At 55.6% G+C, this 57,671-nt stretch carries 45 protein-coding genes, 1 tRNA gene and 1 pseudogene (2 of these 47 running past the window's edge); 30 read left to right on the top strand and 17 right to left on the bottom strand.

Annotation, left to right across the window (positions count from 1 at the left end; translation table 11 throughout):
* Window positions 1-686: the 5' portion of a TonB-dependent receptor gene (locus tag HCX89_RS18190; protein WP_167716934.1), read on the bottom strand. It extends 1,360 nt beyond the left edge of the window; the window shows 686 of its 2,046 coding nt (coding positions 1-686); its start codon is at window positions 684-686; the stop codon falls past the left edge of the window.
* 106 nt (window positions 687-792) lie between these two features.
* Complete coding sequence (locus HCX89_RS18185; protein ID WP_257579186.1) at window positions 793-1,410, bottom strand: response regulator transcription factor; 618 nt, start codon at window positions 1,408-1,410, stop codon at window positions 793-795.
* Between the two features lie 236 nt (window positions 1,411-1,646).
* On the opposite strand from HCX89_RS18185, the gene HCX89_RS18180 reads away from it, so the two are divergent.
* Window positions 1,647-3,413, top strand: coding sequence for a PhnD/SsuA/transferrin family substrate-binding protein (locus HCX89_RS18180; RefSeq protein ID WP_101058637.1), 1,767 nt, complete (start codon window positions 1,647-1,649; stop codon window positions 3,411-3,413).
* 64 nt (window positions 3,414-3,477) lie between these two features.
* Here HCX89_RS18180 and HCX89_RS18175 read toward each other — a convergent pair whose 3' ends face one another.
* A complete protein-coding gene (locus HCX89_RS18175) occupies window positions 3,478-4,389 on the bottom strand; it encodes a LysR family transcriptional regulator (RefSeq protein WP_025010203.1) in 912 nt (303 codons plus the stop codon).
* A 119-nt stretch (window positions 4,390-4,508) separates the two neighbouring features.
* On the opposite strand from HCX89_RS18175, the gene HCX89_RS18170 reads away from it, so the two are divergent.
* From HCX89_RS18170 to HCX89_RS18160, 3 genes are read left to right on the top strand one after another with little or no spacing between them, the layout of a single operon-like run.
* Complete coding sequence (locus HCX89_RS18170; protein ID WP_167716932.1) at window positions 4,509-5,615, top strand: alkene reductase; 1,107 nt, start codon at window positions 4,509-4,511, stop codon at window positions 5,613-5,615.
* Window positions 5,612-6,193, top strand: a complete 582-nt coding sequence (locus HCX89_RS18165; protein WP_167716930.1) for an ester cyclase — start codon at window positions 5,612-5,614, stop codon at window positions 6,191-6,193. The genes HCX89_RS18170 and HCX89_RS18165 overlap by 4 nt, the downstream gene beginning before the upstream one ends.
* A 12-nt stretch (window positions 6,194-6,205) precedes the next feature.
* Complete coding sequence (locus HCX89_RS18160; RefSeq protein ID WP_025010201.1) at window positions 6,206-7,216, top strand: polysaccharide deacetylase family protein; 1,011 nt, start codon at window positions 6,206-6,208, stop codon at window positions 7,214-7,216.
* A gap of 88 nt (window positions 7,217-7,304) precedes the next feature.
* On the opposite strand, the gene HCX89_RS18155 is transcribed toward HCX89_RS18160, so the two are convergent.
* The 4 genes from HCX89_RS18155 to HCX89_RS18140 form a co-directional block, all read right to left on the bottom strand.
* Window positions 7,305-8,447: a putative sulfate/molybdate transporter gene (locus HCX89_RS18155; protein WP_167716928.1), complete on the bottom strand. Its 1,143-nt coding sequence runs from the start codon at window positions 8,445-8,447 to the stop codon at window positions 7,305-7,307.
* A 291-nt stretch (window positions 8,448-8,738) separates the two neighbouring features.
* On the bottom strand, window positions 8,739-10,139 hold the full coding sequence (locus tag HCX89_RS18150) for a tetrathionate reductase family octaheme c-type cytochrome (protein WP_167716925.1): 1,401 nt from the start codon (window positions 10,137-10,139) through the stop codon (window positions 8,739-8,741).
* A 12-nt stretch (window positions 10,140-10,151) separates the two neighbouring features.
* Complete coding sequence (locus HCX89_RS18145) at window positions 10,152-11,879, bottom strand: DUF3373 domain-containing protein (protein WP_167716923.1); 1,728 nt, start codon at window positions 11,877-11,879, stop codon at window positions 10,152-10,154.
* Between the two features lie 109 nt (window positions 11,880-11,988).
* On the bottom strand, window positions 11,989-12,315 hold the full coding sequence (locus HCX89_RS18140) for a cytochrome c (RefSeq protein ID WP_025010197.1): 327 nt from the start codon (window positions 12,313-12,315) through the stop codon (window positions 11,989-11,991).
* 568 nt (window positions 12,316-12,883) lie between these two features.
* Between HCX89_RS18140 and phsA the strand changes: the two genes are divergently transcribed.
* From phsA to HCX89_RS18120, 4 genes are all read left to right on the top strand, one after another.
* Window positions 12,884-15,163, top strand: coding sequence for a thiosulfate reductase PhsA (gene phsA, locus HCX89_RS18135; RefSeq protein WP_167716921.1), 2,280 nt, complete (start codon window positions 12,884-12,886; stop codon window positions 15,161-15,163).
* A 12-nt stretch (window positions 15,164-15,175) separates the two neighbouring features.
* Window positions 15,176-15,748, top strand: coding sequence for a 4Fe-4S dicluster domain-containing protein (locus HCX89_RS18130; RefSeq protein WP_025010195.1), 573 nt, complete (start codon window positions 15,176-15,178; stop codon window positions 15,746-15,748).
* Window positions 15,745-16,689: an NrfD/PsrC family molybdoenzyme membrane anchor subunit gene (nrfD, locus tag HCX89_RS18125; RefSeq protein WP_044735268.1), complete on the top strand. Its 945-nt coding sequence runs from the start codon at window positions 15,745-15,747 to the stop codon at window positions 16,687-16,689. The genes HCX89_RS18130 and nrfD overlap by 4 nt, the downstream gene beginning before the upstream one ends.
* Before the next feature lie 151 nt (window positions 16,690-16,840).
* Entirely contained in the window at window positions 16,841-18,034 is a 1,194-nt protein-coding gene (locus HCX89_RS18120) for a conjugal transfer protein TraF (RefSeq protein WP_167716919.1), read from the top strand.
* 2 nt (window positions 18,035-18,036) lie between these two features.
* On the opposite strand, the gene HCX89_RS18115 is transcribed toward HCX89_RS18120, so the two are convergent.
* Window positions 18,037-18,780 carry a sulfite exporter TauE/SafE family protein gene (locus HCX89_RS18115; protein ID WP_025010192.1) on the bottom strand — a complete coding sequence of 248 codons (744 nt, stop codon included), beginning with the start codon at window positions 18,778-18,780 and terminating at the stop codon, window positions 18,037-18,039.
* A gap of 76 nt (window positions 18,781-18,856) precedes the next feature.
* Complete coding sequence (metJ, locus tag HCX89_RS18110; RefSeq protein ID WP_025889629.1) at window positions 18,857-19,171, bottom strand: met regulon transcriptional regulator MetJ; 315 nt, start codon at window positions 19,169-19,171, stop codon at window positions 18,857-18,859.
* A 215-nt stretch (window positions 19,172-19,386) separates the two neighbouring features.
* Here metJ and metB point away from each other — a divergent pair, with 215 nt between their 5' ends.
* From metB to metF, 3 genes are all read left to right on the top strand, one after another.
* On the top strand, window positions 19,387-20,547 hold the full coding sequence (gene metB / locus HCX89_RS18105; protein WP_167716917.1) for a cystathionine gamma-synthase: 1,161 nt from the start codon (window positions 19,387-19,389) through the stop codon (window positions 20,545-20,547).
* 16 nt (window positions 20,548-20,563) lie between these two features.
* On the top strand, window positions 20,564-22,957 hold the full coding sequence (locus tag HCX89_RS18100) for a bifunctional aspartate kinase/homoserine dehydrogenase II (protein WP_167716915.1): 2,394 nt from the start codon (window positions 20,564-20,566) through the stop codon (window positions 22,955-22,957).
* Window positions 22,958-24,209: 1,252 nt separating this feature from the next.
* Window positions 24,210-25,100, top strand: coding sequence for a methylenetetrahydrofolate reductase (metF, locus tag HCX89_RS18095; RefSeq protein ID WP_025887953.1), 891 nt, complete (start codon window positions 24,210-24,212; stop codon window positions 25,098-25,100).
* Between the two features lie 63 nt (window positions 25,101-25,163).
* Here the strand turns inward: metF and HCX89_RS18090 are convergent, their stop codons facing one another.
* Window positions 25,164-27,011: a methyl-accepting chemotaxis protein gene (locus HCX89_RS18090; protein ID WP_167716947.1), complete on the bottom strand. Its 1,848-nt coding sequence runs from the start codon at window positions 27,009-27,011 to the stop codon at window positions 25,164-25,166.
* Between the two features lie 353 nt (window positions 27,012-27,364).
* Here HCX89_RS18090 and slyA point away from each other — a divergent pair, with 353 nt between their 5' ends.
* The 5 genes from slyA to HCX89_RS18065 all read left to right on the top strand — a co-directional run bounded on the left by slyA (window position 27,365) and on the right by HCX89_RS18065 (window position 31,843).
* Complete coding sequence (gene slyA / locus HCX89_RS18085; protein ID WP_167716913.1) at window positions 27,365-27,832, top strand: transcriptional regulator SlyA; 468 nt, start codon at window positions 27,365-27,367, stop codon at window positions 27,830-27,832.
* Between the two features lie 10 nt (window positions 27,833-27,842).
* Entirely contained in the window at window positions 27,843-28,901 is a 1,059-nt protein-coding gene (locus HCX89_RS18080) for an HlyD family secretion protein (RefSeq protein WP_167716911.1), read from the top strand.
* Window positions 28,902-28,909: 8 nt separating this feature from the next.
* Window positions 28,910-29,938, top strand: coding sequence for a DUF2955 domain-containing protein (locus HCX89_RS18075; protein ID WP_167716909.1), 1,029 nt, complete (start codon window positions 28,910-28,912; stop codon window positions 29,936-29,938).
* 288 nt (window positions 29,939-30,226) lie between these two features.
* The gene (locus HCX89_RS18070; protein WP_231473586.1) at window positions 30,227-30,781 is read left to right on the top strand and encodes a c-type cytochrome; all 555 of its coding nucleotides are present in this window, start codon (window positions 30,227-30,229) and stop codon (window positions 30,779-30,781) included.
* A 9-nt stretch (window positions 30,782-30,790) separates the two neighbouring features.
* Window positions 30,791-31,843 (top strand): c-type cytochrome, encoded by a 1,053-nt coding sequence (locus tag HCX89_RS18065; protein WP_107110432.1) that lies wholly within the window; start codon window positions 30,791-30,793, stop codon window positions 31,841-31,843.
* Between the two features lie 231 nt (window positions 31,844-32,074).
* Here HCX89_RS18065 and HCX89_RS18060 read toward each other — a convergent pair whose 3' ends face one another.
* Window positions 32,075-32,470, bottom strand: a complete 396-nt coding sequence (locus tag HCX89_RS18060; protein ID WP_025010187.1) for a hypothetical protein — start codon at window positions 32,468-32,470, stop codon at window positions 32,075-32,077.
* Window positions 32,471-33,115: 645 nt separating this feature from the next.
* On the opposite strand from HCX89_RS18060, the gene HCX89_RS18055 reads away from it, so the two are divergent.
* The 3 genes from HCX89_RS18055 (at window position 33,116) to HCX89_RS18045 (ending at window position 35,105) form a co-directional block, all read left to right on the top strand.
* Window positions 33,116-33,496, top strand: coding sequence for a GFA family protein (locus tag HCX89_RS18055; RefSeq protein WP_145839145.1), 381 nt, complete (start codon window positions 33,116-33,118; stop codon window positions 33,494-33,496).
* Entirely contained in the window at window positions 33,493-33,705 is a 213-nt protein-coding gene (locus tag HCX89_RS18050; RefSeq protein ID WP_081737167.1) for a cysteine-rich CWC family protein, read from the top strand. Before HCX89_RS18055 ends, HCX89_RS18050 begins: the two co-directional genes overlap by 4 nt.
* A gap of 62 nt (window positions 33,706-33,767) precedes the next feature.
* Window positions 33,768-35,105, top strand: a complete 1,338-nt coding sequence (locus HCX89_RS18045; protein WP_167716907.1) for a sensor domain-containing diguanylate cyclase — start codon at window positions 33,768-33,770, stop codon at window positions 35,103-35,105.
* 68 nt (window positions 35,106-35,173) lie between these two features.
* Here HCX89_RS18045 and HCX89_RS18040 read toward each other — a convergent pair whose 3' ends face one another.
* From HCX89_RS18040 to uvrA, 4 genes are all read right to left on the bottom strand, one after another.
* Window positions 35,174-36,979: a DEAD/DEAH box helicase gene (locus HCX89_RS18040; protein ID WP_037475015.1), complete on the bottom strand. Its 1,806-nt coding sequence runs from the start codon at window positions 36,977-36,979 to the stop codon at window positions 35,174-35,176.
* Window positions 36,980-37,148: 169 nt separating this feature from the next.
* The gene (locus tag HCX89_RS18035; RefSeq protein WP_254428405.1) at window positions 37,149-38,180 is read right to left on the bottom strand and encodes a M20/M25/M40 family metallo-hydrolase; all 1,032 of its coding nucleotides are present in this window, start codon (window positions 38,178-38,180) and stop codon (window positions 37,149-37,151) included.
* 73 nt (window positions 38,181-38,253) lie between these two features.
* A complete protein-coding gene (locus HCX89_RS18030) occupies window positions 38,254-38,604 on the bottom strand; it encodes a hypothetical protein (protein WP_129586019.1) in 351 nt (116 codons plus the stop codon).
* A 7-nt stretch (window positions 38,605-38,611) separates the two neighbouring features.
* Complete coding sequence (gene uvrA, locus HCX89_RS18025) at window positions 38,612-41,434, bottom strand: excinuclease ABC subunit UvrA (RefSeq protein ID WP_167716905.1); 2,823 nt, start codon at window positions 41,432-41,434, stop codon at window positions 38,612-38,614.
* Window positions 41,435-41,654: 220 nt separating this feature from the next.
* Between uvrA and HCX89_RS18020 the strand changes: the two genes are divergently transcribed.
* Both HCX89_RS18020 and ssb read left to right on the top strand, forming a co-directional pair.
* The gene (locus tag HCX89_RS18020; RefSeq protein WP_025010184.1) at window positions 41,655-43,022 is read left to right on the top strand and encodes an MFS transporter; all 1,368 of its coding nucleotides are present in this window, start codon (window positions 41,655-41,657) and stop codon (window positions 43,020-43,022) included.
* A 34-nt stretch (window positions 43,023-43,056) separates the two neighbouring features.
* Window positions 43,057-43,773: a single-stranded DNA-binding protein gene (gene ssb / locus HCX89_RS18015; RefSeq protein WP_044735256.1), complete on the top strand. Its 717-nt coding sequence runs from the start codon at window positions 43,057-43,059 to the stop codon at window positions 43,771-43,773.
* 74 nt (window positions 43,774-43,847) lie between these two features.
* Here the strand turns inward: ssb and HCX89_RS18010 are convergent, their stop codons facing one another.
* Window positions 43,848-44,957 carry a HisA/HisF-related TIM barrel protein gene (locus HCX89_RS18010; protein ID WP_167716903.1) on the bottom strand — a complete coding sequence of 370 codons (1,110 nt, stop codon included), beginning with the start codon at window positions 44,955-44,957 and terminating at the stop codon, window positions 43,848-43,850.
* Between the two features lie 125 nt (window positions 44,958-45,082).
* Here HCX89_RS18010 and HCX89_RS18005 point away from each other — a divergent pair, with 125 nt between their 5' ends.
* From HCX89_RS18005 to selB, 7 genes and pseudogenes are all read left to right on the top strand, one after another.
* A complete protein-coding gene (locus HCX89_RS18005) occupies window positions 45,083-45,997 on the top strand; it encodes a LysR family transcriptional regulator (RefSeq protein WP_045283427.1) in 915 nt (304 codons plus the stop codon).
* Between the two features lie 674 nt (window positions 45,998-46,671).
* Window positions 46,672-49,686: a formate dehydrogenase-N subunit alpha gene (fdnG, locus tag HCX89_RS18000; RefSeq protein WP_144406797.1), complete on the top strand. Its 3,015-nt coding sequence runs from the start codon at window positions 46,672-46,674 to the stop codon at window positions 49,684-49,686.
* A gap of 2 nt (window positions 49,687-49,688) precedes the next feature.
* Window positions 49,689-50,612: a formate dehydrogenase subunit beta gene (fdxH, locus tag HCX89_RS17995; protein WP_167716902.1), complete on the top strand. Its 924-nt coding sequence runs from the start codon at window positions 49,689-49,691 to the stop codon at window positions 50,610-50,612.
* A complete protein-coding gene (locus tag HCX89_RS17990; protein ID WP_025887980.1) occupies window positions 50,609-51,250 on the top strand; it encodes a formate dehydrogenase subunit gamma in 642 nt (213 codons plus the stop codon). Before fdxH ends, HCX89_RS17990 begins: the two co-directional genes overlap by 4 nt.
* Window positions 51,251-52,165, top strand: a complete 915-nt coding sequence (gene fdhE / locus HCX89_RS17985; protein ID WP_028780622.1) for a formate dehydrogenase accessory protein FdhE — start codon at window positions 51,251-51,253, stop codon at window positions 52,163-52,165.
* A gap of 63 nt (window positions 52,166-52,228) precedes the next feature.
* Window positions 52,229-53,650 carry an L-seryl-tRNA(Sec) selenium transferase gene (gene selA, locus HCX89_RS17980; protein ID WP_101058641.1) on the top strand — a complete coding sequence of 474 codons (1,422 nt, stop codon included), beginning with the start codon at window positions 52,229-52,231 and terminating at the stop codon, window positions 53,648-53,650.
* Window positions 53,647-55,482 (top strand): annotated as a pseudogene (gene selB, locus HCX89_RS23115) (selenocysteine-specific translation elongation factor); the annotation flags it as partial. The gene selA and the pseudogene selB, both read left to right, overlap by 4 nt.
* Window positions 55,483-55,551: 69 nt before the next feature.
* Here selB and HCX89_RS17970 read toward each other — a convergent pair.
* Window positions 55,552-55,646, bottom strand: a tRNA-Sec gene (locus HCX89_RS17970).
* 141 nt (window positions 55,647-55,787) lie between these two features.
* Here HCX89_RS17970 and fdhD point away from each other — a divergent pair.
* Together fdhD and yedE are read left to right on the top strand one after the other, a co-directional pair.
* A complete protein-coding gene (gene fdhD / locus HCX89_RS17965; RefSeq protein WP_167716899.1) occupies window positions 55,788-56,624 on the top strand; it encodes a formate dehydrogenase accessory sulfurtransferase FdhD in 837 nt (278 codons plus the stop codon).
* Between the two features lie 300 nt (window positions 56,625-56,924).
* Window positions 56,925-57,671 carry the 5' portion of a selenium metabolism membrane protein YedE/FdhT gene (gene yedE, locus HCX89_RS17960; RefSeq protein ID WP_167716897.1) on the top strand. It continues 468 nt past the right edge of the window, so 747 of the gene's 1,215 nt are visible here — the first part of the coding sequence; the start codon lies at window positions 56,925-56,927; the stop codon falls past the right edge of the window.

Raw genomic sequence — 57,671 nt, 5'->3', positions numbered from 1 at the left:
TCGTCATCGGCGTTGCTGTCGGCCAGGTTGAACCTGTATTCACCGCCGAACACCTGCTTGTCGTAGACCCCTGGCAGCAGTCGGTGGTTATCGCCGCTCTCGGGCACATCATTGCCCTTGAACAAGTCGCCATACAGCATGAGTGCCTGCCGCTCGCCGCCGAAGTTGCTCTTGACGCCGATGCGGCTCTGCTCGCCATTGTGCTGGTATTGGCCGCTGACCAGGCCGCTGATCTCATCGAAACGAGCCTGGGACTCCACTACCCGGATGCTGCCACCCAAGGTATCGACGCCGCTGGCGACCGGGGCTATGCCGCGATCCAGCTCTAACTGCTCAGTGATCACAGGTACGGCATAGCTCAGGGGGGTATCCATGGCGTTGGGACCGGCACCGGCCATGCTCATGCCGCCGACCTGGGTTTCGACTCTATCGCCAAAGAGGCCACGATACTGGGCTATGCCGGTTAGTGGACCGTTACTGTTGACGTTGGCGCCGGGCAGTGACTTGAGCAGACCACTGATATCGGCCTTGGGCGCGGTGGCTTCTGGCGAGGTCTGCAGCACGCTGCTCTGTACGCTGCCGCGCACCACCAGCACTTCCATGGGAGAATCACTGGCCTTGGCGGCTGAGCCCAGACCGATTATTGGCAGTAAAGCCAGAGCGAGAGGAGAAGGTGAAAAGCGCATATCTTATTGATTTTGGTTGTTTTGAATGACCCATTTTGGGTCTTGTGCGCGGATGGGGCAAAGCTAAACAGCCAAAGTGCGACAAGCTGTCGCACCCGGGATAGGGTCAAACCAAGGGGGTGAACTTAATCAGTTCGGCAATACTGTGAACACCAAGCTTTTTCATGATCTTGGCGCGATGTACTTCTATGGTTCGCAGCGATAGATAGAGAGCTTCGGACATCTGTTTATTGGTCATTCCCTGCACCAGCAGCTGCAGTACCTGCTGCTCCCTCTCGGTCAGGGTGGCGTATTTCTGCTGCAGTTGCTGCTGTTCATGGGTCTTGAGGCTGTAGTCGAAGGCTTTTTCGATGGCGGCGGCCAGCGCCTTGCCGGCAACCGGTTTCTGGAAAAAGTCGCAGGCTCCCTGACGAAAGGCATCAACGGCCATCGGCAGATCGCCATGGCCGGTGAGAAAGATGATCCCCAAGGGGCTGTTGGCCTCCAATAATCTCTGCTGTACCTGCTGGCCGGTGAGTTCCGGCATGCGGCTGTCGAGGATTACGCAGCCAGGCGCCTCCAATTCGGCGGCCTGGAGAAATGCCTGGCCGCTGTCAAAGGCTTGCAGCCGGTAACCGAACTGGCTCAGCATAAAGCCGAGTGAATCCCGAACGGCGGCATCGTCGTCCACCAAATAAAGCTCTGTGTCAGTCACATACTTGCCTCTCTCGAGTGAATAAGCCAATCCTAATCTTTGTCGCGACTGGGCTCAAACCCGGTTGTTGGCTTTTAGAGCCAGATCACTGAGGTGTTGGCCGACATTTGCCCTCCATCAAGTTATTTTTTCGCCGTCTGTATTAGCTTATCTTCATGGATGAAAGGGGAGTTGGAATGGCCAGAATATTAATCTTGATACTGTTGTTGGGGGCCGGGTGTGCTTCGGCTTCGGCGCAACTGTATGAACCGGCGACCGATGCCGAAATGGGTGACGAGCCCATAGAGGCTGTGTTCCGTGTCGGGGTACTGGCCAATCACGGGGTTGCCCAGGCAAAAGAGAGATGGCGCCCCATGATGCGTTATCTCAGCCAACAGCTGCCCGGCAATCGTTTCGAGGTGGAGCCGCTGACCTTTGATCAAATGAGCCAGCAACTGCTGGAGCACAGGATCCACTTTATTGTGACCAACCCGGGGCAGTATCTTAGCCTCAGCAGCAAGCTGCCCCTGTCCTGGCTGGCCACCATGCGCAGCCGTAAGCATCAGGGAACCACCTTTGCCATCAGCTCGGCGATCATAGTGCGGGCCGACAGCCCGGTGCGTAATATTGAGGAGCTGCGCGGCGCCACTGTGGTGGCCAGCGATCCTCAGGCGCTGGGAGGATATCAGGCGACAGTAGGCTTGCTGAATAAGCGTGGCTTTGCCGCCAAGCGTTTTTTCGGTGAGGTGCGTTTTCTGGGGTTTCCGCTGGAGCCTCTGGTTTACCAGGTGCGTGACCGCACAGTGGATGCCGCCATCACCCCCTTCTGTACCCTGGAAGAGATGGTGGAAACCGGCTTGGTGCAGCGCCAGGACTATCGGGTGATCAACGGCGTCAAGCCCGAGGGCTATGACTGTGAAACCAGCAGTGCCCTCTATCCCAACTGGTCATTTGCCGCCTCGGACCTGGTGCCCAGCCATATCACCCAGGCGGTGACCCGGGCGCTGTTCGACTTGCCTTCCGACTCTGAAGCGGCGATCAAGGCCGACACCATGGGCTGGACAGCTCCTATCAGTCAGCTCAAGGTGATCAAACTGTATGAGGAGCTGGATCTCCACGGCGGTCCACCCCCTTTGTATGAAGCTGCCATCGACTGGGTACGCAAGAACAAGGAGTGGGGCGGAGCGCTGCTGTTACTGTTTCTGATCTCCACTCTCTACCACCTGTGGCTGGAGTACAAGTTCCGCCAGAAGAGTGAATTCTTGCTGGCAACAGAGCGACAACTGCGGGATAAAGAGTTGCAACTGGAACGAATGCAGAGTGCCGCTATTCTGGGCGAAATTGGCGCCGGGCTGGCGCATGAGCTCAACCAGCCGATTGCCGCCATTACCCAATACAGCGAAGGCGCCATGATGGTGCTGGAGCAGCGCGCCGCCGAGGGCTGTGGCGAGCGCGCCGATGCCATGCGTGAGGTGCTGACCAAGATCAATAATCAGTCTATCCGCGCTGGGGCCGTGGTGCATCGTATTCGCGGCTTGTTGCGTCGGCGCCGGGCAGAATCTGAGCCTGTGGTGATAGAGTCGCTGCTCAGGGATGCACTGGCGCTGTTTCAGCGGCCGATGGAGCAGCAGGGCGTCGAGCTCAAAATAAGTCGTCGCGGGCCGGAGCGGCCATTGCTGGGGGATGCAGTGGGGCTGAGTCAGATGCTGGTTAACTTGCTGAAAAATGCCATGGATGCCCTGGATGCGGTATCGGGTAAACGGGAGATCCAACTCAAACTCGACTATCAGGCCGCGCCCCCAGCCGCCGGGACCAAGGGAGAGTGGTTGCTGTTGGAACTCTTGGATACAGGCACGGGGTTGAGCGCCTCGGCGGCGGAATTAATGCTGTCTTTCGCCACCACCAAGGAGGATGGATTGGGGCTGGGATTGGCTATCTGCCGCGACGTGGTGACCCAGCATAATGGTCATCTGGAGCTGGAAAACCGCCGCGAGTGCCGCGGCTGCCGAGTGCGGGTGTGGCTGCCTCTGGGGGCAACAGCCCTGAGCGAATAAAAGCCCAGAGCGAATAGAAAGCCCGGCGCTAATCCAGGCAACGCTGCGCAAGAATGGGCTCGGTTCAAATCAACGGAAAGCGCCGCTCAAATGTCTGAAACCTGTCGGCCAGAAAATCTATCACCCGCCGCACCTTGAAGCTGGGGTAGTCGGTATGCAGGTACAGGATTTGCAGCGGCACAGTTTCGCATTGCTGGGGCGAAAAAAGGTTAATCAGCCGCCCGGCATGCACATCTTCGGCGACATCCAACCAGCTCTTGAAGGCGATACCCTGGCCCTCCAGGGCCCAGTCGCGAATGACGGCGCCATCATTGGCTATTCGCCTGCCTTTCACCTCGACGGCCAATGGGTTACCGGCTTCCGTGAAGCCCCAGCGTTGCCAAGGTTCACCGCCACGATTGAGTATCAGCACCTTATGCTGGCTCAGTTCATGGGGCGTCTTGGGCCGACCATATTGGGCCAGATACTCAGGCGAGGCCACCGCCACCCTGTGCACATACAATAGATGCCGCCGCATCAGGCTTGAGTCGCTCAAATGGCCGTACCTCAGCGCCAGGTGAACATTCTGGCCGATGAGATCTGTCAGCTGATCGCCGAAGAAATACTGCAGTGACAACTCGGGCGCCCCGGCCATCAGTTGGTCCAGCCAGGGACGTATCAGGCTGCGGCCCAAGTCCGAAGGCAGTGCCAACCTGACTTCCCCTTTGAGCTCACCGCGGCTTTCCGCCAACGCCATGGCGGCGTTGTCCAAAAGCCCCATCGCCTGACGGGCGGCATCGACAAACACTTGTCCCTCTTCGGTGAGCTGCAGTCGCCGGGTGGAGCGGGCAAACAACTGGCTGCCCAGCTTCTTTTCCAGCCGCTGCAGTGCGGCACTGGCGGCGGCCGGGGTCATGCCCAGCTCGCGTCCGGCGGCAGACAGGCTCTGAAGTTCGGCCACCCGTAAGGCCAGTTGCAGATCATTGAGATGATACATTCAAAAATTATTTGAAAATAAGTTAAGTAATAGCCCAATTATCAATCAAGTTCGAAAGATAGACAATGAGCCTGTGAAGTGTTCCGGCGAGCTCGCCATTCAGTCATCAGGAGTTTCATATGTCACTGTTCGTTCCATATTCCCTCAAGGGATTGTATCTGTCCAATCGGGTGGTCATGGCCCCCATGACGCGTTCGCGCACCAGTCAACCGTGCAATATTCCCAATGCCATGATGGCGGAATACTACCGTCAGCGCGCCTCGGCAGGGCTTATCATCACAGAAGCCACCCAGATTTCCGACGATAGCCAGGGCTATTCCTTTACACCCGGGATCTACACCCAAGAGCAGCTGCAGGGGTGGCGTTTGGTTACCCGCGCCGTGCATGACGCCGGGGGACGAATCTTCAATCAGCTTTGGCATGTTGGCAGGGTGTCTCACCCCGTATTCCAGAAGGGAGAAGCGCCGATAGCCCCTTCGGCCATAGCACCGACGGCGACTCAGGTGTGGGTTTCAAACGGCAGTGATGGCGGCCAGATGGTGGATTGTCCGGAACCCAGAGCCATGACCCAGGCTGATATCGACCGGGTTGTGAATGATTTTGCCAATGCCGCAGTCAATGCCGTTGAAGCGGGTTTTGATGGCATTGAGGTACATGGTGGCAACGGTTATCTGATCGATCAGTTTCTGCGGACCAACTCCAATAAGCGTAACGATGCTTACGGCGGCACTAAGGCCAACAGAGTGCGTTTCCTGCTGCAGGTGGTAGATGCCATCGCCGAACGCATAGGCCCGGAGCGGGTGGGGATTCGCCTGGCGCCCTATGTCACCTTTAAGGATATGGCTTGCCCGGAAATCGTCGACACCATACTCCTGGCGGCAGCCGAGCTTAACAAGCGAGGAGTCGCTTATCTGCACTTGTCTGAAGCCGATTGGGACGATGCTCCTGAGATTCCCGAAAGCTTTCGTCGCAGCCTGCGTCATGCCTTTCCAGGCTGCATCATGGTTGCCGGTCGCTACGATCTTGAGCGCGCCGAAACAGTATTGGAGCAAGGCTATGCCGATCTAGTGGCCTTTGGCCGCCCCTTTATCTCCAACCCGGATCTGCCCAAACGTTTACAGCTCGGTAAGCCGCTGGCGCCGCTCGGCACGGGCCCACTGTTTGGAGGCGGCGCCGAGGGATACACAGATTATCCGGCGTTGCAGCCTCTTGAGGTGGGTCAATGAAGCGGGAAAGCCCGGCGATCAATGCGTCTCGGGCCGTGAGCCGCGCCGCCATTTGGCCGGCCTTGCTCTGTAGCGCTCTGGCCTTAAGTGCTGCATCAGTAGTGGCCAGACCGGCTGCTTTGGCAACAAACCTGCCAGTGCCCAAGGTTCTGTTGACAGATGGCAGTCAGGCTGAGGCCGAGATTGTTCAGGCGGCCCGTCTTTACGCCGCATTTTGGAACAGTGGCGATCCGGCCTTTGCCCGTGCAGCCCTGAGTGAGCACTTTGTCGATCGTACACTGCCAAGCGGGCGGCCCCAGGGACTTGGCGGGGTATTACAGGCATCAGAGGGCTTCAGACAGGCGGTGCCGGATCTCAGCGCTGAGATTGAGCATCTCCTGGTGGCCGATGACTATGTCACTGTGCGTCTGAGGTTTCGTGGTCATTTCAGTGGCCAATTTGGCGAACAGCAGGGTCAGGGGCAGGCGATAAATTTTCAGTCGGTGGATCTCTACCGGGTTAAGCAAGGCCGTATTACAGACAACTGGCATCTGGAAGACTATCAGAGTCTTTTCTCCCAGATGAATCTCAAGCCTTAAGGAGCAAAGAGTATGCATTCACGCAGACAATTTTTAATGGCCGGCGGCGCTCTGGCTGCCGGTTTGGGTCTAAGTCAAACCGCCGTGGCCGCTGGTGGTATGAGCACGCCCATGTTGCTTCCAGGGGCTGCGGCCGCTGATGGCAAAAATAACCCAGCAGGCAAGCGCCATTTCTGGCCCAATGGTGAGCGCCTGGTTATCTCCATCTCAATGCAGTTTGAAGCGGGAGCCCAAGGGGCAAATGCCGAAGGGCCGTTTCCCCCCATGGAGCCGGGTTATGTTGATACCATCACGCCGACTTGGTACGCCTACGGCATGAATGAGGGGATCCCTCGGCTTTTGCGACTGTGGGACAAACACGGTATCAAGGTGACGTCGCACATGGTGGGGCGGGCTGCCGAACTGGCTCCTGAGCTTGCCAGAGCCGTGGCCGAGCATGGTCATGAGATCTCCGGCCATGGTCAGAGTTGGACGCCGCAGTACAGCATGAGTGAAGCCGAAGAGCGCGGCTCCTATGAGCAGAGTATTGCCACTCTGGAGCGGATCACCGGCCAGCGGCCGTTGGGGTTCAACGCCTTTTGGATGCGGCATACCCCCAAGACGCTGGAGATACTGCAGCAGCTCGGTTTTATCTACCACATAGATGATCTGGGCCGCGACGAGCCGTCGCTGATCCCTGTCAAAGGAAAGCCGTTTGCCGTGGTGCCCTATAGCCTGCGCAACAACGATATAGGCCGCTTCGGCGGCAATACAGCCATGACAGCCGCGGCCTTCCTGCAGGAACTCAAGGATGAATTTGACTGCCTTTATCTCGAAGGGGCAGACCGCAGACGCATGATGTCCATCAGTGTTCACGACAGGATAGGCGGTGCCCCCGGAATCGTCAGCGCACTCAATTCCTTCCTCGAGTATGCCAAGTCTCATGCAGATGTAGGTTTTATGCGTAAGGATGAGATTGCCAGGTGGGCCTTGAGCCAAAACGATGTGCCGCTTAATCCGCCGCGACGCTTCCCGGCAGGCTAGGTGGCCCTGCAGATAACGCCTTCCATCGAGTCTAAAGCCACCATCCCGGGCTCAGTTTGAACCGGGATGGTGGCTTTGTGGATTGAGATCAGCGCAGTGCGCTTAGGGTTTGCCACTGACGGCGGCCGAATTCCAGCACCACACCTACAGCCAGACCGGCGGCGGCATTGACGGCCAGGCTCACCACAGCGGTCGCCAGGATAACAAAGATACAGAAAGGCTTGCCGTCCAAGAGGCGTTTGGACCAGGCCAACTGCAAGCCGGCGGTGGACAGCAGACTACCGAGAATAGCCAGCGGAATAAGGCTCAGCAGCCAGGCCACGTTTTCCCCCCAGGAGAGGGCTATTAGCAGGCAACTGCCGCCGAAGATCAGCGGCGCCCATAGGTGGCGGGCACCGAAATGGTATTGCACCGCCAACCCACCGGCACCGTGGCACATGGCCGAAGCACCGAAGGGGCTCAGCAGCAGATTGGCCAGGCCAGAGCTGGTGGCAAAGGCCTTGGGGCTGAAACGCTTGCTGTCTTCGGGGAACTTCTCTTTGGCCATTACTGAGGTGGCGATAACGGCATTGGTCAAAGTCAACGCCAGTTGCGGCAGCACCAACAGGGTCGCCGCGGCGCCCCAGTCATTTAACTCGGGCCAGCTCAAGTGCCAAGGCGTGTTGTTGAACACAAAGCTGCTGTCGCTGCCGCCTTGCTGGTATTGCCACAGCATGCCGAGGGCAATCACCAAGGGCATGGCCAGATAGCGCAGCGGGATAAAGCGGGCAAAGAAAATCAGTGCGAAGGCGCCGAATCCCAGCACAGGCTCGTCGGCCATCATCTTGAAACCCATCCACAACAGCTGCAGCCCTATGGCCAGTTGGATACCGACACTGACAGCCTGGGATATTTGCCGCGACAGCCAACTGATGGCGCCGGAGGCCGCCAGTACCAGCAGTATTACTCCCATCAGCATGGCGCTGGCTTGCATCATGCTGGGTGTCAGCCCCTGGGCGATGACCAGGGCGGCAATCACCTTCATGGGTTGCACGGGAATGGGGCGGCGATAAAACAGGGCTGTGGCCAGGGCAAAGAGACCGAAACCGAGAAAAATGCCTTGGGGAGAAAACTGATTCAGGGCGATCAGCCCAAGCACCAGAGGAAGAAAGGTTCCCAGATCGGCAAAGGCGCCGCTGAGCTCACCCAGGGAGCGGTTTAATGAGGAAAAAGTCTTGCCTTTTGTTGTCATTGCACTTGCCACAGAAAAGGATGCCCAGACAACGCAAGAAAAATGCCATTTTTTGTAGGGAGTTGCATCATCAATGACCCGAATTTACCGTCATAGTCTAATTCAGTGTAGTGCCGCTTGGACACTTTGGCCCGATTCTGGGTCTAAATGTCTTTTTTGGGGATAAGTGGCATCTCGTTTGGAGAGTACCAGATGAGAGAGTGGCAGATGAGAGAGTAACAGATGAGAGTGACCGGCTCCCGGGAGGCAGGGAGATGCGGGAGCCGGTCTTCAGGGCTTGCCTGAATCTGCTCAGCGGGCGTGGCGGACGCCGCCTTTGTGCTTCATGGGGTCGCCCTCATAGCCCAGCGCCTGCCAGTCGAGGCGGTCACCGCCATTGTGGCAGTCGGCGCACTTGAGCGCTTCACTCTTGGGCGAGACCATGTGGTTGATACGCCACCACATTTCGGTTTGAGCAAAGCCGTACTGACCGCTATAGCTGATGCCCTTGGCCTGCATGGGCTCGCTGGCGGCCATCCCTAAGCGAATCGCCTTATCCCAGTCAAACTCAGACCAGAAACCGCCCTTGCCATAGGTCTTGGGATTGAGCAGCATCTTGTTGACCTTGTCGTACACCTGCTTGCCTGTGTGCACCTTGAAGGGGTAGATCTTCGCCTTGGGATCCTGAATGTCACCCAGGGGGAAGGTCAGACGGGTGACCTGCTCGGGATCCATCTTGTCACCGGCCATATAGGCATCGGCGCGGCCGTTGTACCAGGCGTAGCTGGGCTTGACCATCTTGCCCCAAACGAAGCTGCCCTTTTTCTTGGCGTAGCTGTGACGACCATATTGATCCAGGCTCTCTTCCCTGTCTTCACCGGCAGTTGACCAGTCCCAGTGCAGCTTGGTGGGTTCATGGCGGGCAAAGAAGGGAATGTGGCAGGTCTGACAGGCCACAGTGGCTGCGTGCTTGTTTAGCTGTTTGTTGCCGTGTGGCGCACTGTCGTGGCAATTGTCACAGCCGATATGATCTTCACCACCTGGGGACACCCCCATGGCGTTACCGCTGATCATATGTTTCTGGGTGGTGTGGCAGTCCTGACACTGGAAGTCGTTGCCGTCGCTGTCCATATGCACATCCGTGGCCTTGTCCGGGTAGGCCATGGAGGAGTCGAGATCGCCATGCTTGACCGCATCTCCGCCGCCACCATAGAAGTGGCAGCTGCCGCAGTTATCCCGCACCGGCTTGCCGACATTCTGGGCGACCCGCAGCAGATCCACCGTCTTGAATACCTCTCCGGCCGCGACGGGATCTTTAACATAGGTGCCCGTGGTGTCATGGCACACCAGGCAGTCCACCTTGGTCTTGTCCTTGAAGTCGAAGCTGTTGTCTTTCCAGCCGTAACCGGCATGGCAGCCTGTACAGCGTGGTTCGTTACCGGCGATGGAAACACAGAAGTTGTTGATGGAGTTTTTCTTGCCCCGTTTGACTGTGCGTCCGGGCAGTTCCTGCCCCAGCTCCCAGGTCCAGTGGGATGACAGCATAAAGTCATCGGCGTCCTTTTCATGGCACTCAAGACAGGCCTGGGTCACTTCCGAGCCTGTGTTGAAGGGGCCCTTGAGCACCTCTTTGTGGGGGCCGCCGGCCTGGGCTGGGCTCAGGAGGCCGAGCCAGAGTGCCGTGGCTATAAATGGCAGATAAAATGTTTTCATCTGTGTTCCTCCCTAGAAATTCACTGTCAGTGAGGCGTTGATATCCAGCGCCGTATCCACCACAGGCAATAGCGAATAGGCGCTGCCGTCCAGCACATCATCCACCTTCACAGGTGCACCCACGGGCGTGCCGGAACCTGTGTATTCATAGTCGTAGTAGAGCCCCGCCAGCTTGATAAACATCCTGGGGTTGATGTCGAAGATGTAGTAGGCCTCGGCCACATGGCCGCGGGTGGCCAGCTTGCTGCCGACCGGGTCGTCCTGGGCCTGGGTGAAGGGCGTCCAGTACTTGGAGCCATAGTTGTATTCCAGACCGAACTTGCCGTAAGGCGCCGGGATCTGCATGCCGATATAGATGCCGTAACCATCGTGGGAGGCATCGGACTCGGCGCTGGATGGCACCATCAGCAGTTCATCGCCACTGCTGTTGAGCTCTGCCTGGAACACGGCGTCGGTCAACATGCCGCCGAACATGCCGGCGTTGCCGTTGCTCTCGCCGCGGGTCCAGCCGAAGGAGGCAAACAGCTTGAGATCGTCATCGGACTCATAGGCATAGCCCAGGCCGCCCAGGTACATGTCGCCTATGACCCCGCTGGGTTGCACCCGGGTAACAAAGTTGAAGTTGTCGAATTTCTGCAGATCGCTGTAGAGGGTGGGGGCGAAAATCCCGGCCAACTCGTTGGGGAAGGCCATGGTGCCCTTGAAGCCGTCGTTGATGTCCCGCGCGGCAAACAGGGTCAGTTGCAGGAAGTGGTTACCGTCGTTGATCACATCAATGTTGAAACCGCCCAGATGGGTGTCCTTGCTGACGGTATCGCCATAAAGCTCGCCATTGCCCCATTGGGACTCAAAGCCTTGACCGTAACAGAAACGCACCACTTGGCCTTCTATCCCGGTGAGCTCTCCAAGCTTGTAGCCCAGAGTGGCGCCGTCAAAGTTGAAGTTGACCAGGTGCCCGGAAGGGATGCCGCCACGTTTTTCATTTTCCCGGTAGTGGCTCGGCGGGCCATAGGTGGAGGGACGACGGCCGACAGACAGATAAAACTCGCTGCCGCCGATGTTTTTCCAGTCAAAGTAGGCGCGCTCGACCCGCAGCCAGTCGCCACTGGGGTTGCCTGAGTTGGTGCCGTCCATGGTGAAAGAGCGCCAGGAATCAAACACCTGCACACCGGTGGAATCGCCCCAGTCCTTGAACATGGTCAGGCGTCCGGCAAAGCTGACGTTGTCCCATACCTTGGCCTTGATATCGAGCCGCAGCCGGGTGGTGTAGAAGATGTCATTGTCTATGTCGCCACTGCTATAAGGCGCCAGCACATAGGGCATAACGCCCTGCAGTTGTCCCTGGGCAAAGGCGTTGGCCAGCTCAGGGTTGGCGGCCATCATCTTGCCAAGGGGCGAGGTGGGATCCATGGGGTTGCCCAGTTCGCCGGCCATGGCTTTGGCGCCGAAGTTGTTGAAGTCCATCTTGATCGCCGGATGCCAGGTGACATTGCCATAGTGCAGCGAGTGGGCTCGGGTACGAAAGTCGCCGCTGATCTCCAGCCGATCGAGCGCCGTGTGCCGCTCTGTCTTGTCCACCCGGCTGTTGAGTATATCCAGCTCTTCGGTGATCTCCTGCAGTTGCTGTTTAAGCTCGCGGATCTTGGTGCTGTCATCCAGTTCCCCGGCCTGGAGCTGGGGGCTGCCGAGCAGAGCCAAACCCAGAGCCTGGGCCACCGCCAGTGCGATAAGAGTACGCATAGTTGATTCTCCTGACCGGCCTTGCCGGTCGTTTTCAGGCAGCAAGCAGCCCTGGGGTAACCCCATACTTGGCTTACTGACTGTTAATGAGTTAAGTGATTACGCGCTATCAACCGCAGGTCTGGGGTTGATCCGAGTCGGCGGCATGGTCGTACAGGAACTGTTGAATATCCTTGAGTTCCTGCTCAGTTAAAGGCTGAAACGCCTCGGGTTTGGCTTTGTGTTTGTCTCTGGCGAAGAATCTGTCCCATTGGCTCATGGTCTTGCTCATGGGAGTCAGTTCGCCGCCTATGCCTGCTTTGCTGTGACACTCTTTACAGACTTTCTTGTACAGGTGTTTGCCTTTCTTGGGGTTGCCGCCGTCGGCTGCGGTGGCGCCTGTGGCCAATGCACAGGCTAAAAGCAGAAGGCCGAGTTTGCTGCTGGTGTTCATCATCTATTCCTCTGGGGTGACCGCCCGCTCCGTTAATGGGCTGTTGTTTTATGTGTCCTTGCGGTTGTCAATTTAGCAATCCTGAGGTGCGTCAGCTTTGAACTGGATCACCTTCATAAAAATAATCTAATTGATAAAAATATCATTGAAATAAATCTAATGAATTGGGTGGTTTTATACTTGCAATGTATTGATTTATTTGTTTTTAATCTTTATCTGTTGACCTGTTAGAGAAGCCGTGAGTGGGATTTATAGCGGTTTTTTAGGCGTGATCAGCTTAACGTTTGTGAATATTTGTCGCGGCTAAAGTTGCATTTGTTAACTCTTGGAGTGCATCTACAGACTCTTTTCTCATCAATCTGGGGCAGGATTCCCTTCACACTTTCACGCCCTTTCCGGCGTCTTTGCGGGGGCTGGATCACACTCGCTCCCCCTATGTGGTTTACCACAATACCCACAGAAATTTAATGGGTAAACAATGAGCTCAAGCCGCTGTAGTCAAGCGGAATCCAATTCAAACAATAACCTGTGTGAGCGACCTTTTCCCAAGGGGGAGAGGATGGAGGTAACCATGATAGAGCTTGATAGGCGCACCTTTCTGAAAGGGGCTGGAGCCGGAGGGGCAACCTGTGCCCTGGCCGGAGTTCTGCCCGGTTCGCTGGCGGCTTTGGGGCGTAGCCCACTGACCGGCAGTGCCACTGAAATTGCCAGTATGTGTGAGATGTGTTCAACCCGTTGCCCGATTTCGGCGCGGATTGTTGATGGCAAAAACGTCTTTATCAGCGGTAACAAAGAAGCCAAATCATTCGGCGGCAAGGTCTGTGCCCGTGGTGGCGCCGGTCATAGTCTGCTGTACGATCCACAAAGGATCGTCAAACCACTCAAGCGCGTCGGTGAGCGCGGCGAAGGCAAGTGGGCCGAAATCAGCTGGCAGGAAGCCTATCAAACCATCGCCAGCAAGCTGAATCAAATCAAGGCCGAGCATGGCCCTGAAGCCGTGGCGTTTTCCTCCAAGTCAGGCTCGCTGTCCGGACACCTGTTCTATTTGGGGCAGGCTTACGGCAGCCCCAACTCCTTTACCCATAACACCACTTGCCCAGGCGGTTATGTGGTCGCCGCCAAGGCGATGTTCGGTACCAAGGTGAAGCGGGATCTCTCCAACTCCAAGTACATCATCAACTTCGGTCATAACCTCTATGAGGGGATCAATATGTCCGAGACCCGAGGTCTGATGAAGGCCCAGGCCGACAAAGGCGCCAAGTTGGTGGTGTTTGAACCCAGGTTCTCTGTGGTGGCCGATAAGGCCGATGAGTGGTATGCCATTCGTCCCGGCTCGGATGTGGCCGTGGCCCTGGCGCTGTGCCATGTGCTGATTGCCGACAACCTTTATGACAAGGCCTTTATCGAGCGCTATGTTGAAGGTTTTGAGGCCTTTGCCGCCGAGGTTAAAGCCTACACCCCTGATTGGGCTGAGAAAATTTCCGACGTACCCGCCGCAGATATCCGCCGTATTGCTCATGAGTATGCCGCCGCTGCACCCCATGCCGTGGTCGACTTTGGCCACAGATCTACCTTCACTCCGGAAGAGTTCGATATGCGCCGGGCGCTGTACGCCGCCAACGTGCTGATCGGCAACCTGGAGCGTAAGGGTGGCCTCTACATGGGTAAGAAGGCCGGCAGCTACAACAAGTTTGCCGGTGAGGCTGTGGCCCCTGAGCTGGGTAAGCCGGGCGTCAAACTGCCCAAGCCGCAAGCCAAACGCATCGACCAGATGGATGAGCAGTTTGCCATGGCCTGGTCCGGCGGTGGTATCTATCAGTCAATCATAGATGCGACTCTGGAAGCCAAGCCTTACCAACTGCGAGCCTGGGTCATGAGCCGCACCAACCCCATGCAGACCATGACCGACCGCGCCAAGGTGGTTGAGAGCCTGAAGAAGATGGAGTTTGTGGTTTCCTGTGATGTCTATATTAGTGAAACCGCCGCCTGGGCCGACATCATACTGCCCGAGTGTACTTATCTGGAGCGGGATGAAGAGGTGGCCGACAAGTCCGGCAAGAACCCGGCCTACTACCTGCGTCAGCAAGTGGTGGATGTGATTGGCGATGCCAAGCCTTCCTGGCAAATTTTCCGTGAACTGGGCATAGAGATGGGCCTGGAGCAGTACTATCCCTGGGAAAACATGGAAACCCTGCAATTCCTGCAGGTGAATAAAGACGCCAAGCTGCTGCAGCACATCAAGGACAAGGGCTTTGTCAGCTACGGCAAACCGCTGATGCTGCGCGAACCCAAGATGGTGGCCGATTTTGTTGCCGCCTACCCCAACGCCAGAGCCGTGGATGAAGACGGTACTTACGGCAGCGCGCTCAAGTTCAAGACCCCCAGTGGCAAGATTGAACTGACCTCCGCCAAGGTGGAAGACATGGCGCCTGGACGCGGCACTATCGCCTATCGCGAAGTGACCCTGAAACAGCCGGACGAGCTCTACTTTATTCAGGGCAAGGTGGCGGTGCATACCAATGGCGCGACCCACAATGTGCCTATGCTGGCCAACCTGATGTCCGACAACGCCGTCTGGATCCACCCGGACACCGCCGCCAAGCATGGCATTGAGAATGGGGATGCCATTCGCCTCACATCCAGTGTCGGCAGTGAAGAGGGCCATGCGCTGGTGACCAAGGGCATACGTCCCGACACTGTGTTCGCCTACATGGGCTTTGGCTCCAAGAACAAGGAGCTGGCACGGGCGACCGGCAAGGGCGTGCACTGCGGCAACCTGCTGCCCAACGTGACTGCACCTGTGTGCGGTATGAACGTACACACCACAGGTGTGAAGCTGGAAAAGGCATAAGGGGAGGCGAAGATGACTAAAAGATATGTGATGGTGCACGACGAGAATAAGTGCATCGGCTGTCAGGCCTGTAACGTCGCCTGCCGCAGCGAAAACGGTGTACCTGAGAGCGTAACTCGCCTGCAGGTACGGGTAGAAGGTCCATTCGGGGATGCGCCGCATCTGCACTTCAAGTATCACAGGGTGTCCTGTCAGCAGTGTGAAGATGCCCCTTGCGTCAAGGTCTGCCCTACCGGAGCGGCCTATGTGGGTGAGGATGGCATAGTCTCCATCAAGGCGGAAAAGTGTGTCGGTTGTATGTACTGTGTGGCAGCTTGCCCCTACAAAGTGCGCTTTATGAACCCGGAAACCAAGGTGGCCGACAAGTGCAACTTCTGTAAGGACACCCGACTGGCGCGCGGCGAACAACCCGCTTGTGTGACAGTATGTCCCACAGACGCCCTGGTGTTCGGTGATGCCAACGAGGCCGGCAGCGAGGTGGCGACTCTGCTCAACACCCGCGTGACTTATCAGGACAAGACCCATCTGGGAACCAAACCCAGAATCTACCGTATTCCTGTCAAGAGAGGGGGGATCCAATCATGAATAATACTTGGGGCGATATGACGCAATACGACCCTGTCACCTGGCACTGGGTCATAGCCGTTTACCTCTTCTTGGCGGGGTTGTCGGCGGGTAGTCTGTTGATTGGGATCGGGCTGCGTTGGGTGCAAAACAAGACAGAGGGTGACAGCGGCATTCTCAAGGCAGCAGCCTTGATAGCGCCAGTGGCTATCTGTCTGGGGATGTTGTGTCTGGTGTTTGACCTGACCAAGCCATTCCACTTCTGGCTGATTCTGATCAACTATAACCTGACCTCTGTCATGTCCATCGGGGTGTTGGCGCTGTTGGTTTACATTCCGCTGACCTTTGCCTATGCGCTGGTCGTGCTGAAAGATGATCTCGGCAACTGGGGCCTGGGTTTCCTCAAGGGGATTGCAGAATCACTGACTGGCCTGCGCAAGACCATGGAAGTGCTGCTGTTCGTGCTGGCGATTGTCGTGGGTGCCTATACCGGCTTCCTGATCTCTGCCATGAACGCCTACCCCATGCTGAACACTGCCGTCTTACCGGCACTGTTCCTGGTGTCCGGCTTGTCGGCCGGTGCGGCAGCCAACGCGGTAGTAGCACTGTTGCTGTTCAAGACAGACAAGCACTGCTCACAGCTGGGACGGATGCACGGTTTGGAATTGCCGGTAATGGCGGCAGAAATCCTGTTCCTGTTTATGCTGTTCTGCGCGCTCTACTTCAAGGGTGGCGCTGCTGCCGCCGCGCTGGCATCACTGACAAGCGGCGTCTGGGCCAGCGTGTTCTGGATTGGGGTTGTGGGTATAGGTTTTGGTATCCCGCTGCTTTCCATGCTGTTGCTGCCGGCGAGTACCCGTCACAGCAAGGGAGCCATGCTGGCGGTAGCCTGCTGCAGCCTGACCGGCGTGCTGGCACTTAGACACTTTATTCTCTATGCAGGTCAGAGCTATCTTGGTTAACAAGCACTTCTGAACCTGTTTGAGCCTCAGCCCGTATCATTTGGTACGGGCTTTTTTGTGTTTGATGCCATAGTTTCATCGAGATTTGGACTATCTTTAACCCAGGTAACCGCGTGTGTCAGGTTACAGATAAAAGCAAGAGGGTGATGAGATGAAACTGAGTCTTTTGACACTGCTTACCACGGGACTTGCCAGCACATTGGCACTGGCAGGTCAGGATGTTTATGAGGCCCGCTCAGATGCCATGGGCGGGGTTGCCGTGGCAGCCGGTAATCGTGAGGTGGCGGCCTTTTCCAATCCGGCACTGCTGGCTTTGCCTTCGCGCCGCAGCAATGACTTCAGTTTACTCATTCCAACCATCGGCGCCGATGGCGCCGATAAAGATCAGATGATCGATAAGTTTGATGCCCTGCAGGATAACTATGACGCCCTGGTTAATGCCATAGACGCCGCCGACACAGCGGCTATCGATGACTACCGAAAGCGCCTCAGTGGTGACTTGCAATCGCTGCAGGGCAATAGCGCTTACGTCAGTGCCGGTATCAATATGGCTTTGGTCATGCCCTCGGATGGTTTTAATTATGCCTTTGTATTCAAGAGTTATCTCGATGCCTTGGGAATAGCCGAAATCGCCGCCGCGGATATTGATGCCCTGGATAATCTGGACCCCAATAATCCGCCGGAAATCCAAGATTTGACCTCCCAAGGGCGAGTGGTGGCCGGGGCGGTTTCCGAGCTCGGGGTGGCCGTGAGCTATCCGCTATCTATCGTCAATATGCCGGTGACAGTGGGAGTCACCCCCAAGCTGCAACGGCTGGATAGTTTCAACTATGCCGTCAGCGCCAATAACTTCGATGCCGATGACTTCAACGATGATGATTATCGAAGCGATGACACTGGCTTTAACCTGGATATCGGTCTGGCATTCCAGCCATTGGATGGTTTGGTTATCGGTGTCAGTGGTCGCAACCTCATCAAGCGGGACTTGAGCAGCATAGAGGCCGGCGGCGTGCAGCTTACCTATCAGGTGAAACCTATGGTTACCGCAGGGGTGGCCTATGACTGGGCGGCCTTTTCACTCAGCAGCGACTTGGATCTTACCGACAACGACAAGTTTGCCGAGCTTGAGGGCAGCCGCTATTGGCGTTTGGGCGGTGAATACCGGCCTGCTGACTGGGTTGCTTTACGGCTCGGTTATCGCCAGGATCTCAATGATCACACCGCCGATCTTTATTCACTCGGGACAGGGTTCGCCATAGGCAACAGTTTCCGGCTGGATCTCACCGGCATGTTCGGCAGCGATGACGCCATAGGCGGCGTACTGCAAACCAGCTATCACTTCTAAAATTAACCGTTGATGAGCGCCAGGCTTGATTTGATGGTCAGCAACAGGGCGCTCAGCGCGCACAGCGCCAGCGTCAGGACTCGGGTCTTCTCTTTATCCACCCGGCCCACCAAGCGGCCAGCCACCAGAAAACCGAGAAATACCGAAGGCAGCAGCAACAGCGAAAGCCATAGGTGTCTCAAGGTCAAGAGGCCAAAACAGCCGAGAATAATCAAGGCTATCAATGAGCTGAAGATGAAGAAGGCCGACAGCGCTGCGCGGAACTGACTGGCATCCTTACCCGCCAGCAGCAGGGCCATCGGCGGTCCGCCTATGGCGGCCACGGTACCGAAGATCCCGGAAAATATCCCGGCGATAAACAGGCTGAGGCGGTTGATCTTGATGCTGTACTTTCTAAGGCTGAGGAATACGGCTACGGCCACAATCAGGGCTATGGTCAAGCCCAGAATAGGCTGCGGCGCCAGCAACAGCAGGGTGGCGCCAATCAGGCCGCCGGGGAGCCTCCCCAACAAGGCATATTGCAGGCCGTTGAATTCCAGGTGGCCACGCTCGCGTACCAGTGTCAGCAGGGCGATGGAAAACCCCATGGCGATAACAGGGGCAGGAACCAGTTCCGGATCGACGATATACAGCAAAGGTGTGGCTACCACGGCCAAGCCAAAGCCTATCAACGACTGGGTCAGGGCGCCGGTAAATATGATCAGGGACGCCAGTAGCAGGGTGACGGGATCTATCAGTGACAACATTCGCAAGCCCCAAAAAAGACAAGGATCGCACCGCGATCCTTGTTCAACTATAAGGTAATTCTGAGGGACAACACACTTACTCCATGTCTTCCCATTCTATGCCCATGGCATCCATCATGCGCTTGGCCTCTTCCGGGATGCTGTCGGGTTTGTCTTTGGACAAATCCCCATCGTTGGGCAGTGGCTGGCCGGTATAGGCATGCAGGAAGGCTTCGCACAGCAGTTCGCTGTTTGTGGCGTGCCGCAGGTTGTTTACCTGGCGCCGGGTGCGCTCATCGGTCAATACTTTCAGCACCTTCAACGGAATAGAGACAGTGATTTTTTTCACTTGCTCGTTCTTCTTGCCGTGTTCGGCATAAGGGCTGATGTATTCGCCATTCCATTCAGTCATTGATTCACCTGTGATCTCACTAATTCGCAGCAGATTTTAAACCCTTACAGGATACAGTCAAATGATTGCCTGCAAAATCTGTGCAATATGAACAGAAATCCATACATTTGGACGTCCAAACGTCTTGATGCCTATTGACGGCTGGATGGTCATTGGTTAGATTTAGACGTCCAGACATCTTTATGGTGTCGAACCTCAGCATTCAGGAGTCGATTATGACAGAGCGGCGATTAGCAACCACAGCGGTCCGGCAGGGCATCGAATCAGACAGCCAGCACGGGGCCGTGGTGCCACCCATCTATCTGTCGACCAACTATGCCTTTGATGGCCACACTCAGCCAAGAGCCTTTGATTACAGCCGCTCGGGTAATCCTACCCGCTCCATTCTGGGGGATGCCTTGGGGGAGCTGGAACAGGGCTGCAGTGCGGCAATCACAGCGACCGGCATGGCGGCCATTACTCTGGTGGTCAACCTGCTGGGGCCGGATGACCTCTTGTTGGTGCCCCATGACTGTTATGGCGGTAGCTATAGGCTGTTCACCAATCTGGCTGCCAAGGGCCAGTTTCGCTTGCAGGTTTTGGATCAAACCGACCCGCAAGCACTCGCCGCTGCCCTGGCGCAAAAGCCGCGCATGGTGTGGCTCGAGACGCCGTCCAATCCGCTGCTGCGGGTAGTGGATATTGCCGCTATTGCCGAGGCGGCCCACCAGCTGGGCGCATTGGTGGTGGTCGACAACACTTTTTTATCGCCGGCGCTGCAACAGCCTTTACTGTTGGGGGCCGATATAGTGGTGCACTCGACCACTAAATACATCAATGGCCACAGCGATGTGGTGGGCGGCGCCGTGATTGCCAAAGATCCTGAACTGGCAGAGCAGCTGCACTGGTGCTCCAACACGCTCGGGCTGAGCGGTGGCGCCTTCGACAGCTACCTGACCCTGCGTGGCCTGCGTACTCTGGCGCTGAGGATCCGCGAGCATCAGGCCAATGCCGAGCGCATAGTGGCGCTGCTGAGCCAGAGTCCCGTGGTAGACAAAGTTTACTATCCGGGGCTTAAGAGCCACCCAGGTCATGAGATTGCCGCCAGGCAGCAGAGTGGCTTTGGCGCTATGCTGAGTTTTGAGCTCAAGGGTGATGAGGCGCAGGTGGTTGCCTTCCTCGGCGCGCTCAGGCTGTTTTCCGTGGCCGAGAGCCTGGGAGGGGTTGAGAGCCTGGTGGCCGTGCCCGCCACTATGACCCACAGAGCCATGGCGTGTGATGCTCGCGCCGAAGCCGGTATTAAAGACACGCTTATCCGCTTGTCTGTGGGCATAGAAGATGGCCGGGATCTGCTGGATGATATCGCCGCCGGATTGGCTGCAGCCGCAAACTGTTGAATTGAAGGAGCTTGAGATGGCACGTTGTCACCTACATAAGTTTGGCGGTTCCAGTCTCGCCGATGCCGATTGCTACCGACGGGTCGCCCATATTTTGCTGACCCATGGTCATGCAGATGATCTTGTAGTGGTTTCCGCTGCCGGCAAGAGTACCAATTTTCTCTATAAATTGCTGAACCTGAAGGAATCTGGCGCTCTGTGGCAGGAAGAGCTGCAGGTGCTTGTCGGTTATCAGCAGAATCTGATTGAACAGCTGCTGGGCAATGAACAGGCGCGTCAACTGCGGGAGCGTCTGTCTACAGATAAGGCGCAACTGGCCAGTTTGTTGTCCTTGCCTGAACTCAGCGAATACCAATGCAATCAGGTGGTGGGTTTCGGTGAACGCTGGTCGGCCAGACTGATGGCGGCTCTACTGAGGGAGTCCGGTGTCGCCGCTTCCCATGTGGATGCCCGCAGTTTGTTGATTGCCGATGAGGGCGCAGTCCCCAGGATTCGCCTCGATGAGTCCCGTGAAAGGGTGCAGCGACTGCTGGCCGAGCATCCCGATGAGCGCATGGTGATCACCGGCTTTATCTGCGCCAATAGCCAAGGCGAAACTCTGCTGCTCGGTCGCAACGGCTCTGACTTCAGTGCTACCCTGATAGCCAGCCTGGCCGATATCGACAGGGTGACTATCTGGACAGATGTCGAAGGGGTGTTCAATGCCGATCCCAACAAGATTGCCGATGCCAGGCTGCTGAGCAGTATGTCGCTGGCTGAGGCCGACCGCCTGGCGCGGCTCGGCTCCCCGGTACTGCATTGCCGTACCCTGCAGCCGCTGTTTGATACCGAGGTCAGCCTGGCGGTGCGTTCGAGCTACGCCTCTCATACCGACTTTACCCTGATAGCCCCCAAGAGTGATGCTGCAAGCGCCCCTGTGGTGACCAATCTCAATCAGGTGTCACTCTTGAGCCTGGAGTTCAATGGCACCCAGACTCAGACGCTCGATGCGCTCAATGAGGCGGGTTTGACTCCGCTGGCCTACTGGTCTCAGGGGCAACACAAACTTGAGCTGGCCTATACTCCCGAATTATCCCGCCAAGTCTGGCAGTTACTGGAAGCGCAGACATCCGAGCTCAAAATTCAAAGCATTACCGAGGACAGAGAGCTTGGGTTGGTGGCCCTGGTAAGCAGTGGCGCCGGCAGTTATCGCCGCAGCTTTGCCCGCTTGCTGAGCCGTGAAGCGCGGCCTCTGTATCAGGATCAACTCAGCCTGGTCACCCTGGTGCCCAAATCGCAGGTAAACCTGCTGACCCAGAAGGTGCACAGGCGCTGCGCCGGCCCCCGCAAACGCATAGGCGTTATTCTGCTGGGGGTGGGTAACATAGGCGAAGCCTGGGTGGAGTTGTTCGGCCGAGCCCGCGACGGCCTCAAACGTGAGCTGGAGGCCAGTGTTGAACTACTTGGTTTGGCGAGTTCAAGCCGTGCCTGGATCTGCAATGAAGGGATCTTTGGGGATGACTGGCAGGCAAGGTTTGAAGCCGAAGCCACCCCTTGGCAGTATGAACATCTGTTCGAACAGCTTGCGTTGCTGCAAGCCGATGAACTGGTGGCGCTGGATATCAGTGCCAGCGCCGGACTGACACTGCAGTATCCTGAGTTTTTTGCCCGTGGCATTCATATGGTCAGTGCCAACAAGTTGGCCGGCTCCGGGCCATTGCCTTTCTACCGCGAGCTGAAACAGCAACTGGGTAACCGCCGACTGTTCTGGCGTTACAACGCCAGTTGCGGCGCCGGGCTGCCGGTGCAGCACGCGCTCAATGATTTGCACAACAGCGGCGACAGGGTAGAGGCTGTCGGCGGTATCTTCTCCGGCACGCTCTGCTGGCTGTTTGAGCATTTCGATGGCATCAAACCTTTCTCCGAGCTGGTGTTGCAGGCCAAAGAGCTGGGGATCACTGAGCCGGATCCCAGGGACGATCTTTCCGGGCGTGACATGCAGCGTAAGCTGTTGATTTTGGCTCGAGAAATCGGTCTGGAACTGGAGCTTGAAGATATTCGCTTAAGCTCTCTGGTGCCTGAGGCGCTGGCCGATATTCCGCTGGATGAGTTTTTGCAGCGGATCCCCGAATTGGATGCCACTCTCGCGCAGCAGTTTGCCGCCGCGGCCGAGCAAAACAAGGTGCTGCGCTATGTGGCTTCATTGGAGCAGCAAGATGGCCAGGTTAACGCCGAAGTCTCTCTGCAATGGGTCGAGCGTCAGCATCCATACGCCAATCTGACCCCGGGAGATAATGTGTTTGTCATCCGCTCGGCCTTCTACCAGGGCAATCCGCTGATCATTCGCGGCCCAGGTGCCGGTAGGGAAGTGACTGCCGCAGCAGTACAGTCGGATCTGGTGCAGATCTGTCGCGATCTGCTGCAGGAGTAGGGTTGGCATTAGCGTCATATTTGAAGCCGGTTGCCTCTTGGCTAGGAAAAGCCTGTGTGAGAGGCCGTTCTCAGACGTGCTGTCCTTCACGGTATTCGGGCTTCCAGCCTATCCGTACCGCGGGTGACGGGCTTGCGGTTTAGCTGGAAGCTGAGATCAAGTTTATTGGTGAGCTTTGGCTTAAAGCCATGCTAGCCGTTGTGCCAGCGGCGTAAAGTCGTGGTGTAAATGCCTCCATGCATAAGGGCCAGTTCGCCATCCTTGGCTCTCGCTCGAAAGTACGTTGCTACGCAACTCTCGCCAAACCACACCGGGCAAGGGGCTTTGCTTGTCCAAAGCCCCTTGCATCCCCAAGGACACCCCCGACGTAGCCGAAATCCCCGCTGGCTTATGAAACAAATTGGCTACACTCAGGACTCGCATCCTTGCTCGACCTTCGAGCCTCGACATCCCTGTCTCGGCTACGCCAATTTGCAACAACGCCAGCGGCGGCTCCGAAGGGGGAATTGGTGCAATTCTTTCCACACAGAGTTGTTTTAAGCTGCAGACATACACCTAATTATCAGGCATAGGCGGAACTGTGACCGTCGAAAACAAGGATGTTTTCGTCGAGGCTACATGGACGTATTCACGCCGTGTCACAGGCTCGCCTGTGCATAAGCCTGCGGCAGGCAATGGGAGACATCCGTTGCTGGAAGTTCAATCTATGTTATTTGGCTATTTTGAGCTGAAAGCAATGATAGCCGCTGTGCCAGCGGCCTAAAGTCGTGGAGCTTCGCCCCACACCCGACCAAGCGGGGAGCAACAGCAATCCCCTCTTGGATCTCCCTTGCCGCCCCACACGGTGTCGAAAGCCCCTCGGCCTAATGGCGCAAATAACTAGCGCTTCAGACGCTCATCCCTGATTCGACTGTCGCTGCTTCGGCATCCATGCCTCAGCCACGTTATTTGCGCCAACGGCTTTCGGCGACACCGAGGGGGAATAGGTGCAACTCTGTTAGTCCTGAGCAGCTTGAAATATTTGAGCGATTTGCAGACATACGCCTATTTTCCAGGCACAGGATCACTTGTGCGAGAGCTCTCCCCAGGTGTAAAGCCGAGGCTTTGCAGAAACACTCATTAGTGGCTTTTATACCGATTAAGATAAATACACCTTTGAAACCATCTTTGGGCTTGACTTCAATGACAGTTTCTCTAGTATGTGGACATATAGACGTCCAAACGTCCAGATAGACAGTTGAGGGAATTTTCAATGGCTTTTCATCACGCACAACATGCGCACTCGCTGAACCAGAGCTTGTCCGAGCTCAACGGCGACATCAATGTTTCTTTCGAGTTCTTTCCACCCTCAACGCCTGAGATGGAAACCTTGTTGTGGAACTCAATTCAGCGCCTGGAGCCACTGAATCCCAAGTTTGTTTCTGTCACCTATGGTGCCAACTCAGGAGTGCGGGATCGCACTCACAGCGTGATCGAGCGGATCCAGCAGGAAACCGAGCTGGTGGCGGCGCCGCACCTGACGCTGGTGGATGCCAGTGATGAAGAGTTACTGGAGTTGGCGCGTCACTACTGGAACAGCGGTATTCGTAACATAGTGGCGCTGCGGGGCGATCTGCCGGAAGGCAGCCCCAAGCCGACACGTTTTGCCTCAGATCTAGTGCGTTTGCTGCGCTCGGTCGCCGACTTTGATATTTCGGTGGCTGCCTATCCTGAGGTGCACCCGGATGCAGCCAATGCCCAGGCTGACCTTATCAACCTGAAGCGCAAGATTGAGGCCGGTGCCAGCCGTGCCATCACCCAGTTTTTCTTCGATGTGGAGTCTTATCTCAGGTTCCGCGACCGTTGTGTGGCCGCCGGCATTGATGTGGAAATTGTTCCTGGGATATTGCCTGTGGGCAACTTCAACCAGCTCAAGCGTTTCGCCGCCATGACCAATGTGTCTTTGCCGGGATGGCTGCACCGCCAGTTTGAAGGTTTGGATAACGATCCCGGTACCCGGGCGTTGGTGGGCGCCAACGTGGCCATCGACATGGTCAAGGTGCTTTCCCGTGAAGGGGTGAAAGATTTCCACTTCTATACCCTGAACCGCGCCGAGCTCACCTATGCCATCTGCCATACTCTGGGAGTGCGTCCCGGCAAGTGATGGCCTCTCAGTGAACCTTTGATAAAAGGAAGCCCACCAATCGGTGGGCTTGTCTTTAGTGAGTTAAACCTTGAATTGGCTGACCAACTGCTTGAGGCGTACCGACAGCTGCGCCAGCTCTTCACCGGCGACGGCTATCTGGGCGGCGCTTTCACTGCCCTGAGCCACGCCATCATTGATATTGTTGAGATTGCGATTGATCTCGGCCGAGACGGCGCACTGCTCATTGGCGGCGCTGGCTATCTGGATATTCATCTGGGTGATGGCGGAAACCGCGGCGCGGATCTCATTGAGAGCCGCATCGGCGTTTTGCACTTCGGCAACACACTTATCCATGGTTTGATTACTGCTTTGCATCACACCGACGGCTGACTGCGCCCCTTGTTGCAGGGTTTCAATCATCTGCTGAATTTCGGTTGTCGATGCCTGAGTGCGGCTCGCCAGGGTGCGTACTTCATCGGCCACCACGGCAAAGCCCCGTCCCTGCTCGCCGGCCCTGGCTGCTTCAATGGCGGCATTGAGTGCCAGCAAATTGGTCTGATCGGCAATATTGCGGATCACTTCCAACACTGAGTCTATCGCCTGACTGTCCTGCTCTAGCTTGTCGATAGCAGCCGCGGCGCCGCGGATCTCTGACTCCAGCCCGGCCATCAGCTCAACCACACTGTTGACCACCTGTTTACCTGAATCAGTGGCGGCATCGGCTTGCTCTGCCGAGTCGGCGGCAACAGTGGCATTTTGGGCGACCTCCTGAACCGTGGCAGCCATCTCGTTCATGGCGGTAGCCACTTGTTCGGTTTCCCTTTGCTGTTGCTCGGCGCTGTGGCGGCTGTCGCTGGTGATGCCGGACATCTCTTCGGCCGAGGTTGCCAGTGAGTCCGTGGCTTGAGTCACCTGCTGAATAGTTTGCTGGATTTTGGCGACAAACAGATTGAATGCCCGCGCCAGATCGGCAATTTCATCCTTGCTGCTCACTTCGATACGCTTGGTCAGGTCGCCTTCCCCTTGAGCGATATCTTCCATGGCGCTGGTGGTTTGCGCTATAGGGCGGGTGATGCTGCGGGCGATAAAGAAGGCGATAACGGCGCCCGCCAACAGCGCTATGGCACCAATGGCCACCAACTTGAGTTTGATATACCAGAGGCTGGCTTCCGAGTGGCTGCGATCCATGGCGATCGCCAGTACGCCAATGGGATTATCGGAAAAGTCAGTCACCTGATGCAGGTAGAGGACATGACTATTGTTATTCAGACTTATCAGAGACTTGTCAGCTTTTCCCTGTTGTACTTTCAGCAGCAGCGCCGTGTCTTTGAAAGCCGCGGTTTCAAAGGTTCCGCCAAAACGGCGGTAACCGCTGCTGTCAGGTGTAAGCAGGGCAATTTCGGCCTGGTAATTCTGTTTGAAGGCATCGAAGAAAGGCTGGCCAAATGACATGCCAAACTCAACCGAACCTGTGTGTTGTCCCTGATAAGTCATTGGAGCAAGGCCACGGATCCCGAGGCCGGCCACACCCTTCTCGAGCCCCATTATCGGCTGCTTGCTGTTGTTGGTTTGCACTACGGTTTGGCGAAACCCAGAGAGATCGTCACCGAACTTTTCTGGTTTATGTACCCTGAGGAAAGAGGTGGCCGGTGGCAGATGGAACTGAAACTGCTGCACGGCAAAATCCCGCTTCAATGGGGTAAACAGTTGTTGGCTGCGGTTGTTGAGTGAATCCCTGTCACCGAAGGCGAATTCCTGCTGCATTTCCGGGGTGTTGGCCACCACTGTGGCCAGCGCCTCGGCCAATCTGCCTGAAGAGTCAATTTCAGCAATCGCAGTTTGATACAGCTTATGCAGTTCACGCTGCTCGGCATTGTCAATTTGGCCGGAAAATTCCGACAGTACCAAGGGCATGATAAAGCTCATCATGGCGATAAGCACGGCGCAGATCCCCAGCACGATTCGAGTGCCGATTTTCAAATGTGAGAACAAGTTAGCCTCCAGGTATGGGAGTGATTAAAACGAGGGCGCAGGATCTCAATAGCCTTGTAATAGCCACCGACCTTGCGCTGGGCTCATTGTACCTTCACCGGGTCAAACAAGGTTGGAAAATTATAGTGGCCCTTGTGTTAACTGATTGCGACGTATGACAAATTTTTGTCCCGATCCGTTTACTTACTGAACAGATGTGCGAGGCAGATCGGGTTTATTTTCGATCGGCTATTTACTTAGCAGGCTAAATAAATAAAATGCTTAGCCTGCTAATTAATCAGTTAATCAAGATGCACAGATATATAGAACAGCTGACCGAGACTTCTCTGGGAGAGCGCTTGGGGCGTTTACACAGGTTGTGGCGCATGGTCGCCGATAACGAGTTGGCGCCTCTGGGGCTGACCCATCCTCGCTGGACCGCGCTGTGGAAGCTGAGACGCATGGGCGGCCACATCAGTCAGAAGCAGCTGGCCGAGTCTCTGGAGATAGAGCTGCCTTCTTTGATGCGTACTCTGGGGCAGTTGGAGCAGCAGGGGTTGATCACCCGCCACAGCTGCGAGCACGACAAAAGGGCTCGCATCGTTTCCATGACGGCCCAAGGAGAGGAAGTTATTCGCTCCATGGAAGCCAGAATCATCCAGGTGAGGGCCAAGCTGCTGGTGGGTATAGATCCGGATGAGCTGGCCCATTTTGAAACCGTGATCACCAGGATTTGCGATAACGCCCAACATCAGCTGCAGCAAGAACAAGATAAGTGAGAGAGACTTTATGACGCCAGATCAACAATTTGCCAGACTTGTTAAAATTTCCATGGCAGGCTTTGTGCTGGTCTTTGCCTATTTCATGTTGGCGGATCTGGAGATGCCACTGACGCCGCAGGCTATGGCGACCCGCACTGTGGTCAAGATAGCTCCTCAAGTGAGCGGCCCGGTGCAATCTGTGGCCGTGGCCAACAATCAACATGTAGAGGCCGGTCAGTTGCTCTTCGCCATAGATCCGGCCCCCTTTGAGCTCGCGCTTGAGCAAGCCAAATTGGCGCTGGAGCAAGCGATGCAGGATAACGCTGAGCTGGATGCCGCCATAGAGGCTGCCAGAGCCGATGTCAGCGCCAATGAGGCCATGTTGCAACAGAAACAACGTGAGGCCAGGCGCCTGGATGCACTCTATTCCAGCAATGGTGTGTCACGCCAACTCAAGGATCAGGCAGATACCGATGCCAGTTCGGCGCTAGCCAAGTTGGCAGCCTCCAAGGCGCAGTTGGCCAAACTCAAGGTTTCCCGGGGAACAGCCGGGACAGAGAATCTCAAGTTGCGCCAGGCCCGCAGCCGTTTGGCTCAGGCGGAATTGGATCTGAGTTACACCAAGGTGCTGGCAGAAAACGAAGGCATAGTGACCAATCTGCAACTGGCCAGTGGCAGCATGGCCAACAAGGGCCAACCTGTATTAGCCCTGGTGTCGGAACAGCTGGACATCATTGCCGATTTTCGCGAGAAAACCCTCAGGGGAGTCGAACCGGGCACTGAAGCCTGGGTGGCGTTCGATGCCGAGCCAGGCAGACTCTACCCCGCCAGGGTCAGCAGCCGCGATGCTGGTGTCAGCGCCGGACAATTCGACGCCAATGGCATGTTGGCGACACCGACCGAGTCGGATCGTTGGGTGCGGGATGCCCAGCGTCTGCGTTTGCACTTTGAACTCCTGGGTGAAGAACACCCCATGTTGGCCGCCGGCTCCCGTGCTACGGTACAACTACTGCCGGACAATAGTTTCTACCGTTTCATGGCCAAGCTGCAGATCAAGGCAATCAGCCTGCTGCACTACATCTATTGAGGTGGCCGATGATCCTGCGTCACCACCCCTTGACTCAGAATGAGCTGCGCCAGTGCCTGCGCATAGCCACTGGCGCCAGCCTGGGCTTTCTGATCTGTAAGCTGATGAATTGGAATTACGGGGTGTTTTACACTGTCACCCCCATGTTGTTGCTGGGACTGGTACCTGTTATGAACGGCCATGCGGCGCGTCAGTTGCTGGCCGCTGCGGCCATCTGTGGGATTGAGGTTGGCATCATAGGCGGTTTGCTTGGCAGCCATCCGGCACTGATGACCTTGATTGTCTTCGTACTGTTTCTGTATCGCTTTGCCTGTATGTCCCGTGGCGCTCTGTTTCTATTTGGTGCCAATGGGGTGATCAGCCTCAGCATCATGCTGCATTTTGCCAGCTATCCGGATACCGATCTTAACGATCTCATCTTCGGTAACTTTTGGGCCAGTGTACTGTCTGTGTTGATAGCTTATTTGATGACAGTGTTGATCCCGGATGTTGAACCTCGCAGCGCTTATGTGCCCGGGCCCAAGCAGCCCCACAGAATGCGCCATGAAGCGCTGATGGGGGCCAGTGTTGCAACCCTGTCCTTTCTGATATTCCAGGCTTTTGATCTGCGCGACTCCATGTCGGCTCAGGCAACTACCTTACTGTTGCTGTTCCCCATGCATTGGAATGGGGCTCTCGACTACGCCCGCAAACGGGCAATGGGCACTGTACTCGGGGTGGTATACGGGATGGCGGTGCAGCTGTTTCTGTATGATTGGTCCGGTGTGCTTTTGTTGGTCGTACCCATGCTCTGGTTTGGTACCCTGTTGTTTGCCCAAGCCCATGTCAAAGAGGCCAGCGGCTCGGCGGTGGGCTTTGGTGCCATGACCACTTTGGGAATACTGTTCGGCCAATACCTGACTCCGGGGAATGATCTGATCTTCAGTGCCCTGTATCGGGTGAGCAGCATTCTGGTGGCCATAGTCGGTACTTTACTGGCCTGTTACCTGTTACATCATTTTCTCAATAGTTTTGAGGCGACCCGCTTTGGAGATTAATTACCTCTAAACGAGAATCGTTATCCAATACATTGTTAGAAAAGGGTTTTTTATAAAACTCAAATCGTAAGCAAATATTTCAAAGCCTGGGATTTATTTGAGCTGCAAACCTTATGGCATCTGGATTGTGCCCGGTTACCCTGGTTTTTTGATATTTATCGCAAACTTCTCATATATGTGATTTGGATCTATGCTATAGCCCTTACTCATAATGGGGGATAACAGATGAAATCAATCACGCTCGCCGCAGGTGGCCTGCTGCTGTTGGCTCAGTCCATAGGGACAGCCATGGCAGCACAACCGGCTATGCCACCACAGGCCGCGCTTTGTGGCAGTTGCCACGGCCCTCAGGGACAGGGCGTAGAGCCGCTGGGCCCAAGGCTCGCCGGACTTTCCAGCCAATATATTCAACAACAGATCAAGCTGTTCCAGGCGGGAACCCGCCAAAACGCCACTATGATGCCCATGGCCATGACTCTGCAGGGGGATGAGGTTATCGGCCAGGTGGCGGATTACTTCTCTGCCCAGAGCGTCGCCGAGGTCAAACCCAAGCTCAGAGGTGAGCAAGTGGTATTTGCCGATCCGACTGAAAAACTGGTGTACCAGGGCGATTGGACCCGGAACCTACCCGCCTGTGTAACATGCCATGGCCCGTCAGGCCTGGGTGGCGGCACTTTTCCAAGGCTTGCCGGTCAGCAAGCCAGCTACATCAAGACTCAACTGCACGCCTGGCAGGATGGCAGCCGTAAAGGTGATGTCGATGGCATGATGGAGCATGTTGCCAAACAGCTCAGCAGCGCCGAAATCGACGCCATCGCCAGTTATTTTGCCAATCTCAAGTAAGGACGCAGCATGAAAAAATCTACTCTGTTTATCATGGGTGCTGTGGCCGCAATGACAGCTCAGGCCCAGGCCGAGAATCTTCCCGATCGCCAGGCGCAATTGCCTTCTTCTCCCAAGGTGGAGGGACAGGAGTATCTTATCCCCAGACCGCTGGATACCATTCCGGCCGGTGCCTTTGGTGACAAGGTGCGCAAGGGCTATCAGCTGTTCGTCAATACTCAGCAACTGCGCGATAAATACGTCGGCAATGAGCTGAACTGTGTCAACTGCCACATGGATGCCGGCCGTAAGCCCAACGCTTCTCCTATCTGGGGTGCCTATTTTGCTTATCCTGCTTATCGGAAGAAGAATGATAAGGTCAACAGCTTCGAAGAGCGTATTCAGGGCTGTTTTACCTATTCAATGAACGGCAAGGCGCCAAAGAGCGGCAGCCCTGAGTTGGTGGCCTTGTCTGCCTATGCCTATTGGCTTGGGGTCGGTGGCTTGATGGATCAATACGGCGTCAACGGCGAAGTGCCTGAACTGGCCGATGCCGAGCTTATCAAGGGCGGCAAACGGGAAGACTTCCCTATTCCTGAAGCCATTAAGCAGCAATTGACGGTAGAGCAACGCGCCAATCTGCCGGGCCGGGGTTACCCTTCAATCCCCAAACCTGAGCAGGCCTATGACCCTGCCCGTGGTGAGCAGGTTTATCAGGCCCATTGTCAGGCATGTCATGGTGCCGATGGCCAAGGTCAGGCGATAGCCGGTGTATATGCCTTGCCACCTCTTTGGGGGCCTCAGAGCTTTAACTGGGGCGCCGGAATGCACAGGGTTAACACGGCTGCCTTCTTTATTCACGAGAATATGCCACTGGGCAAGAGTATGCAGCTAACCACTCAGCAAGCCTGGGATGTGGCTGCCTATATCAACTCCCATGAGCGTCCTCAGGATCCCCGCTTCAAAGGAAAGCTCGAGGAAACCCAAGGCAAGTATCACAAGCATGCCGGTTACTATGGTAAAGAAGTAAAGGGTATCTTGCTGGGCAAAGAGGCTTATCCAGTCTTCCCCAAGAAGCAGTAAGCTCAGAGCCCCTTAATCTATTCAGCGCGCCCATAGGCGCGCTTTTTTATACCTGACTGCAAGGAGTAGGGATTGCGGCTCTGCTGGCTATAGACCGCCGAGGGGACAGGCATTGAATAGCCGGGAGGGTATAGAAAGAAATAGAAAGGCCGGTCTCAGGGGGATGACCGGCCTTTGATACTGATGGGCTCAAGCGGAGATGAGCCCAGGCATTATACTCTGCTTAGATGATCAGAGATTATTTTCCAGGTACTGGCGGATAGCTGTGTCGTTAAAGACACAGGCGTGGTTGCCGCCGAAACCGACTTCGAGTGCGAAAACGCCATCGCCGATACGCATGTTCTTGGCTTCTTCGGCATTGTCGTTGATGTTCTTGATATGCAGGGTCTTGATCTGCGCAACAATCTCTTCCTTGGCGTCCTGGTCGTTGGCGAGTTCTCTGAACGCGGATTTGACACGATCCAGTGCATAGGTGGGCACGTACATGATCTCTTTGGCGCTGTCGAAGCTATCCCAGTCAAAGGTTACGTCCAGGTCGGCATCCAGAATGCTCTTTATGTCCTGCTTGAACTCAACCACATACTGCTCTTCGATAGAGCGCTTCCATTGCTTTTCTTGTAAACCCATTATTTCCTTCTCTATAAGTTGAGGAGAGCGCGTACTGGCCACTCAAGCAACCGATTTACGCCCCCAAATCATATCCCTTGGTTTGTTTCCAAGGAGGTAAACCGGGGCCAGTCTACCTACTTTGTGGCATGGGATCCATAGGGTTATGAGCGAAAAATGCTTCCTTAAAAATAAATTAAAAGCTCAGCTAATCAATGAGATTGGTTGTTTCGCTCCGATAGTATGCTATTTGTTCGCTATCAGAAACATTCGTTGGCACCCCCTCGGCGTTGATGACAAATCCTCGGTGCCATAGGGGCGATAAGCCGCCTGATAGCGCTATTATCAATAGAGCAACCATTATCAACATTATCGGTTCAGGCATGGATTTGAGAACTTCAGCTTCAGGAACTCGAAGCCGAACGTTCCATTATGGCATCTGGAATAGTGGCAATTTACTGCAACAATATCGGGTGAAATGCTTACCCATTGGTAGGAGGATAAGCATAGAATGAATGTCTGAATGGAGAATTATTTAGCTTGGCAGTTCAGCTTCTGTCTATTGGCAAGGTTTTTTCCCTGGGGCAAGATGAAATAAGCCGTATGCCGTTTTGCTTGAATTTTCAGCATAAGCTTGCCCGATAAAACAGGACTACAGGGATTGTCATGACTCAGACTCACTATATTGCCCGTTGCCATTGTGGCGGGGTTCGGTTGGCGCTCACTTTTCCCGAGGGAGTCAACAATGTTCGCCGTTGTGATTGCTCCATGTGTCGCCGCCGCGGCGCGCCGGTAGCCTCTGTGTCCTTGGCCAATCTCAAGCTGGTGAGCGGCGCAGAGCTGCTCAGCTGTTATCAGTTCAATACCCATGCCGCCAAACACTATTTCTGTAGTCGCTGCGGTATCTATACTCACCATCAAAGGCGCTCAAACCCACAAGAGTACGGCATTAATCTGGGGTGCATCGACGAGTTGGATCCCTTTGCCTTCAAGGATGCTCCCGTGATGGATGGCATCAATCATCCCGCTGACAGGGAGGCCTTATGACAGATAAGTCTGCCGCCCTGTGCCCCGTCTGCAGGCAAGCCAATCAATGCGCCATGGCGGCAGGTACAGATCCTGCGCTTTGCTGGTGCATGCAGGCTGACTTCAGCTACCTGGAGTTGGCGCTGCGGAATATCCCACGCCATAGCTGTATCTGTAGTCGTTGCCTGCAGGAGTTAAAGCAGGAAAAATCCACTGTTCCAAAAAGTTAGGCATGTTAACCTAGGTCAACTACAATGACCTCAGCGTAATGGGCAAGGAACTGCAAATCAGCGTGAATTCAGTGTATTTGGCGTATTTGGCCAACCTCCTCCTCTTCTCGATTCCTCCGCTGTATCTGGCAACTTTGCCGCCCATGGTGCGCAGGGTAGGTCTATATAGCTACTTGTCCATTATTCTGCTCATTGGTGGGGTATTGGGCGGCGTATACGCCTTTCCCCTGGCCGATGGCCTGACACTTTCCGGTGGCAGCATGGCTTACGGTGCCTTTATGATGACGGCCGTCATGCTGTTGATCACTGAACGGCGCGAGTATGTGTTTCACTATCTGCTCAGGTTGCTGATCTCGGTCAATCTATTTGTCTTTTGCGGTTTCGAGTTCCTGTTATGGGTGCTGGAAAGCCCGAGTATGGTCAACTTCAACAATCTGAACCCGGATCTGTTTCGGGTTTCGTTGTGGGTGATGTTGCTGGGCGGTACCATGATAGCCCTGCAATTTCTGCTGATGATGCAGCTGTTTATCTGGCTCAAGAAATGGCTCAAGACCTTGGCCGCCGTGACCGGAGTCTACACCTTGGTGTTTATTCTGGTGCTTTGTCTCGATGGGGTAGTGTTTCCCTTGATCCTTGTTGGGCTGGAGCCTGAGTTAGTCGAAAAAATAATCAGTAATCTGCGCGGAAAGCTGGTGCTGGCCATCTCTTTCAGCTTGCCTTTACTGCTGTTTTATTGGCTGTTTCGCAATAATTTGCGCGCCTTTATCCGCACGCCACTCACTATTCGCAAACTCCTTTACGTAAGCCGGGATCAGCTTATCCGCGAGCTCAATGCCAGCCACTCAGAGGCCAGTCGCCTCAAGGAATACAATGCCCAACTGGCGAAACAGTCGCAGCAGGATCATTTGACAGGCCTGTCCAATCGCCGCCATTTCGATGATAGATTCCAGTATTACTGGCTCCATAGCATGCAGGAAGGGGAGCCTTTCTCACTGGTGATTGGCGATATCGATTTTTTCAAGCGTTACAACGACAGATATGGTCATCAGCAGGGGGATCGTTGCCTGCAGCAGGTTGGGGCGTTGTGGCGGCGCTATCTCTTGTCTCATGGTGCTCTGGTCGCGGCCAGGATAGGCGGTGAGGAGTTGGCGGCGCTGTTTCCGGGTAAGAATGAAGCTCAGGTCAAACACTTGCTACAAGGGTTTATTGAGGCGCTGCTGGCGCTGGGGATAGAACATAAAGACTCTGACGCGGCGGCTGTGGTAAGTATGAGTCTGGGAGTTGCCTGCCACCTGCCAAACCAGAATCATGCCCCATCAGAGCTGTTTGCCCAAGCCGATGAGGCCCTTTATCGCGCCAAAACATTGGGGCGTAACCGGGTTGAAGCCGCATCCGGCTGATGTTTTGTTGTTAACAGTGAAGCCGATACAAAAAACCACCCTTGAGGGTGGTTTTTCATTGGCGGATATCAGCCGCGGTCGTCACGACGACGGGGCTTACGATCCGGACGGCGCTCTCCAGAGTGTTTGCGAGGGCGACGAGCCGGGCGCTGTTCACCTTCGAAGCTCTGGCTGCCGGCTTCACGGATATTGATAGGTTTGCCACATACCCGTACTTTCTTCAGGTGTGCCAGTACGTCTTTAGGCATGCCGGCGGGCAGATCGACTGTGGTCAGGGTATCGAACAACTGGATCTGGCCTATGTAACGGCTGTCTATGCTGGCTTCATTGGCGATGGCACCAACGATATTGCCTACACCTACACCGTGTTCACGACCCACATCCAGCACGTAACGGCACATCTGCAGATCCGGGTTGTCCTTCAGGGAATCGGCCTTGCCGAGATCGCCGGGAACCGGACGAGAGTCACGACGGCGCGAACCACGCTCTTCCCGTGAACCACGATCGTCGCGTGAGCCGCTGCGCTCATCACGGCTGTCACGCTGACGCTCCTGGATCGGAGGCAACTGCAGCGGACGCTCTTGCTGTACCTGGTGCAGCAGTGCTGCCGCCAGAATATCTGTGTCCACTTCCAACTGCTGACACAACTGAGCCACGGCGCCTTTCATAAAGTCCAGCTCTTCGTTGGCTATGATGGCAGCAACCTGTTCGCCCAGGCGTGACAGACGGCGCTCGGCCACAGTCTCAGGGCTTGGGACCTTCATCGGGGAAATACGGCTGTTGGTGGCACGCTCAATGGTGCGCAGCATGCGCATCTCTCTGTGGGTCACAAACAGAATCGCCATCCCGGTACGACCGGCGCGGCCGGTACGACCGATACGGTGTACATAGGCTTCGGTATCGTAAGGGATGTCATAGTTGACTACGTGACCGATACGCTCAACGTCCAAACCACGGGCGGCAACGTCGGTGGCAATCAAAATGTCCAGCTTACCGGACTTGAGTTGATCCACGGCGCGCTCACGGGCCTGTTGGTTCATATCACCGTGCAGTGGTGATGAGGCGTAACCGCGGGCTTCCAGCTTTTCGGCCAGTTCCACACAGGAGTTACGGGTACGCACAAAGATGATGATACCTTCGGTGTTTTCCACTTCGAGCACACGTACCAGGGCTTCCAGTTTGTTGTGCTGAGACACCTGTACAAAACGCTGCTCGATGGAGTCAACCGTGGTGTGGCTGGCGGCAATGCTGATGGTGGCAGGGTTGTTCAGGTGCTTGTTGGCAACCCGCTTGATCTGCTCAGGCATGGTGGCAGAGAACAGTGCCAGCTGACGCTCGGCCGGAGTATGATCCAAGATCCACTCGATATCGTCGATAAAGCCCATTTTCAGCATTTCATCGGCTTCATCCAGCACCAGAGCCTTGAGGCTATCGAGCTTGAGGGTGCCACGGCGCATATGGTCCATGACCCGGCCAGGAGTACCAACTACTACCTGAGGGCCGCGACGCAGCGCCTGCAGCTGTTGGTGCATGCTTTGACCGCCATAGATAGGCAGTACATGGAAACCTTTCATGAATTTGGCATAGCTTGAGAAAGCTTCAGCTACCTGTACCGCCAGTTCGCGGGTTGGTGCCAGCACCAGAATTTGCGGTGCGTTGAGGTTATGGTCTGTTGCATTAAGCAGAGGCAGAGCGAAGGCGCCGGTTTTACCCGTACCTGTCTGTGCCTGGCCGAGAATATCCTGGCCCGCCATCAGGGGGGCGATACTCGCAGCTTGAATTGGGGTCGGGTTCTCGTAGCCGAGCTCATCTAGAGCACGCAGCAACGCCTCGGAGAGGCCGAGTTCTCGGAAAGTTTTTTCACTGGATGACATGGGTTGTAGCCTTGTGGACGCGTCCGGATGACGCAGAAAGTTTCACAGACAGAAAATCAACCCCGTGTCGATTTCCCGCACCGAAAACGCCAGATTATAACAGCGAAATCTGCTTCTTTCCACGGCTAAAGGAATTTTTATGGCAAATTTAAAGCAAATAGTAGGCCAACTATCGGTTTTGTAACTGCTTAGTTGGCAGTCGCAGCAACTGTTCCGCCGCCTCGGCCACGGCGCCGATGAAAGGATAATCCAGTCTGTCTGCCGTGTCGTCACGGGTATGGTACTGGGCATGGGCGGGAACGCCGAAATAGAGCCAGGGGATCCCAGCCTGGTGGAAGGGATAATGATCCGAGGCCCTGAGCCAATCGGTACGCTGCACGCTGCGACCAATAGGGCGCGGATGACTGGGGCGAATGCACAGCCCTGTGCCCGCCATCAGTGCGGCGCTGAAGTTATCATAGTGGCGGAAATAGCGGCTGCCTTCGAGGTAGATGGCATAAGGAAGCCCGGGCCTGCCTATCATGTCCAGATTGACCGCCAGCGAGATGTGCTCGGCAAAACCGCTCTGCTGTAATGCGCTCACCAAGGCCTTGCTGCCATAGAGTCCCGGCTCTTCGGCGTCACTGGCAATAAACAGCAGGTTGTAGCGACTGGGCGCTTGTTTGACTCTTCGGGCTATGGCCAACAAGGCCGCCACGCCAGAGGCGTTGTCGTCGGCTCCCGGATAAAAGCCCGGGCCGCGATCGCCCAGATGATCATAGTGGGCAATCAGCAGGCGCCACTCAGTGGTCGGCTGGGCAGCCGGCAGCCAGCCCAGCAGGTTGATGCCCCGAGCGTCGGCAAAGCCATCGACATAGTTGAATGAGTGTTGAAAGCCGCTCAGAGTCTCGGCCAGGGGCGGAAATACCGAAGTGAGCGGCTGCAGGCCGATCTGTTCAAAGCGCTCCGTGAGGTACTCACGGCTGAGCGCCGCCCCTTGGGTGCCGCTGCGCCGACCTTGCAACCTGGGCGAGGCCAGCACTTCGACATCCTGTTGCAACTGCTTCGTCTCGGCCCAGCTCAGCTGAATCTCAGCGCCGCAGCGTTCGGGCGAGCTGCTGCAGCCGGCAGCAAGCGCCGGCAATATCAATAGGAGTGCCCACAGCGGAGAGCGAATAGAGAGTGCCCACATCTGCGGGCGGATAAAGAGTGTCATCGGCATCCTGCCTCCGGCAACGGCAATCAACTCAAGCTATGTTGCAGTTTATACCATTCCCCAAGACGGCTTTGCCTGCTTATTTGGCGAGTTGTGCCATGCCGCCCTGATAGCCGGGCGGTGGGGTGTTGCCACCGCGGCTGGCGGAAGGTGTCTCAGTTTCCGCTCGGCCCTTGAGCTTGAACACCTCAATACCCGACACCAAATGACGCTTGGCGCCTATGGTGACCAGAGTCGCCGGAGGCAGGGCACTGGGTTCAACCAGCGCCGTGCGGCCATCGGGCAGGGCAACCGTAGTGCCGTCCGGACCGGAATGCACTACTTCACCCAAATAGCGTTTGCAGTTGCCCACCAAGGGATCAAAAGCTGCCAGCAATAAACCCGCCATACAGATAACCAGGGCCAATAACAGCAGTCTGTTGCCTGTCACAGTCACCTCACAGCATAGGTTTAAGGAAGCGGGCGGTATGGGACTCTGGATGCTCGGCTACCTGCTCCGGAGTACCGGCCACCAGAATGGTGCCGCCACCCGAACCGCCTTCCGGCCCCAGATCCACTATCCAGTCAGCGGTTTTGATCACATCCAGATTGTGTTCAATTACCACTATGGTGTTGCCCTGGGACTTGAGTCTGTGCAGTACATCCAGCAGCAGCTGGATATCGGCAAAGTGCAGCCCTGTGGTGGGTTCATCCAGAATATAGAGGGTCTTGCCGGTATCCCGCTTCGATAGCTCTTTAGCCAGTTTGACCCGCTGAGCCTCGCCGCCGGAAAGGGTCGTGGCGCTCTGGCCCAAACGTATATAAGACAGACCGACATCCATCAGGGTTTGCAGTTTACGGGCAATGGCCGGCACCGCATCGAAGAACACACGGGCTTCCTCGACCGTCATCTGCAGCACTTCGTGAATGTTCTTGCCCTTGTACTTCACTTCCAGCGTTTCACGGTTGTAGCGCTTGCCCTTACAGACATCGCAAGGCACGTACACATCCGGCAGGAAGTGCATCTCTACCTTAATAAGGCCGTCACCCTGACAGGCCTCACAGCGGCCGCCCTTGACGTTGAAGGAGAAACGCCCCGGCTGATAGCCGCGGGTACGGGATTCCTGAGTCGCCGAAAATAGCTCGCGGATCGGGGTAAATATGCCGGTATAGGTGGCCGGGTTAGAGCGCGGCGTGCGGCCTATGGGGCTCTGATCTATATCCACCACCTTGTCGCATAGCTCCATGCCCTCGATACGCTCATAGGGCGCCGGCTCTTCGGCGGTGGCGCCGTTGAGCATGCGATGGGCAATCTTGAAGAAGGTGTCGTTGATCAGGGTGGATTTACCCGAGCCGGATACCCCGGTGACACAGGTCAGCAGCCCGACAGGGATCTCCAGATCCACCTGCTTGAGGTTGTTGCCACTGGCACCGAACAGTTTGATCATCTTGCCGGGATCGCAGGGCACCCGACCTCCGGCCACAGTGATCTTTCTCTTGCCGGACATATATTGGCCGGTGACAGACTCTTCACAGGCCATGATGGCGTTGATGTCACCGTCACAGATCACTTCACCGCCATGAACCCCGGCACCGGGGCCGATATCGATAATATGATCCGCCATGCGAATGGCGTCTTCATCGTGTTCGACCACTATCACAGTGTTGCCCAAATCCCGCAGGTGAGTGAGGGTGTTGAGCAGGCGCTCGTTGTCGCGCTGATGCAAACCAATCGAAGGCTCATCGAGTACATACATCACCCCAACCAGACCGGCGCCGATTTGGCTGGCCAGGCGGATCCGCTGCGCCTCGCCACCTGAAAGGGTTTCTGCCGAACGAGACAAACTCAGGTAGTTGAGGCCGACATTGACCAAGAAACCCAGGCGATCGCCCACTTCCTTGAGGATCTTCTCGGCTATCTGTGCCTTTTGCCCCTCAAAGCCCAGGGTGGCGAAGTAGTCGCTGGCCTCGCCAATGGACCAGGTGGTCAACTCCGGCAGGTTGATATTGCCGATAAACACGTTGCGGGCCTCTTCGCGCAGGCGTGAGCCGCCACAGCTGGAACAGGCCTGGTTGCTGATATATTTGGCCAGTTCTTCCCGCACCGAGTTGGACTCTGTCTCCCGGTAGCGTCTGTCCATGTTGTTGAGGATCCCCTCGAATGGATGGTTGCGAACCACTACATCGCCGCGGTCGTTGATATAACGGAAGGCGACATTCTCTTTGCCTGAGCCATAGAGCACTATCTTCTTCACTTTGGCGGGGAGATCGCCAAAGGGTGTTTCCACATCGAAGCCGTAGTGCTCGGCCAGTGAGGTGAGCATCTGGAAATAGTAGAAGTTGCGTCTGTCCCAGCCACGAATGGCGCCGCCGGCCAGCGACAGCTCATCGTTGGTGATCACCCGATCGGGATCGAAAAACTGTTGCACCCCGAGGCCGTCACAGGTCGGGCAGGCACCCGCGGGGTTGTTGAAAGAAAACAGCCTGGGTTCCAACTCGGCCATGGAGTAACCACAGTGAGGGCAGGCGAAGTTGGCGGAGAACAGCAACTCTTCATTGCTGCCTTCCTCCATGCTGGCCACAGTGGCCACACCGCCGGAAAGCTCCAGTGCGGTTTCGAAAGATTCCGCCAGCCGCTGCTGCAGATCCTCGCGCACCTTGAAGCGATCAACCACCACATCGATATTGTGTTTTACGTGCAGATCCAGCGCCGGAGGGTCGGACAGATCGCACACCTCGCCATCGATACGGGCGCGAATATAGCCCTGGGCCGCCAGGTTCTCCAGTAATTTGACATGCTCACCCTTGCGGCCCTGCACTACGGGAGCCAACAGCATCAGGCGCTCGCCTTCGGGGCGTTCCAGCACCTTGTCTACCATCTGGCTGACGGTTTGTGCCGCCAGCGGCTGGCCGTGAACCGGGCAACGAGGCTCGCCCACACGGGCAAACAGTAATCTGAGATAGTCGTAGATTTCGGTAATGGTTCCCACGGTAGAACGAGGGTTGTGGGAAGTGGACTTCTGTTCAATCGAGATCGCCGGGCTCAGGCCTTCGATATGATCCACATCCGGTTTTTCCATCAGGCTCAAAAATTGGCGGGCATAGGCCGACAGGGATTCCACATAGCGCCGCTGACCTTCGGCGTAGAGGGTATCGAAGGCGAGAGAAGATTTACCCGAACCAGATAAGCCTGTAATAACAATGAGTTTATCTCGGGGAATGGTCAGATTGATGTTCTTGAGATTGTGGGTTCTGGCACCGCGAATGTCTATCTTGTCCATCAGTCTCTACTTTGGCTAATCACTGGAGAAAAAGAGCACAAGTATCACATATTTTGCGCTGTGCCGATAGCGGCGGCGCATTTGTCCTACTGACACCTTACTGTCAGTAGCAAGCCTTCAGCCGTGGGCTGAGGGCGACTTGGGTTTTTCTCTTTGAGCTGTTCAAAACCTTCGTGGTAACATGCGCTCCCTTAAAAAATTCTTAATCCAGGGCAAAACTATGGCCAACGGTGGACTTTCCGGCACAGAAAGAAAAGTCGCGTTCTCATTAGCCAGTGTATTTGGGCTGCGCATGATGGGCTTGTTCATGATCATGCCTGTCTTCGCGCTCTATGGACAAGATCTCAAAGGCTTCTCACCTCTGTGGGTGGGTATTGCCATCGGCGCCTATGGTCTGACTCAAGCGATACTGCAGATCCCCATGGGGATACTGTCAGACAGAATTGGCCGCAAGCCGGTGATCCTCGGTGGCCTGTTGGTGTTTGCCCTCGGCAGTGTCCTGGCGGCTATGTCCGACAGCATTTATGGCGTTGTCGCCGGCCGCGCCTTGCAGGGTATGGGGGCCATCGCCGCCGCCGTGCTGGCATTGGCGGCAGATCTCACCCGGGATGAGCAACGCACCAAGGTGATGGCCATCATAGGCATGTGCATAGGTTTCTCCTTTGCCTTGTCGCTGCTGGTGGGGCCTGTGGTGGCACAGCATCTTGGGCTATCTGGCTTGTTTGCCCTGACGGCTGGCTTGGCGCTGCTGGGTATGCTGATAGTGCAGCTGCTGGTACCCAACCCTGTGGCTCATGCGCCCAAGGGCGATACCATGGCGGAACCGGGCAAGCTGAAAAATATGCTTAAAGATCCGCAGTTGTTTCGCCTCGATGCCGGTATTTTTATTCTGCATTTGGTACTGACGGCGGTATTCGTGGCATTGCCGCTGGACTTGGTGGACGCCGGCCTTGCCAAAGAAAAGCACTGGATGCTGTACTTCCCGGCCTTTGTCGGCGCTTTCTTTTTGATGGTGCCGCTGATCATCATCGGCGTGAAGCGCAATAATACCAAGGGCATGTTCCAGTTGGCCCTGCTGATCATGTTGGCTGCCTTGCTGGCGATGGCGCTGTTTTCCCATAGTCTTTGGGTGCTGGCGGTAGCCATAGTGGCCTTCTTTACCGGCTTTAACTACTTGGAAGCCTCGCTGCCCAGCCTGATCGCCAAATTTTGTCCCGTGGGTGCCAAAGGTTCGGCCATGGGGGTGTATTCCACCAGTCAGTTTCTCGGTGCCTTCTGTGGCGGTTTGCTCGGTGGGGGCGCCTATCAAATCATGGGCGCCGCCGGAGTGTTTACCGTGGCGGTCGTGCTGTTAATTATCTGGCTGGCATTGACCCTGGGAATGAAAAATCCAGTGCTGCTCAAGAGTTACACTCTGGAGGCCCAGGTGAATGGCCGCGAGCATGCGCAGAAGATGGCCGCCGAGCTGTCTGCACTGCAAGGGGTTGCCGAAGCCATAGTGGTTTTGGAAGAAAAAGTCGCCTACCTCAAGGTGAACGATCAATTCGATTTAAGACAAGCCAGAGCTGTGTTAGGCTCTGTCAATTAAGCTAAGTATTACGTGAAAATCGCAGGAGATTTCGATGGCCAGTCGTGGTGTTAATAAGGTAATTCTGGTGGGCAATCTGGGACAGGACCCAGAGGTGCGCTACATGCCAAACGGCAACGCCGTAGCGAATATCACAGTGGCCACCAGTGAGTCATGGAAGGACCAACAGGGCCAACAGCAAGAGCGTACCGAGTGGCACAGGGTTGTCATGTTCGGCAAGCTGGCTGAAATTGCCGGTGAATATCTGCGCAAAGGCTCGCAAGTGTATCTGGAAGGCAAGCTGCAGACCCGCAAGTGGAAAGATCAGAGCGGTCAGGACAAGTACACCACTGAAGTGGTTGTTGATATGGGCGGTACCATGCAGATGCTGGGTGGCCGTAACCAAAACCAAGGCGGTATGAGCCAAGGCGGCAATCAAGGTGGTATGAACCAAGGTGGTATGAACCAAAGCCAAGGTAGTTACGGTGGTGGTCAGGCACAGTCTCAATCTCAATACAATGCGCCACAGCAGTCCGGCGGCTATCAGCCCAAGCCTGCTCAGCAACCGCAGCAGCCACAACAGCAGTACAACGCGCCGCAGCAGCAAAGCTATGGTCAGCAGCAGAACTCAGGTTATGCGCCCAAGCCACAGCAGCCAGCGCCGCAACAACAGGCAGCTCCGCAACAGCGGCCGGCACCACAGCCTCAGCCACAACAGCAGAACTACACGCCGGATCTGGATGACGGCTGGGATGATGATATCCCGTTCTGAGGTATGCTAGATATAGGCACTTGTGCTTGATACCTCAAAAAGCCACTGCAACCGTAGTGGCTTTTTTGTTGGAGCTAGTTTTCCCTGGCTTGCTCTGTCAGTACCGGGAGCTTCGTCAAATATTCCAGCGCCTGTTCGGTGAAGCCCAGTTTTAATAGATGCTCACGGCTGAATGGCGCTTGCTTAAGAGGTGCTCCGGAAAGACTGCGCTTGAGCCAATCCGGGTTGCCTATGGCCGCAGAGCCGATGGCAACCAGTTCGGCACCCAGGTTGAATGCCCGTTCGGCGGTGTGGATATCTGTGATAGCTCCGGCAAACATTAAAGGGACATTGCCATGATAGCCTCGGCGAATCTGTATCAGCAACGGGCCTGCCTGTTTGTCTTCATTGGCTTGTTTGAAGCTGTTCCCCATGGAAAAGTGCAAATAGTCGAGCGCCTCTTCGGCCAGCAGGTTGGCGACTTCCAGTTGGTTGGCCAGGCGGATGCCGCTCACATTGGCGTAGCTCTCGGGAGACAGGCGCACACCAATCAAAAATGAGCGCGGCAGACGCTGCCGGATACCGCGAATAATCTCTATGATGATCCTGGCGCGATTGCGGCTGCTGCCGCCCCAAATATCCTCGCGCCGATTCACCTCTGGGTTAAGAAAATTACACAGCAGGAAATGGTGGGCAGCATGCAGCTCCACACCGTGCAGTCCCGCGGCATAAGCCCGCTCGGCAGAGTTGATAAAAGCTTGAATAAGCTGCCGGATTTCCTCATCCTGCAGCTGTGCTACACCACTTGGATATCTTGTTCCCTGTGCTATCGCTGAGGGGCCTTTGGGGCCTTCTGCATTTAACTCGGGGAGTGCCCGCAGGCCACCATGGTGCAACTGTACCAACACCTTGGCTTGGTTGGCTTCGGCAGAGCGGGCCAAGGGGAGCCAGGATTGCTGCTGCGTCTCAGTCATCAGGGCCGGTTGTCCAGACCAGCAACGTCCGCCGGGCAAAACCTGGGTGGCAGCGGTTATCAGCATGCCAAAGCCCCCTTGGATACAGAGCTGTAGCCACCGCAACTCGGCTTGGGATGGGTCGCCATTGGCTGCGCTCATATTGTGGGTCAATGGCGCCAATACCGCACGGTTTTTAAGGCTCACGCCGGCGTTGCCAAAGAGGAACTCGTGTTCCAGTGAAGCTGACATCTCACTTTTCCTTTTGTGTCCAATCTATGCCTCTACTGTACATCTGTCGCTATGGGAAATAATCTGTCATTCAGGAAATGTATTCGTTCCTGGTGGGAATGAATTGGCACTTGAGTGGAACAACAATGGATCATCATAAGCTGGACAACCTTTATCTGATGCGGCTTTTTACCCTGATTGTCCGTCTGGGTTCCTTTGCGGCCGCCGCCCGCCAGCTACAAATCACTGCCGGTAAAGTTTCCAAGGATATTCACTTTCTGGAACAGCGACTGCAAACCCGGTTGTTGCACCGCACAACTCGCAGCCTGACGTTGACCTATGACGGTGAGCTGTATTTTCAACAGGCCGAGCGGATCCTCGAGCTCAATGAGCAGCTGCTCGATAGCCTCAGTCAGCGCAGGCATGAACTGGCCGGCGAACTGAGGATTACGGCCCCGGAACTTTGGGGCGAGCTGGTGTTGACTCCCGTGCTGCTCGGCTTCAAGGCCAAGCATCCGCAGGTAAGCATAGTGGCCGAGTTTTCCAATCGAGCGGTAGACCTGCTGCAAGATGGGTTTCATATCGCTTTTCGCAGCACCCGGCTCTCGTCTGAGCCCTATATTGCCAGGGAACTGGGGCAGGACGAGTCGGTTCTCTGCGCTGCACCGGCTTACTTGGCATCACGCCTTGCTCCGGCTCAACCCGGCGACTTGTTGCAGCATGAGTTGGTCACTTTGGCGCAGGGTAACAGCCGAAATGAGCTTTGGTGTTTTGAACATTCAGCAGGCCAACAGCAGCTTGAGGTTCGGGGCTCTTTGGTGTTCAACAACAAGAAAGCTATCCATGCCGCGGTTTGTCATGGGTTTGGGATAGCCAGATTGCCCAGGTATCTGGCCGAGCCCAGTCTGAAACAGGGAAAGCTGCAAACCGTATTGCCCGAATACAGGCTCAAGAGCGCCACTTTCTACGCGCTCTATACGCAGCGCCGCCGAGAGTCGGCACTGATCCGGGCCTTTATCGATGCGGTAGAACAGGCTCTACCATTGCAAGCGCTCGTTTGATGTGAAGCTGGCGGGAATTTATCGCGGCATCTTTCGCCCGAAAAGTTCCCTCTAGCCCCATAGCCGTGGGATATTTTTCAGCTGAAATTGGCAATCTTTACATTTGTAATCTGTTTGTGCCCTGCCTTGGTGGTGGGCGTTTTTCGGGCAGTGGGTCAATTTGACTTGATGACGGTTATTCTGTTTCCCCGGCTGTCCATTGCAGATAGTGTGAAAGTGTTACTGATGTAATACTTTGTTTTATCTGTTATATTCCTGCGTTCTGTTATTTCCCCTTGCGCTTGTTGCCGGCTTTTTTAGCGCAACCCTTTTCTATTTCCCGTCGATTGAGCCTCAGTTAATGGTGCTTTATCCTGCCTTTTTCGCTGTTGGGACAAAATTTACCTATATATTTGGACAAAATGTCTTTTAGTGTGTTTTTTGTTCATTTTGGTTTTATAAACTGCTTATGGTTTGTTTGTTGGCTTTTTGTTCTGCTTGATTCTATTTTTGTGGTTCAATTTGTCATAGCTATTCCTTTGTGATCTCTGTCTCGTGTCATTATTTGTTATCCTGAGTTTCTTTAAGGATAATCTTACACAGAGTGTGGTCTTTGGTTCGACTGCACTTGGCAGGTCGCAGCCAAGGGTTGCGACCCCAATCAAAACTCATAACGACAAGAGTGTGAGGACGCTATGAACAGACGTCAGTTTTTCAAACTGTGCGCTGCCGGGGCGGCAACTTCAGCCATATCTGCGCTGGGGTTGTTGTCCGAGAAGGCTTATGCCGCAGTTCGGGAATTCAAACTACTCAGAGCTAAAGAGACCCGCAACAACTGCCCGTATTGCTCGGTGGGTTGTGGCTTGCTTATGTATAGTCAAGGCAGCGGTGGCAAAAACTCTGAACATGCCATTTTTCATATTGAAGGTGATGCCGATCATCCGGTAAACCGCGGGGCGCTCTGCCCTAAAGGCGCAGGCCTGGTGGACTATGTCAACAGTCCGCACCGTCTGCAGTACCCTGAGTATCGCGCTCCGGGCACCAATGAATGGAAGCGCATCAGCTGGGGCGAAGCTTACAAGCGTATTGCCCGTTTGATGAAAGACGACCGTGATGCCAACCTGATTGAGAAAAACGCCAATGGCGTTACAGTCAACCGTTGGTTGACCACAGGGATGATGACTTCATCCGGTATGGCGAACGAGAGTGGTCTTGCGACTCAGAAGTTTGCTCGTTCTCTCGGCCTAGTCGCCATCGATACCATTGCACGTAACTGACACTCCCCAACGGTAGCAAGTCTTGCTCCAACATTTGGGCGCGGTGCCATGACTAACCATTGGATCGACATCAAGAACTCTAATGTAGTGATAATTATGGGCGGTAATGCTGCAGAAGCGCACCCTGTCGGTTTCGGCTGGGTTACAGAAGCTATGCAACATAACAATGCCAAATTGATTGTGGTTGACCCTCGCTTCAACCGTAGTGCCGCTTTGGCCGATCACTATGCTCCTATCCGCTCAGGCACAGATATTGCCTTCTTGCTGGGTGTGATCCGCTATCTGATCTCCACTAACCAGATCAACTTCGACTATGTGAAGGCCTATACCAACGCCAGCTATCTGGTGCGGGAAGACTTTGAATTCCACGAAGGTCTGTTCTCCGGTTTCGATGAAGAGAAGGGCGACTACAACAAAGAATCCTGGTTCTATCAACTCGACGAAGACGGCTATGCCAAGGTGGATGAATCCCTTGAGCACCCACGTTGTGTATGGAACCTGCTGAAAGAGCACGTAGAACGTTACGACTTTGCCACTGTCAGCAACATCACAGGGACGCCGGTAGATGACTACCAGGTGGTCTGTGAGGCGATTGGCAGCACTTATACCAAAGACAGGGTTGCGACCTTTATGTATGCCCTGGGTTGGACTCACCATAGTAAGGGTGCGCAGAATATTCGTACCATGGCCATGGTGCAGTTGCTGCTGGGCAATATTGGTCAGTTGGGTGGTGGGGTTAACGCCTTGCGTGGTCACGCCAACGTTCAGGGCTCAACCGATATGGGTCTGCTGGCGCAGAGTCTGCCGGGCTACGTTAAACTGCCCAACGACAATGAACCCACTTTGGCCGCTCACCTGGCAGCGCATACGCCCAAGCCTTTGCGTCCGGGTCAAACCAACTACTGGCAAAACTATCCCAAGTTCTATGTCTCTTTGCTGAAAGCGTTCTGGGGCGATAACGCGACCCCTGAAAACGACTTCGGTTACGACTGGTTGCCGAAATGGGATCAGATGTATGACTTTGGCCGCTACCTCGACATGATGTATCGCGGTCAGATCAACGGTTGTATCGTGCAAGGGGTTAACGCAATTAACTCTATGCCCAACCGTAACAAGAACCTCAAGGCGCTGAGCAAGCTCAAGTACTTGGTCGTGCTGGACAACTTGTCATCTGAAACCGCAACCTTCTGGCAAAACGAACCCGGCTTCAACGAAGTCGATACCGCCAGTATCCAAACGGAAGTGTTCCGTCTGCCCACAACCTGTTTTGCCGAGGAAGAAGGTTCCATCGTCAACTCGGGTCGCTGGATGCAGTGGCACTATAAAGGCGCCAATGCTCCCGGCGAAGCCATGGCCGACTCGGAAATCGTTGCCGGCATCCTGCTGGAGCTGAAAAAGCTGTATCGCGAAGAGGGCGGTAAACTGCCTGAGCCTGTGGCTGCGGTTAACTGGGAATACACAGATGCCCATAACCCGAGCTCTGTTGAGCTGACCAAAGAGTTGAACGGATACGATGTTAACACCGGCCGTCAACTGAGCAGCTTTACTGAACTCAAGGCCGATGGCAGCACCGCCTGTGCCTGTTGGATCTATGCCGGTTCCTGGACCGAGCAAGGCAACCAGATGGCGCGTCGTGACAATCACGATCCATCCGGCAAGGGGATTACCCCGGGATGGGCATTTGCTTGGCCTGCCAACCGTCGGGTGCTCTACAACCGAGCCTCTTGTGATGTCAACGGTAAGCCATGGGATCCAAACCGCACCATAGTCGAGTGGAAAGATGGCAAGTGGGAAGGCATAGACGTGCCTGACTTCAACGCCAAGCTCAATCCACAGGACAGTGCACACCCATTCATCATGCAGCCGGAAGGGGCGGGCCGTTTGTTCGCGCTGAAGCTGCTGAAAGAAGGGCCGTTCCCTGAACACTATGAGCCGGTGGAATCACCAATCGGGACCAACCCATTGCATCCGAAAGTGGTGCACAGTCCAGTGCTGCGTTGGTTTGAGGGTGTGAAAGAAACCATAGGCACCAAAGACGAGTTCCCATACGCCTGTACTACTTACTCGCTCACAGAACACTTTAACTTCTGGACGACTCACTGCCGTTTGGCGGCGATCTCCATGCCAGAGACCTTTGTGGAAATGAACGAGCAGTTGGCGGCGGAAAAAGGCATCAAGAATGGCGACTGGGTGAAAGTGAGCTCCAAGCGTGGCCACATTCTTACCAAAGCCTTGGTGACCAAGCGTTTGCGGCCACTGCAAGTCAATGGTCAAACGGTACACACTCTGGGTATTCCACGTCACGGTAGCCATAACGCCCTCACCAAGAAGGCTTATAGCTGTAACGTGCTGACTACCGAAATGGGTGATGCCAACACGGGTGTTCCTGAGTACAAAGCATTCCTGGTGAACGTTGAGAAGGCGGAGGTCTGATAATGGCAACACAAGATATTATTCGACGCTCCGGCACCTCAGCGGCAACGCCGGCATCGCAAACTCGGATTGGTGACGTCAAGCAGGTCGCAAAACTGTTTGATGCGACCAAGTGTAACGGCTGTAAGGCCTGTCAGGTGGCGTGCTCCGAATGGAACGATCTGCGTGAAGAAGTGGGCAGTTTCGAGGGAAGTTATCAAAACCCGATGAAACTCTCAGGCCAGGTCTGGACCCTGATGGAGTACAACGAGGTGATGGACGAGCGCAATAAGCTGCGCTGGCAGTTCACTCACTCTGCTTGTATGCACTGTGCCGATCCCGCCTGTCTCAAGGCGTGTTCGACCGCAGGCGCCATTGTGCAGCATGTCAATGGGGTGGTGGACTTCGATTCAGACAAGTGTATCGGTTGCGGTTATTGCGCCAGCGCTTGTCCGTTCGATATCCCCAAAATCGACCCCAAGGACAACAAGGCCTACAAGTGCACCATGTGTTCCGACCGTCTGGCGGTCGGGCTGGAGCCTTCCTGTGTCAAGACCTGTACTACAGGCGCACTGCGTTTCGGTACCCGTGAAGACATGTTGTTCTATGCCGACAAGCGGGTGGCCGAACTCAAGGAACGCGGCTTTGCCAAGGCCGGGCTGTACAACCCAGAGGGTGTGGGTGGCACAGGGATGATGATGATATTGCACGATGTCACTCAGCCTGAAAGCTACAACATGCCGGCAGATCCGCAGATCCCACTGTCTGTCACTCTGTGGCAGGACTGGGTCAAGCCTCTGGGTACAGTTGGGATCCTGGCAACCGCCGCTGTGGCTTGTCTGCACAAGATCACCGTTGGCCGCAACATAGTCGAAGAGGATCAACCCGGTTATCAGCCGCCTGAAGACGATCAGCAAGCGGCTCAGAAAGAGGAGGACGGCAAATGAGCGAGCATCACAAGCAAGAGATGATAGTGCGTCATAAGCTGTTCGACCGTATCTGCCACTGGTTTATTGTGGCGGCAGGTTTAGTCACTTTCCTGACCGGTTTTTCGTTCTTTTATCCTTCCTTCCAGTGGTTGGGTGGTATTGCAGGCACGCCTCAATTGGCGCGCTTCATCCACCCCATTGCCGGGTTGTTTATGTGTCTGCCGCTGATGCTGATGTTGGTGCGTTACTACCATCACAACAAGTGGGAGAAGAACGACCTGAAATGGATGCTGGCCATTAAGGATGTGATGTTTGAGAACGAGGACAAGATCCCGCCTATCGGCCATTACAACCCTGGGCAAAAGGTGCTGTTCCGTGCGTTTGTGGTGACATCTATCGTACTGACTGTCACCGGCTTCATCATGTGGCAGCCCTATTTTGCACCTTACTTCTCAGCCACTACCGTGGGCTGGGCCATTCTGCTGCACGCCGTCTGTGCCCTCATCATGTTGATTTTCGTGATGGTGCACTTCTGGATGGCGACCTGGGTAGAAGGTTCGGTCGCGGGCATGCTCTACGGCAAGGTCTCCAAGGCCTGGTGCCGTAAGCACCACCCCAGAATGCTGGAAGAAGATTCGGAAGCGGAGAAACATTAAATGAGTCATACAGCCGAGATACCCCTGGCCCCCGGCAGCGAGTCGCCGCTGGAGCTCAAACCACTGAAAGCCGCCGACCCTGCCAGCGTCTATCTGCGCAGAGCCAAGCGTTTGGAAGTGTTGGCCAAGGACTCGCCGCTGGCTGATTACCTGGAGCTGTGTCGCCGTTTGGTCGCTGTACAGGCCAAACTGGCGGCGAAGGAAGACTTCGGTCTTCCTCCAGCCTGGGACAAGTCCGAGGGCGAGCCCCTCACCGACTTGGGTCCCAGCGCCGACAGCTATTGGCAGAGCTTACTGCAGCAGTTGCTCAGTGAACTCCTGCCGCAGGTGGATGAGTCGGTCGCCCGGGTGCTGCGTCTTTTGATGCAACAGGCACCCGAGCAATTGAGTGCCTGGGGGCAGGCGCTGCGTCAGGGCAACCTGAGTGCAGTGCCCGCCAGGTTCAGTCTGTTTCTGTGGGCAGCTATGGGGCTTTATTGGTCTCATTGGGCGCCGGCAGTTATTCAGCGCATGGATCAGCGCAGGGTCGAACAGCAGAGCCTGTGTCCGGTCTGTGGCAGCCATCCGGTTGCCAGCGTGATAGTCGATGAACCCAGAGCCGGTTTGCGTTATCTGCATTGCAGCCTGTGTGAGAGCGAGTGGCACTACATACGTGCCCACTGCACTTGCTGCGGGCATGACAAGGAGATGAACCTCTGGTCTCTGGACGACTATCAGGCCAATGTTCGCATCGAAAGCTGCGAGGCTTGTCATGGTTATACCAAGATGATGTTCCTCGAAAAGGCGCCGCTGATGGATGTGGCCGCCGATGATTTGGCGACCCTGATGCTCGACAGTCAGCTCAATGAGAAAGGCTATGGTGCTACCACAGTCAATCCCTTGTTGCTGGCCCACGAGACAGAAGACAGCGAGTAACCAAGCCGGTAAGAAAGCCGGGAGGGCTCAGGCCCTCCCTTTATTCAGTCAATGATGAAACAGATGATGACCCAAACTGCCGATACTCTCAAAGACCTCTATCGGGCTTTGCCTTCCATGGATAGCCTGCTGGCCGAGCCGGCGCTGGCCCCACTGCTGAGCCGCTTTGGCAAGGCCGCCGTCAAACAGGCGCTGGATGGACAACTTCGGCTGGCAAGAGCCGGGATAGGCAGCGAGCAACGCCTGCCTGAGTGGTGTCACTCACACCAAACCCTGTATGGCATTTTGGTTGATCAGCTGTCCAGCGATTATCGCCACAGTTTAAGGCCGGTATGGAACCTCACCGGCACCCTGCTGCACACCAACCTGGGACGGGCGCAGCAATCCGAGGCGGCCATCGAGGCCGTCACTTCTGTGATGCGTTACCCAACTCCGCTGGAGTTTGAGTTGCAGGCAGGCAAGCGCGGCCACAGAGATAATGCCGTCAGCTCGCTTATTCACCGCCTCACAGGTGCCGATGCCTGCTGTGTGGTTAACAACAATGCCGCCGCCGTGCTGTTGATGCTGTCGGCGGTGGCTGCCGGTAAAGAGGTGATAGTTTCCCGCGGTGAGCTGGTGGAGATAGGCGGCGCCTTCCGGATCCCCGACATCATGCGTCAGGCTGGGGTTACCCTGGTGGAAGTGGGCAGCACCAACCGTACCCACCTCAGGGATTACGAGCAGGCGATAACCGAAAACACCGCTGCCATCATGAAGGTACACACCAGTAACTACCATATTCAGGGCTTTACCGCCTCGGTGGAAGAGTCGCGGCTGGCGACACTGTGCCGCGAGCACGATATTTCGCTGATCTCGGATCTCGGCAGCGGTTCGCTCACCGACTTGCGCCGCTTCGGGCTCAAGCAGGAGCCCACTCCCCAGGCGATGCTGGCCGATGGGGTCGACTTGGTGAGCTTCTCCGGCGACAAGCTGCTCGGTGGCCCTCAGTCGGGGCTGATTGTTGGCAAACAGTCGCTTATCAACAAGTTGCAAAGCCATCCGCTCAAACGGGCGCTGCGCTGCGACAAGCTGATTCTGGCGGCGCTGGAAGCCACACTGATCCATTATCTCAACCCGGAAACCCTGGATACTGAACTGCCTATGATGGCCAAGTTCGGCCGCAGCCAGCAGCAACTCAAACTGCTAGGCAGCCGTTTGCACCAGGCGTTGCAGCCCCTGTTTGCCCCCGGCTATCAACTGGAGCTGGTGGAGTGCCGCACCCAGGTGGGCAGCGGCTCACAGCCGGATACTTTCCTGCCTTCGGTGGCACTGGCGTTCAGCGCCAATCCGGGCGCTAGCCTGATTGAGCTTGAGCAACACTTCAAGCAGGCGGAGCGGCCGGTGATCGGCCGGATCAGCAATGAGCAACTGCTGCTGGATCTGCGCGGGGTCGACGATGAAGCCGAGTTACTGGCCGAGCTGAGCACTCTGGGAGTGTCGCTGTGATCCTGGTAACTGCCGGCCATGTAGACCATGGCAAGACCAGCCTTATTCGGGCCCTGACAGGGCAGAATACCGACAGATTGCCGGAAGAGAAACGCCGCGGCATGACCATAGATCTGGGTTATGCCTTTATGCCGTTTGCCGACGGCCAGCGACTGGCCTTTATCGATGTGCCTGGCCATGAAAAGTTTATCAACAACATGCTGGTGGGCGTCAGTCATGCCAGACACGCGCTCCTGGTGCTGGCCTGTGACGACGGCGTGATGCCGCAGACCCGTGAACACCTGCAGATTTTAGCCATGTTGCCGCTTAAGAGCCTGACGCTGGTGCTCACCAAGAGTGACCTGGTGGAGCGGGCCCGCATTGATGAAGTGGCTGCAGAGAGTGAGGCGCTGCTTTGTGAGTTTGCCCTCAAGGCCTCTGGTGTGTTTAGCGTTTCGGCCAGCAATGGCCAGGGGATCGATTCACTCAGAGAGCATATTCTGGCGCTGGCATCGAGCGAGCTACAGCTTGAGAAGGCTGGCGTCGCCGCAGACGCGCAGCAGGCCTTTCGCATGACCCTGGATCGCGCCTTCAGCGTCAAAGGCGCCGGTTGGGTGGTCACGGGTACAGTGATCAGTGGCAGTGCCAATGTCGGTGATAACCTCTACAGCTCGGGTCAGAAAGACAAGCTGAGGATCCGCGGCATTCACTGCCAGGGGCAGGAGTCGCAGACGGCGCTTCCGGGCACCCGGGTCGCCCTCAATCTCAGTGGCGTCGATAACCACAGAGCGCCGCAGCGCGGTGATTGGCTCAGCAACTTGCCGCAGCCGGACGCCTGTGGCCGCCCTGTGGTGCAGATCCGTGCCTTTGAGCCAGTGACTCACTGGCAGAGCGTGCATTGCCACCACGGCGCCGATCATACTCTGGGACGCATATCCCAACTGACCGAGGCCGATGAGCGCGGCTACTGCCTGGCTGAACTGGTGCTGGATAAGCCACTGATATTGTGCCAGGACGACCCCATAGTGCTGCGTCATGCCAGTGGCAAGCATACCCTGGGCGCCGGCAGAGTACTGGCACTCACAGTGCCCAATCGCAAGAAACGCACCGAAGAGCGGCTCGCTCTTCTTGGCCGTCTCGCCGACGCCGAAACTCCGGCCGCGGCTCTTACCCTTCTAGGCAGGCAGCAGGCCTTGGCCGTGCCTGACTTGGCCTGGCGCTGGCAGTTGACTGAAGCTGGTTTGAGTCGGGTCATCGAAGAATCCGGACTCAGCCGCCACGGCGGTTTTCTGTTGGCACCTGAACTGCTTGAGGCCGAGCAACAGCACTATCTGTCCTTGCTGGAGCAATACCATCAGCAGCACCCGGATCAATTGGGGCTGGGGCGCAACCGCCTGCTGCGCATGAGTCACAGCAAGTTCCCCTTGCCGCTGGCCAGTCTGATCCTGGAGCGCCTCTGTCGCGATCGCCGCATGGTGCTGCGCGGCGCCTTGTTGCAGTTACCGCAGCACAGAATGACCTTGGACCCCAAAGCCGAAGCCTGTTGGCAGCGTTTATCTCCTTGGCTGGAGCAGCAGGATACCCCTGTGTGGGTCACGGAAATGGCCGAATATCTTGAATTGGAGCCGGGTGAGCTGCGGCCGCTGTGTTTCCAGTTGGTGCAACAGGGATTTATCACCGCAGTGGTGAAAGACAGATATCTGCTCAGCAGTAAGCTGTGCCACTACGCGGATCTTATCCGCGGTCATTTAGCGCAAAAGGGACAACTGGAAACCGCCGAGTTCAAGGCGATGGTAGGTCTTGGCCGCAAAGTGAGTATTCAACTGTTGGAGTTCTTCGATCGCAGCGGTTTTACTCGCAGGAAGTATCGCAGTAACAGTCGGGAGATCCGGGACGCTGAACTTTTCTGGTCCCATGAAGATTGGCGGAAGAACATAGGAGTCGAACCTACCCGGGACTGCTGGCAGCCCCACCCGGATTTGAAGTCCGGACGCCTCACCGGAGACGACGTTCTTCCATCGAAAGACAGAAGGATAATAGAAAATGAATGCAGTTGAAGCAACCCTGTTTTTATTTACTTTATGAGTTTGTGATATAGCTCTTATTTTATTTTAAAGTCTGTAAATTTTTATTATTTAGATAGGTTCAGAGGGTACTTATGGATTATTATTCGCATGACGTTGTCACCGAGAAACAAGTCACCCTTATGGAACAAGGGCAGGCTTCGGAATTAACTGACTACTTAGCGAACGAAGTGAGAATCGCCCTGGTATATAACGGCATTGCCCACACGGTAATGTTGGCCAGTCCGCAGGATCTCGAAGCCTTTGCAATCGGCTTTACCTTGTCGGAGCGCATAGTCAGAAACATAAATGAAATCAAGGGTGTTGAACTTGAGTATACCGAAGAAGGTGTGCTGGTTCAGATTGAGATAACCCAAAGATGTTTCATGGAATTAAAGCAACAAAGACGCAATATGGCCGGTAGAACCGGTTGTGGACTTTGCGGTGTTGCCCAACTTGAAGAAGCGGTCAAACCTGTTATTCGAGTTGATGATGGTGCCAAGTTTAATATCAACAATTTAAAGGTTTCTTTGAATTTTGTTAAGGACAATCAACAGCATTTTAAATTAACTGGCGCCACCCATGCTGCTATGGGTTTAAATAAAGATGGGCATATTATTGATGCCTATGAAGATATTGGAAGACATATAGCACTGGATAAGTTAATCGGTGCCTTTTCACAGAAACATGCCGAGCGGCCAATCGCGGTTTTATTGACCAGCAGAGCCAGTTTCGAGATGGTGCAAAAGGCTGCCAGTGCCAATATTCAGATTCTTTTTGCCATGTCCGCCGTGACCTCACTGGCGTTGGAGTTGGCCGAGAAGAGCAACATCACGCTGGTGGGCTTTTGCCGCAACGGTCGTGCGACGCTCTACACCCATGGTCACAGACTGACGGGATTGAGCCGCGATCGCCTGGCCAAAGCCATTTAGGGAAGCTGCGAATAAGGCCTCGAAGTACTCGGGCTTCTTCCCTGGCACAGCGCTTACTGTCTGCTCATCATCGTTGTTAAACACTGTTTATGACCGGTCGGAACCCAGTTCCAGCCGGTCTTTAGTGCTTTGATGATGGCAGACAGCCGGTCGTTTGCTGCACTCCAGCGATTTTATCGCCGTAAAGGCATACATAAGATGCGACAGGTCAGTTTCTGCGGGCTGCCTGTTCGCACCTGTAATGGTTGACGGACACGCCTGTGTCCGTTTAGACAAGGTCTCGTTCATTAGGGTAATGACATGACATGGCAACAATTTAAACAACAATATCTGGTCCGTTTCTGGGCTCCCATGCCGGCTGTTATCGCTGCCGGTATTCTCTCCACCTACTATTTTGGTCTTACCGGAACCTTCTGGGCCGTGACCGGCGAATTCACCCGCTGGGGTGGGCATTTACTGCAAATGCTTGGTGCCGAACCGGAAAACTGGGGTTACTTCAAGGTGATAGGTCTGGCCGGTACGCCGCTGGATCGCATCGACGGCATGATGATTATCGGTATGTTCGGTGGCTGTATCGCTGCGGCGCTATGGGCCAACAACGTCAAGCTCAGAATGCCACAGAGCCGGGTGCGCATCATGCAGGCCCTGGTTGGTGGCATCATAGCAGGCTTCGGCGCCCGCTTGGCCATGGGGTGTAACCTAGCGGCCTTCTTTACCGGTATTCCGCAGTTCTCGCTGCATGCCTGGTTCTTCGCGCTGGCCACTGCTGCCGGTTCCTACTTTGGCGCCAAGTTCACCTTGCTGCCCATGTTCCGCATTCCGGTGGCGCTGAAGAAGGTCACCAAGGCCAGCTCGGTCAAGCAGGATGAAAACCAGGCCAGAAGGCGTTTTCGTATCGGCATGCTGGTGTTTATCGGCATAGTCGGTTGGGGACTCATGACCCTGTTCAACGCACCCAAGCTGGGTATTGCCATGCTCTGTGGCGTCGGTTTCGGTCTGCTGATTGAAAGGGCACAGATCTGCTTTACCTCGGCATTTCGCGACATG

The organism is Shewanella sp. Iso12, assembly GCF_012030025.1.
In the GTDB taxonomy this organism is placed as follows: Bacteria; Pseudomonadota; Gammaproteobacteria; order Enterobacterales; family Shewanellaceae; genus Shewanella; species Shewanella algae.
The sequence above is the reverse complement of the archived record's forward strand: the minus strand, read 5'-3'. Positions and strand labels throughout refer to the sequence as shown.

Bases quoted from the DNA above. Each gene is read 5' to 3' on its own strand.
- HCX89_RS18180 (WP_101058637.1), top strand. From the start codon at position 1,647: ATGGGTGACGAGCCCATAGAGGCTGTGTTCCGTGTCGGGGTACTGGCC.
- HCX89_RS18115 (WP_025010192.1), bottom strand. From the start codon at position 18,780: ATGTTGTCACTGATAGATCCCGTCACCCTGCTACTGGCGTCCCTGATC.
- HCX89_RS18175 (WP_025010203.1), bottom strand. From the start codon at position 4,389: ATGTATCATCTCAATGATCTGCAACTGGCCTTACGGGTGGCCGAACTT.
- HCX89_RS18165 (WP_167716930.1), top strand. From the start codon at position 5,612: ATGAAGCGGGAAAGCCCGGCGATCAATGCGTCTCGGGCCGTGAGCCGC.
- HCX89_RS18060 (WP_025010187.1), bottom strand. From the start codon at position 32,470: ATGGGTTTACAAGAAAAGCAATGGAAGCGCTCTATCGAAGAGCAGTAT.
- HCX89_RS18020 (WP_025010184.1), top strand. From the start codon at position 41,655: ATGGCCAACGGTGGACTTTCCGGCACAGAAAGAAAAGTCGCGTTCTCA.
- HCX89_RS18160 (WP_025010201.1), top strand. From the start codon at position 6,206: ATGCATTCACGCAGACAATTTTTAATGGCCGGCGGCGCTCTGGCTGCC.
- HCX89_RS18145 (WP_167716923.1), bottom strand. From the start codon at position 11,879: ATGCGTACTCTTATCGCACTGGCGGTGGCCCAGGCTCTGGGTTTGGCT.
- slyA (WP_167716913.1), top strand. From the start codon at position 27,365: ATGCACAGATATATAGAACAGCTGACCGAGACTTCTCTGGGAGAGCGC.
- HCX89_RS18155 (WP_167716928.1), bottom strand. From the start codon at position 8,447: ATGACAACAAAAGGCAAGACTTTTTCCTCATTAAACCGCTCCCTGGGT.
- HCX89_RS18090 (WP_167716947.1), bottom strand. From the start codon at position 27,011: ATGATGAGCTTTATCATGCCCTTGGTACTGTCGGAATTTTCCGGCCAA.
- HCX89_RS17990 (WP_025887980.1), top strand. From the start codon at position 50,609: ATGAGCGAGCATCACAAGCAAGAGATGATAGTGCGTCATAAGCTGTTC.
- HCX89_RS18075 (WP_167716909.1), top strand. From the start codon at position 28,910: ATGATCCTGCGTCACCACCCCTTGACTCAGAATGAGCTGCGCCAGTGC.
- HCX89_RS18010 (WP_167716903.1), bottom strand. From the start codon at position 44,957: ATGTCAGCTTCACTGGAACACGAGTTCCTCTTTGGCAACGCCGGCGTG.
- metJ (WP_025889629.1), bottom strand. From the start codon at position 19,171: ATGACTGAATGGAATGGCGAATACATCAGCCCTTATGCCGAACACGGC.
- HCX89_RS18035 (WP_254428405.1), bottom strand. From the start codon at position 38,180: ATGCCGATGACACTCTTTATCCGCCCGCAGATGTGGGCACTCTCTATT.
- HCX89_RS18055 (WP_145839145.1), top strand. From the start codon at position 33,116: ATGACTCAGACTCACTATATTGCCCGTTGCCATTGTGGCGGGGTTCGG.
- HCX89_RS18120 (WP_167716919.1), top strand. From the start codon at position 16,841: ATGAAACTGAGTCTTTTGACACTGCTTACCACGGGACTTGCCAGCACA.
- phsA (WP_167716921.1), top strand. From the start codon at position 12,884: ATGATAGAGCTTGATAGGCGCACCTTTCTGAAAGGGGCTGGAGCCGGA.
- HCX89_RS18050 (WP_081737167.1), top strand. From the start codon at position 33,493: ATGACAGATAAGTCTGCCGCCCTGTGCCCCGTCTGCAGGCAAGCCAAT.
- fdhD (WP_167716899.1), top strand. From the start codon at position 55,788: ATGGATTATTATTCGCATGACGTTGTCACCGAGAAACAAGTCACCCTT.
- HCX89_RS18005 (WP_045283427.1), top strand. From the start codon at position 45,083: ATGGATCATCATAAGCTGGACAACCTTTATCTGATGCGGCTTTTTACC.
- fdhE (WP_028780622.1), top strand. From the start codon at position 51,251: ATGAGTCATACAGCCGAGATACCCCTGGCCCCCGGCAGCGAGTCGCCG.
- HCX89_RS18140 (WP_025010197.1), bottom strand. From the start codon at position 12,315: ATGATGAACACCAGCAGCAAACTCGGCCTTCTGCTTTTAGCCTGTGCA.
- selA (WP_101058641.1), top strand. From the start codon at position 52,229: ATGATGACCCAAACTGCCGATACTCTCAAAGACCTCTATCGGGCTTTG.
- HCX89_RS18065 (WP_107110432.1), top strand. From the start codon at position 30,791: ATGAAAAAATCTACTCTGTTTATCATGGGTGCTGTGGCCGCAATGACA.
- HCX89_RS18070 (WP_231473586.1), top strand. From the start codon at position 30,227: ATGGCAGCACAACCGGCTATGCCACCACAGGCCGCGCTTTGTGGCAGT.
- ssb (WP_044735256.1), top strand. From the start codon at position 43,057: ATGGCCAGTCGTGGTGTTAATAAGGTAATTCTGGTGGGCAATCTGGGA.
- uvrA (WP_167716905.1), bottom strand. From the start codon at position 41,434: ATGGACAAGATAGACATTCGCGGTGCCAGAACCCACAATCTCAAGAAC.
- metF (WP_025887953.1), top strand. From the start codon at position 24,210: ATGGCTTTTCATCACGCACAACATGCGCACTCGCTGAACCAGAGCTTG.
- fdxH (WP_167716902.1), top strand. From the start codon at position 49,689: ATGGCAACACAAGATATTATTCGACGCTCCGGCACCTCAGCGGCAACG.
- nrfD (WP_044735268.1), top strand. From the start codon at position 15,745: ATGAATAATACTTGGGGCGATATGACGCAATACGACCCTGTCACCTGG.
- HCX89_RS18100 (WP_167716915.1), top strand. From the start codon at position 20,564: ATGGCACGTTGTCACCTACATAAGTTTGGCGGTTCCAGTCTCGCCGAT.
- HCX89_RS18130 (WP_025010195.1), top strand. From the start codon at position 15,176: ATGACTAAAAGATATGTGATGGTGCACGACGAGAATAAGTGCATCGGC.
- HCX89_RS18080 (WP_167716911.1), top strand. From the start codon at position 27,843: ATGACGCCAGATCAACAATTTGCCAGACTTGTTAAAATTTCCATGGCA.
- HCX89_RS18170 (WP_167716932.1), top strand. From the start codon at position 4,509: ATGTCACTGTTCGTTCCATATTCCCTCAAGGGATTGTATCTGTCCAAT.
- HCX89_RS18040 (WP_037475015.1), bottom strand. From the start codon at position 36,979: ATGTCATCCAGTGAAAAAACTTTCCGAGAACTCGGCCTCTCCGAGGCG.
- HCX89_RS18150 (WP_167716925.1), bottom strand. From the start codon at position 10,139: ATGAAAACATTTTATCTGCCATTTATAGCCACGGCACTCTGGCTCGGC.
- metB (WP_167716917.1), top strand. From the start codon at position 19,387: ATGACAGAGCGGCGATTAGCAACCACAGCGGTCCGGCAGGGCATCGAA.